Raw genomic sequence first — 57671 nt, 5'->3', positions numbered from 1 at the left:
TGTTTTTGAGGCCTGTTAGCGCATCAACAAACACCAGTTCGCTTAGTTTGTTTTGTAATTTTAGTGTTTCAAGCGCCATAAGTCGCCGACTGCAGCTATCAGCCAGTGATTCGGCATATACAATATCTTCGTTACTCCAGCAGTGAGGGCTTTTTGTTTTACAGCTGATCACCCCTTGCGCTTTACCATTGTGAAAAATAACCGTGTCTAATATTGTGTTAGCCACGTTATCAGACTGATCATTATGGGTACTTTGCAGCTGGTGGTTTGCCATAATGGTTTCACCTTTGAACATGCGTTCAAAGTAGTCTGGGTGTTGTGCGATATCTAAATTGGGTATTGTTTGCACATCAATTTCGCAACTGCTTGCAACGCAATGTAAATATTCTGCCGAATCAATGTCATTGATTAGCCAAACAGTTATTTGATCGACACATAAAAAGTGACAGCCTTCAGATAGTAAATCGGTTAATAAACTATTTAAATTTGATGCTTCATTAATCGTTAATGAGCTAACGCGACGCAGTCGCTGTCTTGCTTGTTGGGGGGTAAGCATATACATCCGCCTCTTTAAACCTGTACCTCCCTGCACCTTAGTGTTTTCCTTTACTACTATAGTAGTGGTTTTACCTGTGATGCTTTTGATATAGCGCAATAATTTTTAGGGTCTGTTGATCTTTGATGTTCTATTTTTGTTCTCTTTGAACGTGCTTTTATCGCGGCGCTCGATGTGTGGCCTAGCAATCTAAGCGAATATCGAGCAAAGCTTCCGCGTCCTGCTCACGCCCCTTACCTACATCCATGTAGGCAACAATGAGAAAAGTGCGCTCAAAAGAACCGTTCGGCAGCGCTTGATTGGCTTTTCTACTGTGTTATCGGCTGACTCACATAGAATAACTATGTCACGCAGCCTCTGCCTTGTATAAAACCCAATCAAACTGCTGCAAAAACGAACTTGAAAGGTCAACAGACCCTAGATTTTCGGTACGCAAAATTCAACAGATTTCATGTTATTGGGTAATAACTCACGATAGTATTCTGCTGCGACTTACCCTAATATACGCTTAGTTTTTATTTATGGAGAAAATTAAGGTTATGTCACAGCACAAAGATACGCTGAGAGACTATGCAATGACCTTTTTAAAAGGTGCTGGAATGGGCGCGGCTGATGTGGTTCCCGGTGTTTCAGGGGGAACTATCGCATTTATTACCGGCATATACGAACGCTTGTTAAGCGCAATACGTAGCGTTAACTTAACTGCGTTTAAGGTGTTAAAGGAAAATGGAATAAAAGCATTATGGCAACATATTGATGGTAATTTTTTGGTTGCTGTTTTTGGTGGTTTAGCATTAAGTGCACTTTCTTTGGCGAAAGTAATCACCTATTTATTAGCTAATCATCAAACGTTTGTTTGGTCTTTCTTTTTCGGATTAATTATCGCGTCTTTCCTACATATCGCAAAACAGCTTGAGAATTGGGATATAAAAACCGTTATTGCATGCATTATCGGAACCTTAATTGCCTTTACGATTACTTCGCTGGCGCCAGCAGAGGCCAATGCAAGCTGGTGGTATTATTTTGTCGCAGGGGCAATTGCCATTTGCGCGATGATCTTACCTGGTATTTCTGGCAGTTTTATTTTGTTGTTGTTAGGTATGTACGGCCATGTATTAAGCGCGGTTACTTCCTTTGATTTACCGCTAATCGGTTTATTTTTAGCGGGTTGTGTTGTTGGCTTAATGACATTTTCGCACTTTTTAGGCTGGTTGTTAGCACGTTTTAGAGATGTAACCTTTGCGTTATTGGCTGGTTTTTTATTTGGCTCACTAAATTTATTGTGGCCTTGGAAACAAGTGGTAACGACTTATACCAATTCAAAAGGTATTGAAAAGCCACTTAGCCAAACGAACATCGGGCCGGAAACATACCACACACTGACGGGGCAAGATCCGCAAACTTTAATTTGTTTTGCGTTGGCAATGGCTGGTTTGGGCTTAATTTTAGCGATTGAGAAGTTAACAGCAGATAAGCCAAAAGGCTAGATTAATTAACTGATTTTAATATTAAAACCCGAGATGCATTCTCGGGTTTTTTATTGCGTAAAATTTGCTTTGAATAAAATGTGTGCGAATTTGATTTTTTATGGTACAAAGTGATTGTACATAAAATAACCGTAAGTGAAGTGTTATGTGTCGTAGAAATAAATTAATTATGCGCGTGGTATTAAGTGAGTTGATGACATCTCACCCAAAGCCAATTAAGCGCCATGAATTAGTTCTGTCTGGAGTGGCAGATAGCGATGTTGATACGGTAATCGAATATTTAACGCAAGAAAATTACATTCATTATGATGACCAAGGTCAGCTAATATTAAACGATGATTTTGAGTCTATTACGTAACTTGAACTTAGGTTACTTAATTTAATTATGTAAAACAAAAAGCCCGAAATAATTTTCGGGCTTTTTAGTTTTTTAAGTACGTAAATTAGAATGTATAACGTGCTTCAAAACGCAGGTAACGAGCACCTAAACGTGATGATGTCATACCCCAGTTAGGATTCACTTCTTGCCCGTTTTCACCGTCACGCGCATGCTCTTGTACAACAGCTGTTTGCGTATCAAAGTTAAACACGTTAAATGCTGTTGCTTTTAACTCAAGTGGGTTACCGGCAACTGAAATATTGTAAGCTAGGCTTAAATCAAACTCTTTTAGCCAATCTGTTTCGCCAAATGTGCCACGTGGAGCAGGGTTACCATCAGCATCATAGAATGATACATGGTCATAGCCACGGCTATTACATTCACTCCACACTGAGCTAGCTGCGCAGCTATCAATGCCTTCTGGGTGACGTGAGAATCGGCTAATTGGTACACCTGACGTAACACGTGCGTTAAAGCCAAGCACAAGATTTTCAGTAATGTTGTAATAACCATTTACTTTAAATGAATGACGACGGTCATTTGGCAAGTTACCGCTTGAATGGTCCATTAAATCAGCGTAGTCATAAGAGGTAGTCCAACCTGGATCCGCTTGACCGTTATCGGTACGTACAAGGCCTTCGGTGTTACCCCAGCTGTGTGACCAAGTGTATGATGCGTTGTAATGGAAATCGTTGCCAATATTGCCTTTTAAGGTATTTTCAATTGCGCCATATTTACGTTTAGGGTCCGGTAGTGCTATGTACTCTGCTGGAATAACAATGCGCTCGGCCACACCGTCGCCATTTGTATCGTAGAAAATATCAAGGTCAGTACCCGGGTTATTCAAGATATAAGCGTAACCAGGATCGCTGTCGATACCGTTTTCTGCAAACCATTTGCGCATTACAGGGCCGTAGTTGGTGTCTTCAATTGATTTCTTTAAGTCGCGATAAATACCGCGTACACCATAAACTAAATCACCGTCTAAAAACTCACCCTGATAACCAATTGTAATTTCATCAGAATACATGGCTTCTAGGTCTTGGCTCACAATCATACCTGTGTTGATCTCACCAGTTTGTACAACATCTTCACCTAAAAATGCACCTGTACTTGGTGAGCCATCAGCGAGTAGTATTGGTTCGCCGTTTGCATCTAAATCACCGAGTTCATAGTAGTAATGAATATCACGGCGTTGGCCACCTTGCGTGATGTTCATGTTTGCCGATACTGGCTGGTAGTAGCGTCCAAATGTGGCATAAACTTTTGACGTGCCTTCACCTAAATCATAAATCGCTTGCAGGCGAGGGGCGATTTGGTCGTCAACATCTACGTACTTTTCACCCGTAGAAACCGTGTTATAAACGCTTGAGTAACGTAGGCCTAAGTTTAAGGTTAGTTGATCGGTAACCATCCACGTATCTTGGATGTAGAATGCGGTTGAGTTGACCTCTGAATTAGTGAAGTCGGTTCTTACACGTTGATCAATAAATGCTTCGCCCGCAGGGTGCCCAACTGGGTTACCTTCCCACGCGTAAAGTACTTCCCACCAACCAGCGCGATCACCAACACCATTTGGGCTGTTTTCGTAATCAACATCAATATTTACGTAATCAAAACCAATCTTGATATCATGGTCGTCGAGTGTCCAGCTAAAGTCAGCGCGGAACTGATCGCGAATAAACTCACTTTCAGTAATTGATGATGCTGACTCTTGTGAGATTTTGTTCCAGCTACCTGAGAGTTGGGACCACACGAGTGGATCTGAGCTGGTTGCTGAGTTATACGTTTTATCTACAGTGCGACCAGCAACCAATTCAATCGACATATCGTCATTGAGAATACCTGAATATGTTAAGCCATAAATATCGCCACCTGTACGGGACTTATAATCACTTAGGAACTCGCCAATGGTTTCTGTTTGCCAATCGTTTGCGTAAGTTTTACCTTTGCCTTTGTTAGTAAAGCCAATGGCTGTCGCAGTAATTGAGTGATCGTCGGTAATAAACCAGTCAACAGTAGCAAGGTAACGATCTGATGTATTTTCACCGATATCTATCGTGTTGTTTTTGCCGTTTTCGTAATCATTCTTTTGCGGCGCATAAACACCATAAAAGAATAAGGTATCTTCAATTAAAGCGCCGCCTGCCGAGATTGAGTAGCGGGTAAACGTGCTTTCGTCTTGCGCTGTATTTGAGAAGTAATTGCCTTCTCTATCGATTAAATTGTCGTGATGTGAACGCGTAAAGTCTGGGTCGATACGAGCGTATGCTTCGAATTCCCACTCATTACTACCTGATTTTGATACGGCATTTACAATACCACCTAAAGCGCCACCAAATTTAGGGTCAATGCCACCTGTCATAACTTCGGTTTGCGCAACACCTTCCCACGGTAAACCAATAGAGCCAATACCGGTTTTGATATTGGTAATATTAATACCATTTAAATAATAGGCATTTTCAGCAGACGAACTTCCGCCAATGCTTGATGCACCAAATTCACCGTTACTTACAACACCTGGTGTCAGTAAAGCGATTGCCTCAAACCCTGTTTCCACAGGTAAACGTTCTAGTTCAGCTTTTGTTACAACGATACCACCGGTAGAAGATTCCATATTAACGCGAGCAATGCTGCTACCGGTAATTTCTATGGTTTCCATATCAGTGCCGACAGAATACATTGTATTGTTAAATACAACTGATCCACCTACAGTCACCAGAAGATCTTGCTCGATGATCTGTTCATAACCATTTTTTTCAATGGTCATAGTGTATTCACCAACAGGTAGTTTGCGTAGGGTATAACTGCCGTCTTCGTTGGTTGTGATAGTACGTGTTACACCTTTTGTTTTATGTTTTAGTGTAACCGTAGCGTTTTCTAGTACTTGCTGCTGCGCATTTGACACAACACCTTTCACAGTGCCGTTGAAGGTATCATTTGCAAACGTTGGTGCGCTTATTGCGATTGCGCCGGAAACGGCAAGGGCGCATGCCGAACGTTTAAGTAAGTTGCTTGTTTTTATCATTGTTGCATATCCTGAATTGTTGTGAAGGTATAATGTATACATTATGTAAATAGATGTAACACGGATATGCTTAGCCTGTAAAGATTGTATACATTATATTTTGTTTTGATTTACATTTACGCACGAAATGAAACTCTGTTGAATAATTTAAAATTCAAAAAATACAAAAGGTTATGTATTTTTAATGATGTGCTTGCGGGTGAAATTTAAACAATAATAATTTATCTAATTAGCGGCACTACAAGATTGTCGATGTAAAAAATGTGTTTAAGAATGCCAACATTAGTCAATTGGATATGTTAAGTATTGAGAATAAATTTAGGCAATGTACATAAAAACAGAGCTTTTCTTTTTAGCAAAAAACAGACTATTTTGATTTTGTTTTATGGCATACATGGCTGGTGTTTTATCAAGACATCGCGCCTTACACGTATGTCTATCTGCAAGGCATTGCTAATTTTACTTTGTTAACGCGTAAAACGTTTATGTTCTGATAAATGCATACAGTAACAGTGTTGTATTATATCGAAATACAAACAACATATAAAAATGCGAAGCATAAAATTAACACCAAACACCAAGTTAAATTCGTCTTATATTTTTGGTGTTTGAATGGTGAGGCTTATTTTGAGGTTGAACGTTAATTTGTATGGAAAGGGAATATTAAAGGCTTGATTACAGTACTACTTAAGGCATTTAGCGCAATGTGATTTCAGGAAAATTGGTATCTTGGTAATTTAAAAGTTCGAAAGAGCTTGTAGTAAATAGCCTGATTAGTCTTTATGTAACTCAAACAGTTGGTCGAGAGAATAAATCGCTAATGGTGACGTTTGATTAAGTGACACGTCGAGCATTTTTGTTGCTACTTGTGATGCTGTTATCGGTTTAAAACGCTTTAGAAAAGCAAACTTACATAGTGTAGGTAATATTAAACTTGCCATATATTCGCCAAGGCGAAATGTATCTCGATTCCCCAAAAGCAATGACGGTTGTAAAATACTAATATGGTTAAAAGGTAGCGCCTTTATTTTTGTTTCTAGTTCGCCCTTCATTTTGAGATATGCGCTCACACTTTTACTATTAGCACCACTAGAAGACACTAAAATATAGCGACCAACGCCATTTTCCGCTGCAATTTTTGCTACTGTATATTGATAATCAACATCGACAATACGTTGTGCGTTAATTGAACCTGCTTGTCGCTTTGTTGTTCCCAAACAAGAAAATAACATATCACCGTTTATCAATGTGTGATGTTGCACTAGCTCGTCAAAATTTATTCTATGACAGGTTATTTTGGCATGATGGAACTCAACATTTCGCCTTACCAGTATATTTATGTGCTTAATTTGATCACATTCAATTAATTGCTTTACTAGTTTGCTACCAACAAGGCCTGTTGCACCAATCACTGTTACGTTATACGCCATATATCTTTCTCAATTTTTATCTTATTAATTTAATTGCGGTCGGTCTTTGTTTTAACTTAGTCGATCAACAATCTAACCCGGCCATTAACCTCTTTTTAATTTAAAAACGTTTTGGCTTGAAACTTAATACACGCCAGCTGCTAAATATTGGTTACTACAACGCGTATTGCTAACAGAATAAACGCAATAGCAAGCATATTGTTAATGGTTTTGCCGTATCGTAATAATTCAAATTTTTGATTTGCATGACTAGTGATAAGGCTGACCAAGCAATACCACAGTGTGTCGATCACTAAAACAGTGATGCACATAATAGCGGCTGAACTAATCGTTATGCTATCTGGGTCAATAAATTGTGAAAATAGCGCCAAAAAGAAAATGGCGAGTTTTGGGTTTAAAAATGCAATGGCAAAGCCATCTTGCGCTGCAGCTAAATTCCCTGTATTTGCATTATTAGCGATCTCAAAATGATTTGTTTTTTGTCGCAGAATATTAACTGCGAGATAAACTAAATAAGCGGCGCCAGAAAATAAAATTACCTTATACGCAATAGGAAATTCATGGATAAAACCCGCTAATCCAACAACCGCAAGTGTTGCGTAAATGCCAACTCCAACGCCATGGGCGACGCTTGCAATCAGACCTTGTTTTAAGCCGCGTGTCATGGAATGGGATAACACCACCGCTAAACTAGGTCCTGGGGACATAGCACCGATTGCACAAACACCAACAAGACTTATCCAAAGTGCAAAATCCATAATTGTTCCTTTTCTTCGCCGTTATGTTTACTGGTGTTGCAAATTCAACATACGTGTTTGTTTAGACCGTGCAAAAGTTAAATTCGACGATTTAATCACAATCGGCTTCATACAATAACGTAACCCATTCAGGGTGGTCGATAAAGGGATTGCGATTTGCCTGAAAAGTATAAATTATCGTATTTCTGTTTATTTCAAAACTATCAACTGGGTCAGCAAAATGCCATTGCAATAACGTGCATAAATCGCCTATCTGGCCAACGCCGTCTTCGATTTTGCTGCGTGCAGTATCGTGATGGGTTACAACTTGTAAATCTGGCATATCATGGTGCGAACCATTTTCATACATCACATCCATGTAAAAAATCATGCGCGCAATATCGCCTTTAACCCCGTTATGTGGCTCAAAAGACTGTGATTTATACTTTTTATTCCAGGGGGCTTCTTTAATAGGCATGCCCCCATTAAAAAAATCATTATCACTGCGCTGAGTATTGAGTGACACATCGGCGGGTTTTATGTGATGAACATCTGTATAGCCTTGTTGCGAGCGCTTGGGGAAGCCATGACTTTTTGGCCAAATATGTTCTCGGTTCCAATAATCTTGATTACGACTAAATTTACCGGTGCCATTATGTTGTTTTGAAATCGAGGTGTTTTTATAAATTAACCGAATATTTTCGCGATTATTTGGCTCTCCATCGCTGTAGGTAAGTACCGACCATACTTCTTTATATTTAAGGGGGTGAAATTCGCGATTGATGTCTTTGTGAATAGCGTGCTTGAGCCGGTGTGGCTCTGCGCTAAGCGCTCGGTAACTGTCGCGGTAATATATATTTGCGTCAAATAAACTCGCGTCTTTAACGGTCTCGACAATAGGGCAATGAGTACACGGAGCATTCGATTTGGCGACTACGGAGTTAACACTCAAATATAAAACAAGCAAAAACAAACAAGGTTTTAACATTACGCGCATTTATTATTATTTTTTTAGGCCGCTAAATTGTACCTAGTTTATTGATCATTATGCAATCAAAAGCCGAGTGTTTAGTAAAGTCAGCAGATTTACGCTAGTTTATCTGTTTAAAAACCGCACTAAATATAAGTGTATGACTTAATTGATATTGTTGCTCAATTTTTGGTACCTTAGAGTGTGAGAAACACGCAAAGTAAGATATACTTAAGATATATACACGCTATTGTTTCATGCCCGTACACACTAGTGTGGCGATTAATTATGTCGCGCAGGTAAATAATTCCAAGCAAACTGACATTAGGTGACCAATGACGGCTGAATTAAAGAAGCGAATCGCTATTTTAGAAAGGATGTTAGATAACGTGGGTGCTTGTATTTTTAGTAAAGATTTAGATGGACGATATACCTATGTTAATCAAGCCGTATTAAATGTGTTTGATTTAAATGAAGAAGATGTGCTCGGAAAAGACGATAGTCACTTTTTCAACTTAGCGAAGTCTCAAGAGGTCATTGAAAATGACCGCGCCGTAATGCAAACAGGCAAAGTGCTGGAAAAAGAAGAAACGAATTTTGTAAAGCCTTTTAATAAAGAAGTAACGTACCACATTGTAAAAAAGCCAATTTATGATGAAGATTCAAATATTATCGGCTTATTTGGCATTGCCAATGATGTGAGTGAACAGCGTGAATTAGAAAGCAAAGTACATGAACAAAACGAACTGCTTGATATTGTATTAGATAATGTAGCAGCACATATTTATATGAAAGACGATGCCCGTGAGTTTATGTATGTTAACGCTAAAGTAGCGTCGTTGTTCGGCTTGCCGGTGTCGCAAATTATCGGTGCGAAAGAACAAGATATTTTGCCCGAAGAGATGGCAGCACATTTCCATCAAAGTGATTCAGAGTTATTTGCTAGCGGCAAAAAACAAACAATTGAAGAAACCGTTACGGATGAAAGTGGTAATACACGCCACTATTTAAGTGTAAAAGTACCCTTTGAACAACAAGGACGCCGTTCACTAATCGGTTTTTCAACCGAAGTGACAGAACTTTATGAGCTCAAAGAGCAATTTCGTAAACAAGCAAATACCGATTATTTGACTGGGCTGTATAACCGCCGTTATTTTGTTGAAGTTGCCGAGCGGGAATTTAAGCAAGCAGTGCGCAGTGGCGAACCACTTGCGTTAATGTCACTTGATATCGACCATTTTAAGCGCATAAATGATAAGTTTGGTCATCCAGCAGGTGATGAAGTGCTAAAAACACTGGCAAAAAACCTGATTGGAAATTTACGTGAAGAAGATGTTTTGGCGCGTATCGGCGGTGAGGAGTTCGCGATTATTTTGCCACATACGAGTTTTGAACAAGCCAGTAAGGTAGCCGAGCGCATTCGTGATTATCAGTCATGTCATGCCATTGCTACGGAGCAAGACGACGTGTTGGCAAAAGTGAGTATCGGCTTAGTGATGCGAGAACACGACGATGATACTTTCGATAGTATGTTTAAACGTGTTGATAAGGCACTTTATCAAGCTAAAGAGCAAGGACGAAACCGAGTAGTCGCGCACGTAAGTTAAGCTACTGCACGTTACTCATTTTAAAACAGAGTATTTTACAGCCCGTTGTTAGTTAAAAGCCGCGAAATCGCGGCTTTTTTGTTTCAGTTCGCGTTAGTTCGAACACTACATCGCGAATAGATGAAATCAGTTACAAGCTATTGGGTACGCGTTTGTTCTAGACGCGTCAGCACATCAATAGCATTAAGATAAACCTCATTCGACCCACTGTTTTGCCCGCCAAATGATGTGCTTAGTTTGTAGGTGTGCTTCATATCATTAAGCAAATCATGTTTTTGATTTGGTAGTTCATTCATTGAAGTAGGGGCACCAATCGCCATCATTTCACTGCGGCCAATAAATCCACCTTCAAATAACTCTTTAGATAGGCTGCGAATTTCATCGCCATAGATACTGTGTAAATCGTACTGAGAGGCAATGGTTTGCCAGTTTTCATTCATTTTATGGGCTTGTTCACTGATTGACACCGAATCACTGACACTTTTGTTCACTGTATCTTGAGGCGTCTGATCTGCGTGCGTCACCCGCAACGATTGAGGTTTGTTAACCGCACTGAGGTTACTTGCGCTGTATACATTCATGATTGAGTTCCTTTCATACGTATTGTGTGGAACAAAATATGAGCAAGTTAAGTGCCAACCCTTAATATTTTAGTGAATGAACAGCACACAGTAAGCGCAATTTTGTTGCGTTTTCACCCTTAAATCAGAGCACTATTTAACCTGATACATCGCTTGGGTACTTAGCCATCGCCTTTGGAAATTGATGCTTGATAAGGGCTAAATCGGCTTCTATATCACCGCTTAGTGTAACTGGTGGCATTACGATAAATTCTTTAGTGCGAAAATCGAGTGCCATGGGCACAACAGGAACATTAGCAGCATAGGCTATGTGTAAAAAGCCCGTCTTCCATTCATCGATGTGTTTTCGAGTGCCTTCTGGTGCAATGCCAAGAATAAGTTTGTCTTGTTGATGAAATACATCGGCAACCTGTGCAACTAAGCCGTGTTTAGAAGAGCGCTCAACGGCAATGCCACCCCACTTTTTAAGTAAAACACCCAGCGGCCAGAAAAATATGGTGTGTTTACCAAGAAACTTAATCTCGATACCTAACGAAAGCTTAACGGCAATCGCGATTATAAAGTCCCAATTTGATGTGTGTGGTGCCACAGCTGCAACAAACTTTGACTGATCCGGGAATGCCCCAGAGACACGCCAACCAAATAACTTAAGAAAGTTGCGTCCGATAAAACGACCAAGTTGGCTGTTTGTGCGAGGAATTGAATTAGGAACTTCAGTGTGCATAAGCATTTATTATTTTTACTACCATCTATCACCATCACAGATTTAGAGCATAAAGTCTAGTTGTTTAGTAATGGTTGCTATTTTGCTAATACTACCGTGAATGGGTTTGTTGTGATGGATGAGCGCATCAAGTAGCAAAGTGTTTTTGACACTATACTTTAATTCCATACAGGGCTATAACCTCAGGTTATGCACTCCCTTTATTCTGTCACTGTTGCTGGTGTGTTTTCCGTGTTAGCGTGTTGCTTCATAACCAAAAAACAAACTTTAAAAAATGATTTTACGAATAGCGCTTACAGTGTGTTTACTCTTGCCGCTGGTGACCAAAGCAGAGAACTTAATGATGTTGTCGGGCAAGGTTGTTACAGATACCAATAAACCAATTGCCAATGCACATATAAAAATTGGCGACACATCCGTTGTTACTTCAAGTGAAGGTGATTTTTCATTAGAGCTGTCAAAACATGCCATATATGCGCTCGATATTAGTGCTTCTAATTTTTATAGTATGCGCTTTAGCTATTCGCACTTCGAACTTGAAAACAGCCATACAGGCAATGTTGATTTAGGCAAAATCACCTTAGTTGCTAAGAAAAAAGAGCGGGTTCTGTTAGCGTTTGGCGGCGACGTAATGATGGGCAGACGTTATGCCAAACCGTATTTTGATAATCCTACTCTTATTCACGATGAAACGATCGCCACTGATACCAAAGCAATTGTTCAGTATATGGCGCCTTACATTAAAAAAGCCGACTTTGCAGCGGTTAATTTAGAAAGCCAAATAGCGGATAAAATACCAACGCAACGTGCGCCTAAATCGGTGACGTTTTTCTCACCACCAGAGACGATTAGCGCACTTAAAGATGCGGGTGTTGATTACGTCACTCTTGGAAATAACCATACTTACGATTACTTAGACTCAGGTCTAAAATCCACCCTAGAAGCGCTGAATTATTACCAAATGCCGTATTCAGGCGCAGGCGTTAATGAAGCCGAAGCACTTAAAGCGTATCGTACATCTATTCAAGGTAATCAGTACGCAATGCTTGGTTATGTTGGATGGGAAGGCAGTGCACAGCCTAGTCAAACAGCAGCAAAGGTAAAGGGCGGAGCAGCCCATGGCTCTTATGACAATATTGTTGCTACAGTGAAACGCGAAGTGGCAGATAATCGTGTAACGGTTGCGCAATATCATGGCAGTCTGGAATACCAAGATGAACCGTCAATGATGACCGAGGCACGCTTAAAGGCGGCAATTGACGCCGGCGCAGATCTGGCAATTGCACACCATCCGCACGTTGCGCAGGGTTTTGAAGTGTATAACGGAAAGCTGATTGCGTATTCAATGGGCAACTTTATTTTTGATCAGTTTTTTTACGCTACAAATCATTCATTTATGTTGTACGTTTGGATGGATGGCGATCGCTTCTATCGTGCTGAAGTTGTGCCGGTTTATCTACAGGGCTATGTGCCAACACCGGCTACAGGCAGTCATCGTACGCGTATTTTGACACGTCTTGATGAACTAACCAGTAAACGCAATACCCATTTTGCACGAAATGCCGGCCATGGCGTTATATTACCAAACACAAAAGTGGCGAAAGAATTTGAAATTACACTTCCTGCACAAAATAAACGTGTTTTACCCTTGCCTTATCGTGCAAGCGAAGGACATGTTACGGCCGTTAAAACGAGTGAAATAAACCGCTATCGATTGGGGATAAATTTGATAAATAACGCGAATTTAGAAACCCACATGGCATATTATTCTCATGATCGTGGATTTAATTTGGATCAAAGTTCGTTTCAGATCAGTGATAAACAGGCTTTCAGTGGCGATTATGCGCTACAAAGCCAAGGTGATAATGGGCATTCGCAACTGGCAATGACTAACTTTACTCGTGTTTACCGAGCGGGAAACCCAGCAACCGTCAGTGCAATGGTGAAAGGTAAAGGTAGGGTTAATGTTTATTGGCAGGGGCGTAAAACGCGAGGTAAATTACTCGACTCACTAAAGAATGGTAAAAAACATCGAATAGATAGCATTGAGCTTAATGGAAATTGGCAGGAAATAGCCAGTGATTTAATACGCCAAGAGTAGGGTATCGCAGTATTCGCGTGTTGTTTGAGTTTGAGCACAGTGGAGAGGTGTTTATAGACGATATAGCCTTTATCGAGTGGCGAACCCCTTTTCTGCCAATGCAACAGCAAGCACATTTTCATAATGGGGCGGGCCATGCAACCTATATTGGCTTTGAACAGCCATTGAAAAAAGCTGCAGGGCTTGTGATAAAACAACGCTAAAAAAGAGGCAAATGCCTCTTTTTACGATTAGAATGTGTAGCTGTATTGCACTGCAGCTAAACTGGCGTCGCCGTGCGATTCAAAACCCCAAGTTTGGCCTAAATCATCACGTTCTTCAAAACTAACCGACTCACCGTCAATGAAGGTGACTGCAAAATCAATTTTATGCTGTTTGTTAGGCGAATAGCTTAAGCCGGTGCTGTACCAAATTCGGTCGCTATCTGGAATTGAAATTGACTTGTGCGCCGAGTTAGTCGGTGTCGCGTCATTGGCGATACCTGCACGGATCATTACTGTCGGTGTAAGCTGATAACTCGCACCGAGCGATACACGATATGCATCGCTGAAATCTTCAGTTTTGGTAAATACTGCGTCTTCTTTGCCTTCAACATAAGCGGCTAACTCTTGGAAATCACTCCAGTCGGTCCATTGCACGCTGTAATGAATAGCCAATGCCGAAGTTAACGCATGATAACCCGAAAACTCAGCAATATCAGGTAAGGTAATGGCAAGTTCGCCTGGTAATACCTTACCTTGTAAACCACCAATCATAGTCGGTAGTTGATTAGAGTAATCACCTTCTAGATCGAGCTCTACTTGAGAGCGGTAGCTTAGGCCAAAACGGTGGTCATGGTTTATTTCGTACAATGCACCGATATTCCAACCAAATGCAATATCATCACCTTCTAAGTTTGCTGCTTCTAACTCATTTGGTAGGTTAAATGCTGTTTCACCAAAGTGTCTAACTAAGTTTGCGTCGGCATAGACTAAATTTAAACCTGCGCCTACGCTCAGTTGCTCTGTTACCTTGTATGCAGCACTTAGGTTAAAATTGACCGTGGTAAGTGATGTTTCGCCGGCGAGTTGGCCAGCGTTATAATCGTCATTTAGCTCGGTGCTTAAACCATAGTTTGAAAACGCACCACCACCAAGCGTGAAACGCTCGTCGATTGGCAACACAAAATATCCTGCTGGAATGACAGCTGAAGGCGCGATGCTGTTGTCATTTAAGCTTGTGATATCACTGCCATTTGAGGCACTTAACCCAGATACCGACACATCGGGCGCAATGTATGACACAACACCACTGATTTGTGCGTCTTTAATTTTGCTCATACCTGCAGGGTTACGCGCAACAATACTGGCATCATCGGCAATCGCAGCGTCACCTGCAAAGGCTCGGCCTAAACCTGATGCACTGTGTTCATTGAGTTGAAAAGCGCCAGCGGTGGCATTTGCACACACCATCATTAGCGATGATGCGATAAGTGTTTTTCTAATAAGCACGGACGTTACTCTTTATAGTAAGATTTCGCGCTAGTGTAGAGTAATGAAAAGTGTAAGCCTGTAGTTATTGGTGATTATTGTAATTACGTGGTTACAAATGTAAAAAAAGGGAAGCGAGCTTCCCTTTTTAATTACTATTATTCAATTATTTCTGGCGATGCAGGGGCATATTCATCCTGTTTGAACGCTAACATATCGCGAATATTCTTTTGTACCGTGATGGCTGAAAACAATGATAAGGTATACGCCATGGCAAAAAAGCCCTTTTCACTGAGTAACATGTCGGCATTAAACAGGCCAATCGCAAGTAATGCGATAGCAATTGCCAGTGATACCCAGCAAATCATTGTGTATGGCTTTGATATAGGTAAACCTTGTTGTTTATCACGTACCACTTTTTGTAACGACACTGCTGCAAATAAACTGTAAAGCAAAATAATTAGGTAATAACCTTTTTCGTTCAACAGTAATGTTGCATTGTATAAGCCAATTAAATACGCGCCCATGCCAATCACTAAACTTGCGATAGCGCTTAATTTAAATGCGCTGGTTGGTTTTAAATTATCCATATTATTTTTCCATGCTTGTGAATTAAGTTACATACAAGTATCGGGATAATTACATATAAGTAAACTTTATATTTGAAAGTTGCTTATTTTACGCTTTTTGGTATTGATTTATGCTACTAAATTAACTTTTTGTGCGTCTAAACTGTTCGAATAACGATGGCTCCCATGGCCGCATCGCAAACAATATGCCCATGTGTTTGCGTTTATCAAGGGCAAGATCAGCATCTTCAATATTGAGTTGTGCGGCTTCTTTAGTCAGCTGTTCTAGTTTCTTCTTAATGTAATCGATGGAAGTTTGTGAATAACGGCCGCGTAAATAAAAGCGAGATGCATCAATGTTATCGAATTTGTTAGCCATAAACTTAGTCATGACTTCGTTTTCCATAAAGCGCTCTAATGGTCCATTTTTTTGCCAACGAAAATCTTGTGCGATAAGCGATTTATAATGATTATTGGGCAATAGCTGAATAATTTTGAGTTTGTCTAACTTCGCCATCAAACGGATCGCTTCGAATTGATCTATATCGTATTGGTCAATAATTTCATCAAATTGCCAGCCATCGCGAATACATACCGCAACAAGTAACAGTTTAGGATCATCAACCAGCTGTTGTTCTTGTTCTAAGTTTAATTGTGATAATTGGCTTTGTTGTTTCTCAGTTAATGAAAACAAATCAGTAAGGCTAATATTGAGCAGTTGGCAAATTTGTTCAAGCCGCGTTAGCGAAAAGTTATTACTAGCAAAAACACGCTTTACATTTGCTTCACTTAAATCTAGATGCGCTGCAACAACGCGGTAGGTAAGTTTATGTTGTTTAAGCAATTGTTTAAGCGTTAAAGTGACGCTTTTAATTTGGCTCATAATCATCCTTGGTATTATTTTTTGATACTTTAAGTCTTTAAATTTCATACTTCAACCATTTTGGTTTACATAGATAATTCTTTCTCCTAATTTAAAAAGCGTAAACGGAACCACCCAAGAGGAATTAACATGAAGTTTATTAAATCAATTGTAATCAGTTCAGTACTTTTCGCAGCAATGCCGTATCACGCAAATGCAGCATCAGATAATTTTAGTGAGGCGAGCAAGCATTCATCGCTAGCAACGGTCCATTCAGCAAAAGGCTCAGCACAAGTTGCTAGCGGTGTAGTCGCGGTACCTTTAATTGCCGCTGGCAGTGTTGGCATGGTGAGTATGGCTGCGGGCGATAAAGCAATACGCACTGCAAAATCACTTAGCAAAAAACCAGATGCACCGCTTGAAATTACCGAGGTGACTATCACAGTAGACCGTTCACCTGCACATGCAATGAAGAAAAAGTGCAAGCAGTAATTAAGTAATAATCTTAATTCGGGATAACAAATGAGTTTCTAGCAGCTCCTGTTACTTATTTCCGGGTTAAATAGCATTAAGGGAGAAACATTATGAAATGGACATATGCATTAATTAGTTGCTTGTTGTTATCGAAGGCTGCCATTGCAGGCAGCCAGCAACAACAAAAGCAAACGTTTCCGGTTGAGGATGTAACCGCGTTTGCTAAACAAGTTGAGCACTATGCAGCTAAAAAAGGTGCGCGTGCATTTATTATTGCGCGCATAGGGCAAGCGAAAAAAGATTTACCAAAAGGAGTTAATTTTACCCATTCGGCATTAGCGATTTATTCTGAAATTGCCCTTGATAACAGCGACACAGCAAAAGGGTATGCTATTTATAACTTGTATCAAGAGCCAAAAGATAAAGACAAAAGCAGTTTAGTGACAGATTATCCTGTGGATTTTTTTTGGGGTGTGCCAGAGCTTACTGCGGGTATTATTATTCCTGACAGCGACCTACAATCTCGACTAATTGAAGCCGTTGTTAACGGTAATAATATTACTCTGCACAATAGCAATTACTCACTTATATCAAACCCTTACTCAACAAAATATCAAAATTGCAACGAGCATTTATTAGATCTAATTAACTCAGCGATTTATCAAACTACAGATAAACAGCAATTAAAAGCGAACACCAAAGCGTATTTTAAGCCGCAGCGTATTAGAGTAAACCGTGCAAAATTGGCAATGGGAAACTTATTTATGGATGGCGTGTCGACCGATGATCATGGTACGAAAATTTATACCACCACGTTTACGAGTATAGCGAAATACCTGTCATCGTATGATTTGGCATCAAATGTCATAACGCTTAGTTACAATCAACCCGCTCGTCAGTTACTTGCGTCTAACTAGCGCATATAATGAGTCAGCGTAGGAAAACACTGATTGGTGCGGTAACTCGCACCTAAAAAATCTCGCCAACCTTGCCACTCATCATAGACCTCGTTAGGTAAAATCGGCAGGTTGTCTGCAATGAAATGGCGCTTGGTAACATAGTCATTAATACTGCGAAATTGCTGTTCGCGCACCATAGTTTTAAGTGTTGAAAACGAAGGTAGTGTGTGTTGGCTACAATCGCATAATCCTAAGAAATCACCCCAACTAATCCAGTCTTCTTTGTACTTTTCACGCGGTTTACAGGGTAGGCGAATGTCACAACGTTTCGCGCGTTTTTGATAATCACTGGCTGAGGTAAACTTAAATTGTTTCGCAACCGATTTGGCGGTGTTGTATTCGTTGTAAAGCTTATTGTCTTCACGTTTAGTGCCTAAAAAGTCATACCAAGATACCCAGTCATTCAAATAATGTTTAATTGGGTTAGGAGGCAGCTTTTCGTCATGTTCTTTACGCGTTGCAAAATAAGCAAGCGAACTCGAAATACCGAGCGCTTTTGCAGCTTGCTGGGCTTCTTTGTAGTCTTGGTAATAGGTCTTTCTTTTAATGCCGAGAAAGTGCGACCAACCTTGCCATTGCTCTGCGTAAAACTGTTCGGGCACTTTGGGCAGGCGTTCGTCAACTGTTTTACAAAATAGCTTATATGCACGGGCATTTTTAAAATTTGCGTTTGCAGCAACGCGTTTTGCACTGGAGTAATCTTTGTAAAGTCTTTCTGTGGCAGGGGCTGTGTTTAAAAAATCATGCCAGCCTTGCCACTCATTTTTGTAATAGGACTGCGGATTAGAATGTAAACGACTATCACATTGGCAACGCCGATAGCGATAGTCGATAGCACTGGTAAAGTTAAAAGTGTGTGCTGCGTGCTTGGCTTGGGCAAATGTCGTATAAAAGTCACGCTTGCTCATACTAAAGTCCCGTTATTTTGCTTGAGTGTGCTTTTGCTTCCCCCCAAATAAAGGGGGTGGGTTGAGACATTTGTGTACCATGAAACTCAAAGCCACATGCAATATCGCTGCTAAGGAGCAAAGGCCCGTCTAAATCAACAAAATCAGCGTGCTGCGCAATTAGAAAGGCGGGTGCCATCGCTAACGAACTCGCTACCATGCAGCCGGTCATAATAATAAAACCGTGTTGTTTTGCTTCGTTTAATAAAGCTAGTGCCTCGGTTAGACCGCCAGTTTTATCAAGCTTAATATTGATTGCCTGATAGCGGTTTTTAAGCTCTGCTAATTGGTGTCGTGTATGGCATGATTCGTCGGCACAGATTGGAACGCACGGCGTTAACTGAGTGAGCGCCTGATCATTACCGGCTGGCAGGGGTTGTTCTATCAATGCAACATTGTACTGTTTCAGCGTAGGCAGTACAGCTTTTAATAAATCGAAATTCCATGCTTCATTCGCATCAACAATAAATTTGCTGTGTGGCGCTGCTACGTGAATTGCTTTCATTTTATCTAGCACCGAATCGGCATCAAGTTTGACCTTAATGAGCGGTGCATTGGCTAATGCTTTTGCCGCAATAGCCATATTTTGTGTACTGTCTAAACTAATTGTTTGAGCTGTCGTTAAGGGGTGTAATGGTATTTTCAGCATTTTGCTAACACTTTGCGATTGTGACTTCGCGTTAAAGTCCCAAAGTGCGCAATCAAGCGCGTTACGAGCGGCGCCTGCTTTTAACTCACTGATTGCGTGCTGAAGCGCAGCGTCTGATGAAAATTCACAGCCCAGCGCTTCGATTTGTGCAGCTACTGATGCACAGGTTTCACCATAGCGGGCATAGGGCACTGCTTCGCCAAAGCCTTGAAATTCGCCGTCTGAAATAGTCACAACAATCGTTTGTGCATGGCTTTTAACCCCGCGTGAAATACGAAACGGCTGTGCTAAGGGCCAAGATTGTTGATGTAATGATATCGAAATTGCCATTATAGATTGTCCACAATTGATTGTACGCCATGACGTAATGGATCAACCACGGGAAGTCCCAGCTCTTGACTTAAATTACGGCAGATTTCATTGGCTTGTTGTTCACTTACCGAGGATGTATTAATTGTAATACCAGCAACTTTAACCGCTGGATTAGTGATACTGGCCGCCGCAAGATTAAGTTCGATTGTGTGCTTTAAGGTAGGTAAAGGGCGATCTGTTAGCCCGCGCATTGAACTGCGTCCAAGCGCATGACAAATAACCAGGGCATCCGGTTGTGAACCGTGCAATAATCCAAGGCTGACACCTGCAAAGGCGGGATGCGATAACGAACCTTGGCCTTCGATTATATCCCAGTGATCAGCAGTATTATTGGGTGATAATGTTTCCGCTGCACCGCTAATAAAATCTGCCACTACACAGTCAATTGCAAGGCCTTTGCCCTCAATTAGTACGCCGCATTGACCTGTTGCGCGAAAATCCACATTTATGCCGTTTTCACGCATTGCACTCTCAAGGGCTAACGAAGTATACATTTTGCCAACCGAACAGTCAGTACCAACGGTCAATAGGCGTTTACCGCCGCGTTTATAGCCAGTACCGGTGGCGAACTTTTCAGTTGGGTGGCGAATGTCGATTAATTTGCAGTGATGTTGGGAACTTAGCGCTACAAGCTCCTGAAAATCAGTGAGCTTATCGTGAAGGCCGCTGACGATATCCATGCCATTTTTAATTGCTTCTTTTATATAGGGCAGCCAGCTTTCATCAATTTTACCGCCAGAATTGGCAAACCCTAGTACAAAGGTTTTCGCTCCTTTTTCAGCAGCTTCGGCAATGCTCATATCGGGTAAGTTAGCACTTTCAGAACAGCCATCTAAACGATATTGACCAACGCATAACTCTGGCTTCCATGTGGCTACGCCTTTGGCCATTTTGATGGAAAGTGGATCGGTGGCATCGCCAAGGAAAACTAAATAAGGGGCTTGTAGCATAGTGGGTCTCGTTGTTCTTAATGTTGATACCTCTACACTAAGTGAATGTACAAATCTTGCCTATTTCCAAGCCTTTTTAGGCCTATAACTAAAGGTTATAGGTGTTATTTTTGAATGTGTTAACTAAACCTGTTTCATTAAAATATCGATAAATGCCTGGCAGTTAACCGATAAAGGTTTATCACTTAAATGAAGCGCTTGTACATCAAATTCCAGCTTAGGTTTGAATCCTGCGTAGTCGGTATCATTTGTTAAATTACCTCGCGCAGTAAATTCATCTACCACACATACGCCAATATTTTGCGCCACTAAACGCGACGCAATGAAATAGGTTTGTACTTGAATCGAACTTGACACACTGACTTCATTTTCGGATAAGCGATTCCATAATAAGTCACCGAGCGGGCCGCTATCCCAAATGCCGATTAGTTCATGCTTTGCCAGCTCACTGGTTTCGATATCAGTTTGCTGCGACGGTAAAATTGGCTTGGGTGCAACCATTACCATCTCGCTTTTACAAAGTGGAATTGCGCTGATGTTAGCTATCGGTGGAGGAGAAAACATAATTGCTAAATCGAGTTTATGTTCCATCAAAGCTTGTTGTACATCTTCGTTATGCAATGTTTGCAAGTTTATATGTACTCCTGGGTAGCGCTTTTTAAATTCGCTAATTACAAGAGGAATAAGATCAAAACCAAGCGCTGGAGTAAAGCCAATATTAATGTGCCCAGAGCTGCTTTTCTTGATATTTTCTGCGGTATTTCTAACCCCGCGGATCTGCTTGTATACCTTGTCAACTTCGCTAAACAAGGCTTCTGCTTGCGAAGTGGGGATCAGGCGTCCTTTTACCCGTTCAAATAGTGCAAAACCCAATTGTTGTTCGGCATGAGCCAACACCTTACTCACTGATGGTTGAGAAACATGAAGAAACTGCGCCGCATTGGTGATTGAACCAGTTGTGTATATGGCGTGAAATACTTCAATGTGTCTTAATCGCATAGTGCTCTCGTTCTTGTAATGCTGAATTTAATGCTTAGCAAGTCGCTAAATTGGACTCGTTGTAAACCAAAAGTCTGCTCAACTTATCGATTTATTATATTTGTATATTATTTTATGCAATAAAACGAGTTTCTGTGAGAAAGATGTAACGTCATATTAACAAAGGTGAAATCCTCCCTGGTAGTGACGAAATAATCGCTATGCATAACTTTAGGTTATGGGGTGGTAAAAAACTATAAGTTGTTATTTTGAAGCCCATCTGTAACTTTTGTTATTCAGAAATGAACAGCTAACCCTGTTTGGTAGCGTCACTATAACAATAAATGGTAATTCATTATGAACAACACGGGCAAAACCAGATTTCAGCTAAGTGCAATGGCACTGGCTGTGATAACCAGCATAACAGCAAACGCAAATGAGCAAACGACAAAAGACACTGAAATAGAACGTGTCGAAGTACTTGGGTCAAATATCAAACGTGCTCAAGTGGCAGATACCCTACCGATTACAGTAATGAGCAGTGACGATATCGCAGCAACAGGGGCGGCAACCGGTGAAGAGTTGTTACGTTCAATTCCACAAATCGGTGAAATGGCGTTTAATAACGAACGTGCTATTGGTGGTGTAAACGATGCACGTGGCGATGTATCGTCAATTAACTTACGTGGCTTAGGTACTGGTAATACACTTACCTTATTAAATGGTCGTCGTTTAGTGTTACACCCAGGCACGCAAACTGAAAACTTTGTTCCAGTGTCAACGGTTAATGCAAACACTTTACCGGTAAGTGGTTTAAAGCGTGTTGAAGTTTTACGTGATGGTGCTGCGGCAATTTATGGCTCAGATGCCGTAGCGGGTGTTGTGAACTATGTATTAAAAGATGATTATGAAGGCTCACGTATCAGTGTAAACCACGGTACGTCACAAGGTACAGAGCTTAGTCAAACAAGTATCTCTGGTGCAACAGGGTTATCGTTTAATGATGACAAAACCCACCTAACAATGAGCTTAAGCCTATATGACAGAAAAGGCATGCCCGCGTCAGACAGAGATTATGCGGCTTCGCAAGACCGCAGAGAATACGCAGGGTTACCTGAAGAATATATTGGCGATACGCAACTTGATAATCGTTCAACCTCATCACCTTGGGGTGAATTTTCAACAGATACGCTAAAAACATTTCATATTCAACCAAATACAATGTCAGGCTGTGTTGTTGAGTTAGGCGACGGTTTATGTGCTGATAAGGGCAGTTTGTCGCGCGACATGCGTTATGATCGTGCACTCGAGCAAAGCATGACCTCTGACGTGCAACGTGCAAACTTTTACGGCTATTTAAATCACGACTTGGATAACGACATCACATTATTTGGCGAAGCCATTTATTACCATGCAGAAACTCAGCGCTGGCGTGAACAAGCTGGCAATTTAACCGCGCAACGCTTTACTATCAGTCCTGATGCGTATTACAACCCGTTCGGTGAAACAGTGACAATGCGCCGTTACCGTCCAGTTGATACAGGATTGCGAGACATTCAGGTTAAAGATACAAGCTTTCGGGTGTTAACAGGTTTGTCTGGTTATTATCAGGATTGGGATTGGGAAAGTGCGGTACTGTACAGCGAAGCGAAAACCCATGATAAAACTTACAACCGTATTGATGCGAATGCCTTTTTTGATGCGGTAAATAGTACAGATGCAGCGACAGCATATAACATTTTTAATGGTGCAGACCCAGCAAACTTAAACTCAGGTGATGCAACACCTAATTCACAAGCTGTGATTGATCAGTTTTTAGTAAATATCGACCGAGAAAGTAAAACATCTCTGGCACTTATGGACTTTAAAGTTTCAAACGCTGCGCTATTTGAATTAGGCGATGGCGAAGTGGGAATGGCCAGTGGTGTAGAATTCCGCCGTGAAACCTATTCAGATGATCGTGACCCCTTGTTAGATGGTAGTAAAGCGTTTTTTGATAAAAATAGCGGCGAAATGTTGTCTGAAAGTGGTGTGTTAGGCTCTAGCAATACCCCAGACTCAAATGGCTCACGCAATGTGTTTTCAGCCTATGTTGAATTTGTCGCACCATTATTAATGGATAGAGCGTTTGCCAAAAATTTAGAGCTTCAACTTGCTGCGCGTTATGAAAACTTTTCTGATGTGGGATCAGTGACCAAACCTAAAGTGGCATTGAGTTGGATGCCAAGCGATTGGTTACAGGTACGTGCCGCCTATGCCGAAGGGTTTAGAGCGCCAAACTTACCACAGGTTGTTGAGCAAGGAATTTCACGTTCAAATACGCGCTACGACCCGATTACCGACAGTTCTTATGGCATAACAGAAATTCGCGGTGGTAACAAAAACTTAAAACCTGAAGACGATACTAATACATCGTTTGGTTTAGTACTTATGCCATTTGATAACATCACTGTGACTGCCGACTGGTGGAATATCGAACAAGATGGTGTGGTGGGTATTTTAAACAGTCAAACGCATTTACTGTATGATTCATTATTGCGCTCGCAAGGTGGCAGTAACCCAAATGTTATTCGCGGCGATGACAATGAAGTGATCCATGTTAATAATCAATATGACAACTTAAGCCCAAGAGAAATTGAAGGCGTTGATTTTAGTGTTTTTTATTATTTAAAAACCGACTTCGGTAATTTTGATTTTAAGGTGAACGCAGCGCGCTTAATTCGTTTTGAGCAACAACCTGATGACATAACAGCGCAAGTGCTAGCGGCGCAGCAAGCTGGCGATCCAGCCGTACCAGAATCTATTGTGATTACGGGCGCTGGCGATTTAATCCAGCAAAATGGCCGACCTGAGTGGCGCGCGTATGCGTCAATGCGTTTTAAGCGCGACCAGTGGTCAGTCGGTACCACTGCAAACTACGTAAGTGATTTTTACGATACTAGCATTACCACATCAGATGGTGAGCCTCTGCCAATAGATAGTTTTACGACCATAAACTTATACGGCGACTATCGTTTTAAAGACGCAGGGTGGTTATCGAAAACGCGTATACGTGTTGGCGTTCGCAATATTGCTGACGAGAAGCCACCGATTGCGGATGAAAGCTTTGGTTACTTTTCAAGTGTGCATTCTAACCGAGGCCGTTATTTCTATTTTGATATCAGCAAATCGTTTTAATTCTGAAACGTGATGTAAGCAACCAGCGGCATGAACAAATGCCGCTATTTCTCGTATTCTTAAGGCACATTATGTTATTTCATAAACATCTCTTATCTGCATCGCTTTTATTCATTTGCTGCACGTTACACGCAAGCGTTAATTTTGATGGTAAAGCAAGCTGTCAAAGTGAGTCACTGTTGTTAACGACTGATTTTGAAAGTGCACGAGTGAATGATTGCAAAATCAATGGCAACCATGTCTCAATTAGCATTAAACCGGAAAATAAACCGATTAATGACAGCCCTTGGTACGCGTTTAAGTTACAGGCAAAAACCGCAAGTGAAGTGACCGTTAGGGTTAAGTACTATGGTGGTAAACATCGTTATCATCCCAAGGCTAGTGTTGATGGTGTAAGTTGGACCGCGCTACCGTACCGTATTAAAAACGGTGATTTAGTGTTCCAAGTGACACTTGGCGACACGCCATTATTGGTTGCAGGACAAGAAATTGTGTCTAATCACACGTATGAAAATTGGATGCAAAACATTAAAACGCGGTTTGAATTAACCTCAGTTTCTCTTGGCCAATCGGTTCAAGGACGCGCGATTACAGCGCTATTGAGTAAAGGGCAAAGCGACAAATATTTATTGGTGATAGGACGCCAGCACCCACCAGAAATTACCGGTGCTTTAGCGTATTTCCCATTTAGTGAAACCCTGCTAGAAAATTCAACTTTTAGGCAACACTACAATATTGTGTTTGTACCAAATATTAACCCTGATGGTGTAGCACTTGGTCATTGGCGACACAATGTTAACGGGGTTGACCTCAACCGCGATTGGAAACACTTTAAGCAACCTGAAACCGCGGCAATTAAGCAATATTTAGATACGATAGTTAAACGTGGCGGCAAGATAACCTACGGTGTTGATTTTCACTCAACACACCACGATGTGTTTTACACTATGCCGCAAGGCAAAGGCTTAACACCTGATGATACCACCGTTAATTGGCTTGAACGCTTAGCGAATGCAGAGCCAAATTTCACTGTGCTTGATAAGCCGGGACATAACCCAGGGCGCGGCGTATTTAAACAGTGGTTATCAGATACCTATGGTGTGCACGCCATTACATACGAAATGGGTGATAACACCAATCGTAAGGTGATTAAGCAAGTGGCAATTTCGGCAGCGAACACCTTGAGTGAAACCTTACTTAATCAGTCCAAAACAGCAAAATAGGAAACACCATGAAGTATCTACTATTAACATTGAGTGTGTTGAGTCTTAGTGTGTTTGCCAAGCCACAAATTGATTATGTGATCAGTAGCGAACGCGTATTCAATAGCGATAAAAAATCCTTTGAAGCTCTTGATATCGCAATTTGTGGAAAAACGATATGTGATATCGGCCAGCGCTTTAAATACCGTTCTTTAGATGTAAATTATATTGATTACGGTAGTAAAGTGATTAGTCCAGGCTTTATTGACCCTCATACGCACAGCTTGTCTGAACTGAAAAACGAAAAAACGAGCGCTAATTTGAACTACCTCACGCAAGGAGTCACCACTGTAATTAATGGTAACGATGGCAAAAGCCCGCTCTCAATTGCTAAAACTACAAAGCAGCTGTTATCGCACGGTATTGGTACAAATGTGGCATTTTTTATCGGCCATAATACAGTGCGCAATGCGGTAATGGGAAAAGAAGACCGTCAACCCACTACGCGAGAAATGAATAAAATGAAAGCCCTTGTTGAGCGCAATATGCAAGCTGGTGCCTTAGGTTTATCAACAGGGCTTTATTATTTACCGGGTACGTTTGCAACGACAGAAGAAGTGGTTTCACTTGCTAAAGTCGCTGCCAATTACCAAGGTATTTATGAAACGCATTTACGAGACGAAAGTACTTTTAATATTGGCTTTTTAAACGCGGTAAAAGAGGCAATTCATGTAGCGGAGCAAGCCAAGATGCCATTGCATCTTGGTCATATTAAAGCGCTCGGCGTTGATGTATGGGGACAAGCAAATGATGCCATTGCACTTGTTGAAGCCGCGCAGCAACGCGGCATAAAGATAACAGCTGACCAATATCCTTGGCTTGCATCAGGTACCTCAATCAGTGGCGCTGTTGTACCAAGCTGGGTGCGCGAAGGGGGTAAAAAAGCCACTATTAAGCGCTTAAAAGATAAACGTTTATATCAACAAATTTTTACTGAAATAAGTGAAAATATCCGTCGTCGTGGTGGGGCTGAACGCTTGCTTATTACCGTGACAGAGCAAGAGGGGATTACTGGTAAAACCCTCGCTGAGGTTGCAAAAGACCGTTCACTTACGCCTGCAGATACCGTGATTGAGTTGGCACAAGGTCCTGTCGTGAAAGTTGCATCGTTTAATATGTCGGAACAGGATGTTAATCACTTTATGGTTAAACCGTGGGTTGTCACATCATCAGATGGAAGCAATGGTCACCCGCGTAAATATGCGAGTTTTGCTAAAAAACTAACCACGTATGTGCTTGAGCAGCAGGTACTTAGTTTAGAAACGTTTATTTATCAAAGTACAACGGCCACAGCAAATGCACTCAATATTTCAGACCGAGGCGCAATAAAACACGGACTATCCGCTGATTTGATTGTGTTTGATCCTAAAGATGTAACGGTCAATGCCAGCTTTAAACAATGGAATGTATTGACCAGTGGATTTAACGATGTGTTTATAAATGGCCAGCATGTGATTAAAGCGGGCACGTTTACCGGCGCGCTAGCGGGCGAATTTATTAAGCCTCATTAATTGTAATCGGGGTTTACAGTAGGTGACACCTGCACAAGGCATCTACTGTAAACGCGCTGATCATTACTCGGCGAATAAATATGAACTGCGTTTAAACCCTTGCATTGCTATTGCTATCGAATATATCTCTTTCGAAAATAGCATTTTACTCAGACAAGACCATTTCTTATGATTACACACTCGTTTTGCAAAGACAGGAATGGTTGTGCTCGCTAAAAAATTTCTTACCCTTAAAGATTATCAATTACTGACACTCGCATGGTTATTTATGCTGAGTTTGGTTTGTTTAAATTGTACCGTTCATAGTTTATTTATTGCAAAAACACGTGTTGATATTGCCTCGTCTATTGCGTGGTCATTGCAGAAATACGGTATTTGGTTACTGATAACACCACTTATTTGTATGGGGTTACAGGCGCAGTTTTCGTTTAAACGTATCTTATCAATAGGTGTAAGTTCGCTGCTTATTGTACTGTGCGTTAATACTAGTTTAGATATCTTGTTTGAGGGAATTAGATGGCAAGAAAGTGTGTTTTATAATTGGCATAAACACGTTTTTGCTTATGGCGGTATTGTTCTGGTGATCTGGGCGAGAAAGCAGCTCTTTTCTGAATCGAGTACCGCAGAAAACTGCGCAAATTCAAGCGTTGTTGTAAGTGACGAAAAAGCACCATTGTCAGGCCAGTTAGTCACATCTGAATTGAGGTTAGCTTTTAGTGATATCTATTACGCTAAATCGTCCGGTAACTATATCGACATAGTGACAAAACATAAAACCTATTTACTGCGCATGACAATGAAAGAGCTTATCGCTTTATTACCAAGTGATTACTTTATTCGCACACATCGTTCTTACATTGTTAATTTAGCGCATACAGAACACATGCAAAACATTCGAGCAGGTAATGCCAATTTAGTACTTGCTAATGCGCAAAACGTACCTGTGAGCAAATCACAACGGCAACTTGTGAAACAGCTTTTAGCCCAGTAAATATCGGCTTTTGGGATGAATGGAGGTGTGCTGTTCATCCCAAAATAAGTGAATTTATCACAGCCAACTTTACCCCAGTTATTGTGCACTTTAACGTATGGCGCATTACATAATTGGAGTAATTAAAATGAATATACCGTCACTTTATCGTACCACTCGCTACTTTCATTGGTTGAGCGCGTTTATTATGTTGGGCCTGATCAGCGTAGGTTATTACATGGTGTATTGGGAGGTGTGGGCACTTTACCCAACGCATAAGTCTATTGGTGTGTTAGCTTTGCTAGTCGTACTTCCGCGTGCTTTGTATCGTCTTCAAAAAGGGTTGCTAACGCCTACATCAGCGGTGTCACACCATCAACAAAAGCTCATCGAAGCAGCCCACTGGGCGCTATTAGCCGGTACTATCTTGATGCCTATAAGTGGTATGTTGTACTCAGGTTTCGGCGGTTACGGTATTGATATTTTTGGTTTTACATTGGTTGCCAGTAATTACATCGATTCTGCAGCTGTTCCCTATAACGAAACCATTTTCATTTTAGCTAAAGCAGCGCATTCGTATATTGCCTATGGTTTAACTGGATTGATTGCGTTGCATATTCTGGGTGCGTTTAAACATCACCTGTTGAGTAAAGATGTCACCTTATTGCGTATGCTTGGGCGCGCTTAAACTTATTTTGCGAAAAATGCTGTAAGGCTTGGGGCTAACACCCAAACGGCGCGTCGTTGTTTGGGTGTTTTTTATGGTTGGAATACATCGTAAGCGATTTAAATTGGTGTTTTTTGCAATCTTTAAAACGTTGCTGGGTGTTTTGATGTTAGGATGACGTCAATTTAATGCTGTAAATCAAGGACGAAGCTCGGTGTCATCAGTTCAAATTGCTCGTTATATCGTGAGTTTCAGTTGGTTGTATCACGGAATTTTTCCAAAACTAGTGCATATTGCGCCACTTGAACAATTAATGACGGCGAGTATCGGGTTTTCTGAAGAAGCCTCATACTTCATTACGAAAGCCGCAGGAGTTGGGGAAGTGTTGTTCGGTCTGCTGATTTTTGTTTTTTATCGTTCAAAGCTGCTTTTATTTTTCAATATCTTAGCATTATGTGTTTTATTACTGTTTGTTGCGATTTTACAGCCGACGTTACTGATTGAAGCATTTAATCCAGTTACAACGAATATTGCGATAATTGGTTTAAGCCTCATTTTACTTGCAGACTTAAACCAATCCAAAAGCGGTGATAACGCCAAAGTGTAACGGAACACTATTACGTAACTGTATGATCACTCATTATTAATTTCGTGTTTTTTCATTAATTTGTAAAAGTCGGAACGGTTTCGTTGTGCCAGTTTTGCAGCTTCAGACACATTGCCACCAGACAGTGCTAACACCTTTTGAATATAGTCATATTCAAACTGACGTTTGGCTTCATTTAAACCAACAAAGGCGTTATGCGTTTCGTCTGAATCAGGCAATGCGTTTGCAACAACATCTTCGGTAATAATATTTCCAGCACTAATGGCAATACAGTGTTCAACGATATTGTGTAGTTGACGTACATTACCCGGCCAATCGTAACTTAGCATGCGCGTGATACTTTGTGGGTTAAATTGTTTGGCATCGTCAGTGAGTTTGGCTAAAAATCGCGTGGCGAGCAGGGGGATATCATCTAAGCGTTCTTTTAAGCTCGGTAAGGTAATTGAAACCACATTTAGGCGATAATACAAATCTTCACGAAATTGATTATCTTTGACCGCTTGCACAATATTTTTATGGCTTGCCGAGACCACACGAATATCGACTTCTTGTTCAACTTGGCTGCCAACCGGACGAACTTTTTTCTCTTGTAACACCCGTAATAATTTAACTTGCAAATCAAGCGGCATATCGCCAATTTCATCTAAAAATAAGGTACCGCCATTGGCCGCTTGTACTAGACCTTCTTTATCGCTTACAGCACCTGTGAAGGCACCTTTTTTATGACCAAATAACTCTGATTCAAGTAAGTGACCTGGCATTGCACCACAGTTAATAGCAATAAAAGGACCGTTGGCTTGATTACTGGCTAAGTGAATGGCTTTTGCTGCGACTTCTTTACCGCTACCGCTTTGACCTTGAATAAGGATATTAACCTTACTGTTTGCCAGCGCTTTTATTTGCTGCACTAATTGGTGCATTTTTTCACTTTGGTAAATGAGGCCATGAAAGTTATCTGGCTCAACACTGCTGTTTTGGCTTACTTTGCCGGCAAGCGTTTTTTCAATCACATCAAGCATTTGTTGGCTATCGATAGGTTTTGTTAAAAAGCTAACAAACCCTTGGTGCATGGCATCTACCGCATCGGGAATAGAGCCATGTGCCGTCATCATAATTACTGGCATGCCAGTGTAAAATTTTTTGATTTCTTGATTAAGAGCAAAGCCATCCATATTCGCCATTTTAAAATCGGTGATCACTAAATCAATGGCGGTTTGCTTTAACAGGGCAAGTGCTTGATTACCATTTTCAGCCACAGTGACATTATATCCGTTGCCTTCAAGGCGAATCGCAAGCAGTTCTGCAAGCGCAGTGTCATCGTCAACCAGTAATAAATTGGCAGCGCTAGCCAAATGTTTCATAGGTGTCCTTTATTGTGTTCTGTTTTCTGAAAGAGAGGTTTCAAGGCGTTGTTTTTCAATGTCGACTAGCTTTTGTTTAAGTTCAATTAATTGCCTTTGCAGCTCGAGCAATTGTTGCTCGTGTTTTTGAGCTTTTGAATCTGAATAAAAGTTAGTGATCTTTTGTTTTCGTAAGTTTTCCGTATGCCAAGTTAGCGAATCAAACCAAACCACGTAATCATTTGGCCATAACGCGTTGGTTTTAATTTCTTCAATCAGTTTTAACTGTTTGTTGGTAGAGGTTGTTGTACAGTATTCACCAATAAATGTTTGTAACGCCTCGTTTTCAAGAGTTGGACGTGTTGGCGCTTGAGTACAATTTGCAAGCAAGGCGCTTATAACCGCGGTAATCGGTTGATGCGTTTGTTCTACCGCTTTATTTGTATTTGTTGTCGGCTGAGTGTGTTCACTGTTATTTTGCACAGGTGGTGTACTTGTACATGCGACAATAAACAGTGACGCACTTAACTGTGTAATGAGTTTAAATATCTTCATTGGCTTGGGAATGTAATTAGTATGTTTGCACCTGAGTCTGTTTCTTGCCATGTGATATCGCCTTTTAATTGATTGACGCATTCTGACACAATGGCAAGCCCTAACCCAGAACCTTGCTTGTTTTTATTGTGTTCGCTTTGGTAAAAAGGCTGAAAAAGTAAGTGTGCTTCTTCTTGATTAATGCCTGGTCCGTCGTCCGCCACGTTAAGTTCAATGGTATTATGATTTTGTCTAATGTAAATATCTACTGTGCTCGTCGCATGATTTAGCGCATTGCTGACTAGTTGCGTAAGGATCAATTTACACGGTAAGTGAGGTACCTTATTTGTAGCGCTAATGTGCCAACATATAGCGATGTCCTTATTCGCAATAGTATCACTTAAGTGACGGTTAATTTCTTCTTCAAGTGTGTTGAAAGAGGTGACCTGTTGTAATCCGTCAGGGTGGCTGGCTGCACTGTAATTAAGTAAATCATCAATCATGCGTGCAAGCTTTTCTACCGATTGTTGCATTATGGTTAGAATTCTACCTTGTTTATCACTTACCTCGCCAAGTAAACCGCTGTTTAATAAGCTGCTGCCTTCATTAATCGAGGCTAGCGGTGTTTTCAGTTCGTGTGTGACATGACGTAAAAAAGTTTCCTTTTGTTGTTGCACGCGTTTTAGTGCCAAGCGAAGCCAGTCAAGTCGCCTGCCAAGTTGTTGCAGCTCATGGCTACCTGATAATTTTATCGGCTGATCTAACTGCCCCTTACCTACATCAGATAACACGGTTTCAACCTGATTGAGTTGACGACAAATGCGAAAGATTAAAAACGAACTAATAATCACTAATATCGGCAGTAACACAATAAGGCCAACAACAAACTCGGTTTGTAACGACTTAAACTGTTCATTTTTATTTGCTAGGCGGGTATCTAGTGTGTCATCAAAGTTGGCATCAAGTTGTTTAAGTTGCGCCACCAGTTGCGCAAATTCGTCAGCGCTTTTTGGGTCTAATAATGTCGCGTGTTGCAATTTAGCAACAAAATCACTTTTCGCGAGTTTTAATTTTAGTAATTCGATGCGATTTTGCGTGGTTTGCCATTTTTGTTCGATACTAATTTGTAATTGTTCACTCTTTAACAGTTGGTTGTTTTTGAGCGCCTTTTCAATGCCATTTACGTCTGCTTTTATATAATTGTACTCGAGTATAAGCTCCTGATTTTCATCGTAAATAATAAGCGTTTCTTGCTGGTGTTTCGAGATGCTGGTGGCATACCACAGTGTAAGCAATACGATCGGAAGTACACCCACTAACATGGCAACTAGCGCTTGTTTTTGTAACGACTGAGAAAAAAATTGTTTCACTAAAAAAAACCTTTGCAAATACAGGCTGAACCGAACAGCTTTTGCTCGATTAAAAGTAGAAATTAAATTAGTTGTTGCAAAATTGCGACAATATAACCAATTGTTTTATAAAGATAAAAATATGATGGCTGTTTTGTTGTTGCAATTTAGCAACAAATAAACAGCTTATTTTCGAGCGAAATACTTCAAAAATATCCTATCTATTTGTTTTATATGCTTTTTTAAAAGTTGGCATCATGTTTGTAATAGTCTTAGCGACAATGCGAAAGCATAAAACGAGACTAGCTTAACAAATGTATTTTGCGTTAAGCAAAAATTTAACAGACATCCAAATATAGGGAGAAATACCCATGAAGATTAGAGCAATTGCATATTTAACAGCAGTACTTGGTGTAGCAGCATTTAATACACAAGCAAACACATTATTTGATGAGCTTGACCTTAACAAAGATGGCTTCATTTCTGAAGTAGAAGCAGCTGCAAACAGTAAAGTAGCTGAAGTGTTTCAAGAGTTAGACACAAACGAAGATGCGCAAATCAGCAAAGACGAATTTGCAGCATTTGAAGGCTAATAAACGCCTTACCACTTAATAATAGGGAAGTGCGCTACTTTCCAATCAGTTTAGATATTCAAAGTTAAAATGAAAGGAAGTTCCAAATGAAAAAATTAGTAATGTCAGTATTTGTTATTGCAAGTTCATTCTCAGCAGTTGCAGCAGACGATTTCGCAACACTTGATAGTGATAGCAATGGTGCAATCAGCCAGCAGGAAGCGGCACAAAATGAAGCACTTTCAGAGCAATTTAAAACACTGGATGTTGATGGTAACGGCGAGCTAAGCAAAGACGAGTTTGCAGCATTTAAAGGCTAATCCGTACCAGGGGAAGTGCGCTACTTTCCAACGTTAAGTAACAAACCCAAAGTAAAGATGAAGGAATTTAAAATGAAAAAATTAGTAATGTCAGTATTTGTTATCGCAAGTTCATTCTCAGTAGTTGCAGCGGACGATTTCGCAACACTTGATACAGACGGTAACGGTTCTATCAGCAAAGACGAAGCAATGCAAAACGTATCGCTAGTTCACCAATTTGCTGACTTAGATGTAGACAACAGTGGCGAGTTAAGCAAAGAGGAATTTTCGAAGTTTAAAGCGTCATAAGTTTAAAGCTTCTTAAATATCCCGTTTTACAGTTGGGCTCACTTAACTCCTTGTCAATCAGTATGCCGAGTGAGTCCAACTTTTTTTATTAAATCAAGTAGTGAAGTGAAATGAAAAAAGCCTTAGTTATCGCAATCTCAATGTATGTAATGTTATTTGCCACCGTAAAAGCCGTTGCAGATGAAGAGTTTGCTTTGTTCGATTCTGACAACAGCGGTACCATCAGCGTAGACGAGGCGAAACGCAATCACGCACTACTTGAACAATTTACACATTTAGACCGTGATAATAATGGCGAATTAAGTCCACAAGAATTCGCCAGATTCACAGGATAACCCCGTATCAACCCTCCCTAGTGCGACCTGAACTATTTTTTGTTGGACATGAATACTTTTACGGTCGCACTATTTTCACATTAAAAGTGCTTTTGCTTTTGAATTGGCTTATGTAAGCTGCTTATAACATCTTAGTTTTATGAGCAAAATCATGACGCCAGCAATTAAAACAGCAGAAAAAGCGAAGATAGATTTCTCCGTACACCAGTATGAACACGACAGCAGTGTTGCATCTTTCGGGTTAGAAGCCAGTGAAAAGCTTGGCGTATCTGCGGCCACTGTGTTTAAAACGCTGGTAGCAAGCTTAGATAATGGTGAGCTGGTTGTCGCGATTATTCCTGTCGATCGAAAATTAAATCTAAAAGCTGTGGCCAATGCGAGTAAAGCAAAAAAAGCCAAAATGGCCGAACCGCTCGATGTTGAGCGTTCAACCGGTTATGTACTTGGCGGCGTAAGCCCACTAGGACAAAAGAAACGTCTTAAAACCCTGCTTGATGACTCAGCTAAAGCACAATCCACTATTTATGTGAGCGCCGGTCGTCGCGGTTTGGAGATTGAACTTCAACCAAGTGATCTTTTATCACTGACTAATGGACAGTTTGTACCATTAAAAGCCGAATAACTCCTATCTAAGGTTTATCCCGAACCGTTATTTGTCATTGAAGTTTCATAATTCAAGGCCATTATTTATGCTTAAATAATCTGGACTATACCAGATTGGAAAAGATGAAATGAATGAATACTTGTTATTGACGCCGGGCCCACTCTCAACCAGTAATACAGTAAAGCAAGCAATGCTTAAAGATTGGTGTACCTGGGATGACGACTATAACATTGAGATTGTGCAGGCGATCCGCGCTAAACTCACAGCACTTGCAAGTAATACTGATGATTTTACGAGTGTTTTAATGCAAGGAAGTGGTACCGCTAGTGTTGAATCAGCACTTGGTAGTTTAATTAAAAACACCGATAAACTGCTCATTATTAACAATGGTGCTTATGGTAAGCGTATCGCCGAAATTGCAAATTACTTAAATATTAATGCGCAGGTAGTAAATTTAGATGAAACCCAGTTACCAAATATGGCTGAGGTTGAAGAGCAGTTACAAGCGCACAGTGATATTACTCATATTGCAATGGTGCACTGCGAAACCACCACGGGCATGCTTAACCCCGTTGCAGAAATGGGCGCGCTTGCTAAAAAGTACCATAAAACCTTTATATTAGATGCAATGAGCAGCTTTGGTGGTATTGAGCTTGATATGGCTGAACTTAACATAGATGTGCTTATAAGCTCTGCTAATAAATGTATTCAAGGTGTACCGGGGTTTGGCTTTGTGATTGTTAAAAAAGCAATTATTGAAAAGTGCCAAGGCATTGCACGCTCGCTTAGCTTAGATTTGTACGCGCAGTGGAAAACCATGGAAGATCATAACGGTAAGTGGCGTTTCACGTCGCCGACTCATGTGGTAAGAGCTTTCTATCAGGCGCTTTTGGAATTAGAAGAGGAAGGCGGTGTTAAAGCGCGCTATAACCGTTATAAAGAAAATCAACAGCGTTTAGTTGATGGTATGCACGCACTTGGATTTGAGACCTTGCTAGCGAAAGAGCTGCATTCGCCGATTATCACCTCGTTCTATTCACCAACCAGTAATAAATACAATTTTGCTTTGTTTTACAGTGCGTTAAAAGAGCAAGGGTTTGTAATTTATCCGGGTAAAGTATCAGATGCTGATTGTTTTCGCATTGGTAATATTGGCGAAATTTACCCTGACGATATAACGCGATTACTTAGTGCAATAAAGCGCAGCCGATTTTGGTTAGAAGCTTAAGATAGAATTGTTGATAAGCTAAAGGTGATAGCTAAGGTTATTGCCTTTTGTTTTGTTAGTTAATGGTTGTTTGGTTACGTCCAGCTTGTTTAGACTGATACAAGGCTTTATCAGCTTGTGCAATATTATCATCCAAAGACACGGCTTCATTAAACTGTGTTAATCCAACACTAATGGTTAACGGCCCGTAGGCTTTATCTTTTGAGTGTTCCGTCACCGATCCACGAATGCGTTCGGCAATTTGAAAGCCAAGATTACTGTCAGTATTGGTTAAAAAAATAAAAAACTCTTCACCGCCATAACGGCAACTAATGTCGTATTCACGCGTGCAGTATTGTATTTGCTGTGCCACAAGCTTAATTGCATCATCTCCTTGTTGATGACCATGTTGATCATTTACTTGTTTAAAGTGATCAATATCTAACATTAACACCGAGCATGTTTGCTTATTGCGTTTGGCTAATGCCAGTTGATTATTAACAAGATTGTAAACCGCTGTGCGATTATATAATCCCGTTAATGCGTCTTGTGTTGCTAAGGCTTTGTATTTTAATTTGAGGTTGATCAGTTGGCTGGTGAATATAAACACCGTCAGAACCAAAATAAGCGATGAGAAATAAACAAGTGGATAATAAAAGTCTGTTTCAAAATATTCGCGGCGACTAATACCACTGGGAAGATTATAGAGCTCATAAAATATCACTATCAGCGATATCCCTAGAAAGATTGCTAATCCTTTATCTGCCTGGTTGGGATTTTCCGCTCTTACTAGGCTTATCAGTGAAATACAAAGGCAAAAAGCCGAAAACGACATGGTATAAAAGACATGACTTTCATTAAACATCAGTACACATGTAAACAGGATAAAAGAAGCAATCAGAAGGCGGCTAAGAAAGTGATTACCGCTTTTTTTACAGATGGTTAGGCCAAAAAGTACAGACGTTATCGTGCCAAATAAGTCCTCTAAGTACCAACCTGTATTTATTATTTCAAAAGGGGGCTCATTTAAAAAATAAAAAAACAACAAAGAGCTAATAAAGTAGCCAAAAAGATAGGGGGTTTCTTTGTTGTCTTTCATCACCGAGCGTAAAATAAATAACGCGAAAATACAGGCGATGATCTCTATGGTGGTACTCACACCCACTGCTTCTTGGTAACTAATACTCATTCATTCTGCCGCTGTACAATTAATGCTCTGAGTTTAGTAAAAATCCAGCATAGTTAAAATGTTAGCGCTCAGAAATTAATGAAAAATATAAGAAACTTCAGCCCTACGCGTTAGTTTTTATTGGCCAATCACTATCATTTCAATGGCATCATGCAGCCAGTATTCAATGTTGTAATCGATTAAAATACCACTTGATTCATAACGCTGACGAATCACTTTTAAACACGGCGCGCCGCTATTTTTTTCAAGGCTTTTGGCAACATCATCGGGCAGAACGGTAACACTTATTACGCATTCTTCGTTGTTAATATCCACATGATAATGAGAGGTCATAATCGTGGTGATTGAGCCATTGAGCGGTTGTGATTCTAAATCATCAAAACGGCTGGCATCGCAGTTAATCTGCTCAAACATAATGGGTCGGCCATCAAGGCTGCGAACACGCTCGATTTTATATAACGTATTCCCACTAAAGTGCTGGTTAAGCGACACATTTTCTTGTTTCTCGATACTCAATACATGGGTGTTTGGCGTAAAGCCTTGCTCTTGCGCTAATTGATAAAAATTAACCTTAGTAGCAGGTCGCCACTTAAGTTTATTGGGTGTAACAAACCAGCCGCGACGTTTTTGGCTGTAAATTAAGCCTTGTGCTTCAAGGCGGTTTAATGCTTCACGCACAGTAATACGAGTAGAATTAAAGTGTTCTTGCAGTGTGCGCTCTGATGGCAGTTTATCACCAATAACAAGTTCGCCACTGGCGATATGTGTTTGAATATACTTTTGTATTTTTTGATATAGCAACATAGAAAGCGGCTTTTAAAATCTGCAGAAAACGAGGCCTATGCTATTAGGCCTAAGAAATATGTCAAGCGTATGAATCGCGCGTTAATTTGTATCTGCCTTTGCAGCAGCACCAGAAAGCTTAGCTAAGAAATTATCGAGTTTAGATGGTGCTAAATTATTATCTTCCGCGCGCTCTTTTCGCCTGATGCCGTTGCGAATGACATAAGCGCCAAGTGTGCGAAAGGGCTCGATGGGAAAACGTTCAAGCTTTTGGTTTACAAGGCCACACCTTTGCCATTCATCGTGCGTATTTAATAGCATAGACGCGAGAATTTGCCCGCCTAAATACGATTGCACCACACCATTACCCGAGTAACCTGCTGCAACCACCACATTTTTATCGGTCTCTTGGAAAAATGGAAAACCGCTTACGCTGCGATCCGATGGACCTGTCCAGGTGCGCTCAATTTCAAAGCCATGATCGCCAAAGAAATAATTAAGTGAGTGTTGTAGCTCAGCTTGATATTGGCTGGGTGCGTTGAATTTATCACTCACCTGATTGGCAAAACTAAAATAGTTACCGCCTTTACCGAGCATTAAACGGCCGTCAATTGTTGTGCGGTAATAATTCACAAATATACGCGAATCGATCACTGTTGCCCCATGGGTAAGGTTAAGTGCTTTTAGCCTTTCAGGCATCGGCTTAGTAATCACCATATCGGATGATACCAACACAACATTTCGCGAAAATTGCGGCATTAACTTTGGTAACCAGGCATTGACGGCAAATAACAATTTTTCAGTTTTAAGGGTTTTTATTGACTGAGTTTTATTACTATAACAAACGCTAATAGTCTCGTTTTTTGGTGCGTTTATCTTTGCGTGGGAAACATAACGGCTAGATTCACTTATCACTATGCCCATTTCAATGGCAATACGGCGTAGCCCGCGAACCAGTTTAGCTGGTTGCACACTGCCAGCGTGAGGTGAAAAGACCGCGTGTTGATTCTGACCTGAGCCCGTGTGTTTCAGCTGTTCTTTATTTACTACTTGCCATTGATTAAGTGAAACAGCGTCAAGGGCATTAAGACAGGGTGTAAGCACACCTTGTTGCGCAGCATTAGACGCGCTGATATAACAGCCATCGACACGTAAATCACAGTCAATATTATGTTCTTTTGCAAATTGGGATATTGCATGAACGGCGTTTTCAGATTGTTGCACTAGCCACTTGGCGTGTGACTCACCAAAGCGTTTTTTCAAACTTAAATACTTGGTTGACCACGTCAGCATGGCACCGCCATTGCGACCCGAAGCCCCTTGGCCACATAAATCTTTTTCAAGGATCACAATACGGGTGTTTGGCGCGCGTTGTTTAATAGTGATTGCCGTCCAAAGTCCAGTAAATCCGCCACCAATAATCGCAATGTCATAAGGGTTTTCATCAATACTGGCTGAAGAAACAAAGGTTGTTTCTTCAGCCATTGCTTGATCAAACCAAAAGGGTTGATACGTCATTAAGGGCGTTCGCCTCTTGCTAATCGTGCATTAATCTCAAAAAGTACCGGTTCAATATCGGCTAAGCTATTAATTACGAAATGAGCACCTGCGCTTGATAATTGGGTATATGCTTCGCGTGATAAATCGCTTTGTTCACTTGTTGATAATGCTTGCCACTCTTCTTCACTTTTGCCTACAGCGTTGCCCGTAAGTGCCACTCCGATTGTCCACATGCCTGCATTTAACCCTTCCAAAATACCGGGAACTGAGTCATCAACTTTTACACAGTGATTGACAGAACTAATTGCCAGCTTGTTAACATTTTCTAATGCCATCCAAGGACCAGGGCGAGAGCCCGCTGTTAACTCGTCACTTGCCACACAGTAATCAGGGCGATAGCCGTGCTCAGCTGCGGCAATTTCAAGTTCGGTCATTACTTCGCGCGGGTAGCCTGAACAGCTACCGATTTTAACTCCTTTTGCTTGTAAGCGTTGTATCACTGGTAGCACGCCTTCGATAGGGGCTGAACGTTCTGCAACTTTGGCTTTTTGCAGCGGCATAAAGGTTTGGTAAATATGGTCAATTTGCTCGGTGGTCATTGCCGAACCAAACTGTTCGCACCAACGGCGATTAACAGTGTCGAGCTTGCCAAGTGATTCGATATGATCCCATTTGCCCATGCCCATTGGAATTCGTGCTTCTTCGAGCGTGATGTCAAAATCATAAGCCGATTTAAACGCTTCAACAAAGATGGTAGTGGGTGCGATTGAGCCATAGTCAACAACGGTGCCTGCCCAGTCGAGAATAAGCGCTTCTACTTGTTTCATAAATAGTCCTTAATGAGTTGGTGCGAGCGACTTAGCATTAAGTGCTCGTTTAGAGGTGTATTTGTTAGATAAAATAATGCTGAAGTAGCAAAGGGAGCTGATGACCAATACACTTGCAACTGCACAGATCCAGTAACTGGTAGCAATAAAGTAGCTCAGCCATGACAACTCTGGTTCGGCAAAAGTGCGGTACAGCAAAATACTGACCGAGCCGATATACCCAGCTGAATCAGCTAAATAGAGTAGAAAACCCACATTGGCAACACCGCCCACGGCGGCAATCATGCGGTCGAATAAAAAGCAGTTGTAGGGGATATACGCGATATAAAGCCCTGCGCCAAGTAACACCATCCAGGCTTTAGCATCTAAGATGCCTAATTCAAAGCCATAGGTACTCGCACCGAGTAACAATGTGCCAAATAAGATAAAACCATGATTGACTAAAAACGCGGTTTTGTTGTTTTTAATCAGTACCATCATGGCAAGGGCAATCAGCACGATAAATGAAATGCGAATGCCTGCGTAAGCAAAAATGGTTGGTTCTTCACCATAACCTAACGCCATCCACAGTTCTGCTTGAAAATTATCTAAAAAGTCACGAAAGCCTGTGAAAAGTAAAAAGCTTAAAACGAGCGCTGTAATACCAAACCAATATTGTTTAAAGAAATTAAACCGCGCTTTGCCATCCATTGGTGTGCGTTTTTGCCTTGCAGCAATATCGCTTTGATCAGGTTTTGGAATGGCGTTTAAACACACAACACTGAGCAGCAATAAGGGTAAAAAGAGTAGGCCAGTTAGGGCAGGCATCCATAACTCAGAAATGCCTAGGTTGTTGGTAATATAGCGGCCAACAGTTTTCACAACACCGGATGATAAAATAAAGGTGATACTTAAAATGGCACCGAGGATTTCAGTAGTGCGTCTACCTTCTAAATAACTAAAGACGACCCCCCAAATCATGCCAAGAGATAAACCATTAAAAAATAGGCAAATAATGTTAAGGCCAATTGGCAATAGTGCAAATAACACCAGCGAGAGCTCTGCGCCTAAGATCATCAAAATGATGGCGTTAGCTCGCTGCTTAGATTGCATTTCGGAAATCACTTTTACGCCGATAAATTTTGCTAGCATGTAACCAAATACTTGGCTTAATACCAGCGCCACTTTAAAGCTTACAAGCCAGTTTTCTTGCTCAAATGCAAGATAGCTTGATGCGGCAAATGGCTTTCGAAATGCATACATACAAAAATAAGTCATAAAGGCTGCGGAGGCTGCGAATAATACGAACGCGGGGCCTTGTGTCTTTTGTAACCAGTTAGCATTTTTAAACAACATAATACGTCTCGACTGCGTTTGAAAAAGGGTGCAAAGCAGGTGCTTTGCAACCTCGGTACTATCAACAAATCAGTGTTAATTTAGGGCAATTGTTTCGGGAACCCATTGTGATAGTGTTATGTGAACTTAATGTGTAACCAAAGGGGTCAAGTTTGCCATGTGATGCACCCTTACCCCTGTTAGCTTGTTCGCGTTAAAAACGTTCGTTAGAACATTCGTTAAAACTTCGTTAGAAACGATAATTAAGGCCGAGCATGCCGCGAATACCGTAATATTCGACTTGCAATGGGCGACCTTGCTGACCTTGGTAATACATTAAGGGTTCGTTCGTTAAGTTATTAAGCTCAAGGTAAACCATGGCATCGTCATTAATTTGATACGAAGTAGTGAAATCAACGCTGGTATAGTCACCGTAGTAACTGTCACTTTGTTTATCACTGCCGTGCTCTTCAACGTACTCACCTTTGTGGTTCACAGCTAAACGCGCAGCAAAGAAGGTGTTATCGTAGTAAAGGGTAATGTTAAATAATTCATCGGCTTGGCGAGGGATGCTAACAACGTCATCGCGCTCTGGGATGGTCATTTCAGAATCCATAAAGGTCGCATTTGCCATTACCCCAAAGTTCTCAAGGCTTGGCGCGATAAAACCAAAATCACGATTAAAGGCAAGTTCTAATCCCACTAATGATGCGTTGTCGCCATTTTCTGGGCGAATTAAATTAACGCCTTCACGGCCGTTGTAACTGCCAATGGAACTGCTTTGGAAAATAGGATCTTCAATATCTTTATAGAACACACCGGCTGACACTAAGCCAAGGCGGTCAAAGTAATGCTCAAACATAACATCAATGTTGTTTGAATAGGTTGGATCCAGTTCTGGGTTACCTGAAAACAGTTGGTTATCTGCTTCTAGGTAAGTTGCACCTGGCGATAATGAGCCAAAATCCGGACGGGCAAAGGTGCGTGTGAGTGCTAAACGCCAATTGGTCATATCACTCATTTTATATGTGATATGGAGCGATGGCAGCACAGAGAGATAATCATTCTCGGCCTTACTTTCAACCACTTTGTCTTGATCGGCAAGATAGGTAAAGCCCGATACTTCGGTATCGGTTTGGGTTAAACGCAGGCCACCAAGTACTTCGATTTGTTCATTAGCTTGCCATGTTGCCATACCATAAATACTGGCGTGTTGCTCGTTTACATCAAAGTTACGACCAAGGGCGCCACCATTTGAAATAAGCGCTGATTCACCAGCATCGAGCTTAAATTTATTGCGGTTTTGTGTCCAAAACTGTGCTAGCGCATCCGTGGAAGCCACTTGTGAGAACTGGCTAGCGTAATCAATGCTGAGTTCGTTTAAGTAATCATTTCGACCTGGTTGGTCGCTTAACGCAAAGTCAGCAAGCGTAGGCGCATCGCCATAGTTCTCACTATCCCATGCGTAAAATTCATCAGCAAATTCGGCAACGCGTTCTTTATCACGGTACTTCACACCGAATTTAAGTAATAAGCTGTTATCAAGTTGCCAGTCAAAATCACTGCTGAAAACGATTTTGTCTTTTTCATTAACGAATACTTTGTAGAGCTCTACCCATGCAAGCTTGGTATCGCTCGGTGACATTTGAAAGCCATTTGGCAAGTGGTTACTGATGGCATTCCATGGGTCGCTGCCGCCGTCCACTTCGTTGTAGGCATAGTTTTTACCTGTGCCACGGTCTTCAAGTCCAACATAGCCAACGTTCTTTTGGTCAAAACGCACGACAAAGTAACTATTGTCTTCACCATTTGGCATATCGCCATAGCGGAACTCATTTTCGTAACTTGAGAGTGACCAAGAAAGTGTTTTATCAAAGCCAAAATAATGTTCACCAGCAAGCTCACCGCCACGCATTTCGGTGATAAGTTCATTGCGAATGTGTTGCACTTCAACGCGGTCTTTGTCAAAACGCATACGGTGTTTGTAATGGGTTTCATCGTCGATTAAGGTGCCGTACATTGCGCTGGCGCTAACTTTACCCTGATCTAAGGTGTACTCTAAAGAGCCATTTAAACCGTAGGTTTCGCGTGTGCCTGTGTAGTCTCGAAGCTCTAAACGACGAATACCAATACCATCATTCCCGCGACGAGGTTCAAAGTTATCCGTTGCCCAATCACGTTTCCATGCAGTGGCATTAATTAGATAACCGAGTTTGTCATCGGCTACACGGTCGCCATATAGCACACTCGCAGAGTAGTTAGTGCCTTCGGCAAGTTCATTTGCACCCAGCGCGATATTAGTATTTAAGGTAAATTCGTCAGGGGCTTTTTTGGTGATGAAATTAACGTTACCACCAATTGCATCACCTTCCATATCCGGTGTGATGGCTTTTGATACTTCAACAAATTCAATAAGCTCACTTGGGAAAAAATCAAATGCAGTAGCACGGCTGGTGGTTTCTTCTTCAGCGGTTGGTAAGCGATTACCATTTATTGATGCTGAGCTCCATTGTGATGGTAAACCGCGTACAGCAACAAAACGGCCTTCCCCTTGGTCGCGCTCAATGGAAATACCCGGAATACGCTGTACTGCTTCTGCTGCATTTCGGTCTGGTAATTTGCCAATGCCGTCACTCGATATCACATTGATAATATTGCTGGCATTTTTTTGGCTGTTAGCTGCGGCCATTTCGCCACGTTGAATTTGACCAATCGCAACCACTTCTTCAATTTCATTGTTGGTGTTGTTTGCATTGAGGAAAATGGTTTCAAGTACTTTCATTTCATCATCTTTAACAGAAACGCTCAGTAACTTTGTTTGGTAACCCATGTAATTAACTTCCAGTTGATACGTACCTGGTGTTAATTTAGGAAGTTCAAAGCGGCCATTAAAGTCGGTAACGGCACTGTTATTAGTACCAACTACTTTCACCATGGCACCTGGCAGTGTTGCATGTTGATCTTTTACAACGCCTGTCAGTTTTGCTTCGGCGGCAAGAATGTGGGGGCTTGTTATCAGCAGTATACTGGCGGCAATACGCGATATATTTTTCATGTTAAGGCTTCTCAGTTAGTAAAATTATTATGGTCTAGACCAGAAACTGAAAAACAGTCTAACGAGGGTTTTTTACAAATCGGTTACGCTTGTGTGAAAAATAGAAAATCGACTGGGTTTTTTATTTAACCTGAACTTGGGATAAGAAGTTAACTAACAATTTTTAATACATATATTTTTTATTTTAAGCCTTCTAGCTTGATAATTTTTCACAGTAACAAGGCAAATTTGTGCGTCAATAGCGAGTCTATTGCAAACAAATTTAACGTAGTAATAAGTAAAAGTAGCTACTAGAAAGTAATTTGTTATTCCTAGCTCAGGTTATTCAATACATTGATTTTAAATAGATAAAATAAAGCAGCTACAAAAAATAATAATTGTAACTGCTTGTTAGGAATTTTTTTAGAGGCTTACAGCAAAGTTAAACAGCAAAAAAAGCCTTATTAGATTTGTTATACCAATAAACTCGCGGGCCTTGGGTTTGCTAATAAATCGGCAAACACCTGCCAAACAGAGTTTTTATCTTGCATATTGGCATGTTTTTCAATGTAGGCTTTAACGATATCTTGGCCGAGGTTGTAATTAAGCACATAGGCGCGGTTTGCTTTAATAAACCCTAATCGCTGTGTTGCACGCGCTTTACTCACTAAGGTGTATTTAACCAATAACTCGACTGCGAGTTGCTCTGAAATTTCGCCATCAAGTAAGCGTTTAGCAACCATGTTGTCAGCATAAGAGAGTTTTTGTATGAGCGCTTGTACTTGATAGTAGCGCTCAGCTTGTGAGACATCGAGACCGGCAAGCACGAAGAGCACTTCTTTTTCAAAGACCATGCGTTCAGGCTTTGGGAAAACCACTTCTATGCCATAGTTAGCCGAGCCTTCGGCAAGCAGTGACATCGGGGAAAATAATGGATAAACACAATATTCCATCCAGCCTTTTTCATTCACTAGGTGCTTTTCCATTAGAGAGTTAAACACATGGTGGCCGGGATAGCCTTCATGGGCGGCTAAATCGACCGCGCGTGAAATATAAATAGGGAAGTCGGTATTCATTTGAATCAAGCTAAAGTTATCGCCTTTATACCAGTTATAGCCACTCCAAATTTGGTTAGTTACATATTCCAGCTGAAAATTTTCGTTATCTGCAAGGGGAATAAATTGTTTGGTAATCTCCCGTGAACGCGCTACTGCGGCTTTAAATACGTCATCGAGTTTGTTTTTGGGGATTTCAAATTGTGCATTAAATGCCACCATGCGTTCGCTTAAACTACCGTCACCTGGCACCAAGTTTTCAAGTTCTAACAAGACTTCATCAAACTCAGTCTCCGTCTTATTGGGCGAAATGGCATCGTATAACGCAAGCGACTCATCATCGAATTTCGGTGCGTTGCCCGAAATTACATTTATAAAGGTTAGTATTGATTCATTTTGCTTTAATAAAAATGTATGTCTGAGTGTTTCGCTTTCATTTGGTGTTGTATTTTTTAAGCTATCTACAAGCTCTGTAACTTGCTGTTGAATAGCTTCAAGCGGCTCTTTGATGGTTGGTTGCCAGTGACTTGGGCCATAGTAAGCGTCAACATAATGTGGGTGATGAAGGCCAATTGCCAGTACAAGCTTTACGTATTGCTCGGCAAGGGAGTTTAATGACATAGCGAACTCATTTTAAACGATCGAAATAACAGACATAATAACCGAGATTTAAATTGTATACAATTTGGGGCTCGGTTATTAATTTAAGTATCAATATTCACTGATATCAAGTGTGCCTATGCTTATCGCTATAGGCATACGCTGCGTAGCTAATCGCGTTACACTTTTAATGCGTTACACTTTGAACTGCGATACTTGGTTCTTTAATTCGCTGGCAAGTGCGGCGAGTTCAGTACTTGCACTGCTGGTGTTTGCGGCCTCTTGCGAGGTGTTGTCTGAGATAGTAGAAATATTCACTACATTGCGATTTATCTCTTCATTAACACTGGTTTGCTCTTCTGCAGCGGTTGCAATTTGCGCCGCCATATCGTTTATTTTTGCCACCGCAGTGGTGATCAAATCAAGTGCTTCACCTGCCTGTGTTGCATTGTTTACACTGTCTTCTGCTTGTTGCTTACTTTGCAGCATTAATGCGACGGCGTCTTTACTGCCATTTTGCAAGCTTTCAATCATTTGATGAATTTCTTGAATTGAACTTTCGGTACGTGATGCCAGCGAGCGCACTTCATCTGCTACCACAGCAAAACCGCGGCCTTGCTCACCAGCTCGGGCCGCTTCTATTGCTGCGTTTAGCGCAAGTAGATTGGTTTGTTCCGCAATGCCGCGAATAACATCGAGTACGCGGCCAATTTCTTGGCTATCGTTTGATAGTTTATCAACCGAGAGTGAAGCCGTATCGATTTGTTGTGCAAGCTTATCGATGCTGGTGACTGTTGACCCAACAACGTGTTGTCCGCTGGACGCTTGAGTGTTTGCATCCATCGCCCCTGTCGCTGTGTCGGCGGCGTTGCGAGAGACTTCGTTAGCGGTGATCGCCATTTCGTTCATTGCAGTCGCAACCATATCGGTTTCTTGGCGTTGTTCGCTTATTAACGAGCTAGTATTTTCACTTGACTGGGCCAGCATGTTAGACGCCTGATGTACCTGTTCACTGGCGTTAACCACCTGTTGTAATGTGCCGTGGAAATTATCAATTAACGTATCAAATGCATGGCTCACTACGCCGAGTTCATCGTTCGATTTAACTTGGGTGCGTTTCGTCAAATCGTTGCTCTTTGCAATATCATTAATGGAATTTCGCAACGTATTAAGCGGGGCAATAATATTGTTTGTGACAAGCCAACTTAATATTGCCGCAACTAAAGCAGCAACCACAGCAAAATAAATACTAACGGAAATCGATGAGTCAATATCGTTGGTCGTTGCCTGAAAAATGACTTCTCTTTCTTGATTCATTTTGCGGTTAAGCGCGGCAAAGTCTTCGCGAGATTTTGCAGCAACAGGGCTGTAATCACGTTTATACGTTTGCCATGCTTGTTCAAGTTCTGCTTTTGTCGATGTCGATGAGAGCGTTTGAACCAGCTGAAGACTTTTTGATAAAAATGTTTCGGTGGATGATTGTGATTTAACAATCAGTTGCTTGAGCTCTTTTTGTTCGGTGTTGTCGTTAAGGGCTAATGAATTTAGCTGTGAAAAATGCGATTGAATATCCTTGATACGTTCACGCATTTTAGCAAGGTTTGATTGATAATCGTCACCAAGCATAATGCTGCGATTAATGCGCGATACGTAGTTTACATCGCGATTAATTTTGAGTGTAGTCACTTCTAACTTAACCGCGACACGGCTGTACTGCTCAAAGCTCGATTTGATTGAATTGAGCTTATAGATCTCAAAACTCGCAAACAATATTAAGGCAAATAGCAGTGCGCCAGAGATGATATTTATTTTGTTACGAACTGAGACGTTAGACAGCAGTGTATTCATGCGCTTATTCCAAAATGAGTTGATGTGACGGTATCGATTTTTAACCCAGCTAATAAGTTTAACTGATCTTATTGTTTCGGTATGTAATCTTATGTATTAATAGTAAAAATTCATTAAAATTAGATAAATACGATGAAAAAACGCATTTCACTTATTTTAGGCAGTGGCGGTGCACGTGGGCTTGCGCATATCGGAGTAATTAAAGCGCTAGAACAGCACAACTTTGAAATTTGTTCCATATCAGGGTGTTCAATTGGTGCTTTAATCGGTGGTATTTATGCGGCAGGTAAGTTGCCTGAATTTGAGAAATGGATTTTAGAAATAGACAAATACGATATTGTGTCATTGCTTGATTTAGCGTGGGGCAATAATGGGTTGGTAAAGGGCGACAAAATAATCAACACCTTAAAGAAAATGGTAGGGGATATTACGATTGCCGAGTTACCAATTAGCTACACGGCTGTTGCGTCTGATATTTTAAACGGTAAAGAAGTATGGCTAAATTCGGGGTCATTATTCGACGCGATCCGCGCATCGATTTCACTTCCTTTGTTTTTTACACCGATTGAAACCAATAATAGAATTTTAATTGATGGTGGGGTGCTAAATCCTGTGCCGATTGCGCCTACATTTAATGATGACAGTGATTATAAAATAGCGGTTAATTTAGGCAGTGAAAAAGCAACACCACCAGAGCCCATCGAAAAGGTCGAAACCCATGATGATACATCCCCAATTTCACGTTTTATTGATTCATTGCGATTTGATAAAGAAGAAAAAGAGGTGAATAAACTGGGGGCGTACGAAGTAGCTGATAAAGCATTTGATGCCATGCAGTCTCACTTAGCTGCTGCTAAATTAGCGGCATATCCGCCTGATGTACTGGTTGAGATTAGCCGTAATGCCTGTGGCACATTAGAGTTTGATAAAGCCGCTGAGATGATTGCGCTTGGTTACAGTACCTGTATAAAAGCGCTTAAAAATAACTATTTACTGATTGAGTAAGGTGTAACCCAGAGGGCCTTAACACAGCCTGTATTAGCACAAAGTTAGCGATTTAAAAGCACTTAAACAGGTGAAGAACTTCATAATTTAAACGGGGTTTACTTGGTTGTCGGTTAAATATGTATGTTTTGTTGTGTTTTATGGCCAAAATACGCGCACTTAGGCCAATACGGGCTATTATAAATGAAAGGCGTATATATAGTTATATTGTCAGGACAAGATCGGACTTGGTAAGTATAGGTTAGCTTTAAAGTACTTGATACGATAAAAGGACTATTTCGTAATATGTTTTTTATCGTTAATAATTAGCTATTTCAGCTTGTTACGGGTTTGGCTTTGCTTTAAAGTTCGTTTTGTAATGTTAAGAAGTTGTTTTAAATCAGAACAATTTTTTCTTCTTTGAATATGCATTGTGTTTTACACTGTATTAATGAAACGACAGCAGTGATGGCTCGTTGGTTTACTTCTCATATTCTGAACGGATTCATGTGACTAGGGTTTAATTTTTTGTTTCATAAAGTCTTTTCTTTTGTTCTTGTCTTACTCTTTGCATCCAGCAATGCGTTTACTGCGGAATATAGCCGGTACCTGAAAAATTACTCCGTTGAAGATGGATTATCACAAAGCTATGTCAACCAAACGCTGCAAGATAACTATGGTTACTTATGGGTGGCCACAGATTATGGTTTGAATCGCTTTGATGGGTACGAATTTGAGAGAGTCATAGGCCCTGATAATGTATTCGCAAACAATGGCATTATTGCACTTCATTCGCTAAAAAATGGCAGTTTGATTGTTAGCACGTATTATAGCGGTGCTTATTTCGTTGATCCTCTTACACTTGAAGCAACACGTTTTTATGATGGTAAATTAGTTGAAACTAAGGACGAATATTTAAGTATTGAGAGCATTATTGAAGTTAAGGACGATTTGATATTAGCAATTGGTCGCCACCTGGTTTCGTATAGTGTTGCCGATAAACAATTGAAAATTTTATTTTCATTGAATGAAAATCAAGACCTTATTCGTACCCTGTTTTACAAAGGAGAATACATATACTTTGGTACTTCGAAAGGCCTTTATGTCTATCATATCGAGACAGGTGGTGCAGGGTTAACGCACCATAAACCCTCTAACATACAAGATACCTATGATAACAACAATGTAAAATATTTAGCATGGGATCATCGTTTAGGTTTATTAATTGGCACGGTTGAAGGGTTGTTTGCACTTAAACTCGATGAAAAAGATGCTAAACCCATGCAGCTTATTCCCGATTTAAATATTTGGGGTGTGGTTAGAAATGCAGATGCATTTTATATTGGCTCTGAAAAAGGACTGTATCGCTTCGACCCAATGTCGTTTGAGTTAAATTTGCTGGCGCAATATTCAAAACGCCACCCGTTAGTCAGTAACGATGCTATTAAAGACATTTACCAAGACGACAGCGGGCTACTTTGGCTTGCGTCTGAGTCAAAGGGTGTTTATTACTGGCACCCTGATTTACAACGATTTTCAAGTTACAGTAAAGCGTCTGGTATCGATTTGTCTAATTCATCGGTAACCGACTTTATTGAATTGCAAGCAGGTACGCTTTGGGTTGCAACCGAGAATGGCCTGACAAAACTAAATACTGAAACAAAAGAAACTAAACATTTCTTCGTTAATGAGAACCCCAAAAATAAGTGGGGAAAGCACTTTATTCAGTATATTTTTGACGCAGGTGATGGAAAGATTTGGCTGGTACACAGTGAGGGATTGACACTTTTTGACACTGAAAAAGAAGTTATTGTGCCGACCAACTTATCTGCAGAAGTTAATAAAGAATTCACTGAGCTATATCCTTACGGTGTTCACCCACTAGACAAACATCGTTTGATATTTGTTAGTTACAAAGGGCATTTTATTTTAGATACACAGAAAAATGCTCTCACTTCTCTTAACAGTCTTGATAAACACTTTGATCCAGATTTATCAATTGGCTTTATGAAAAGCTTTGTAGACGATTCTGGCGTGCTTTATAGCGTTGGTGGTGCGATTTATCAATATAACTATCAAGAAGATACATTTGATTTAATTCATCAACTCGAGAATTATCAAGTACACGATTTTAAGTTTGTATCTGATTGGACACGAGATGCAGATAATACAATTTGGATTGCTTATAACGCTCACGGCATAGTGGCCCTTGATGATAAATACCAACAACAAAAAGAAATTACCTTTGCCGATGGTTTGCCGGATAATCGGTTATTCAGTGTCACGCAAAGTGATAACGGTGCACTGTGGTTTAGTTCGCAAAGTGGCTTAATCAAATATGATAAAGACTTAGATGCACTTAATCAGTATACCCACGAGCAAGGGTTGATAAGTGATGAGGTCTACAGTGCGCCACATAAATTAAAAGATGGCCGCATTGCGTTTACAACACCCGCGGGCATTATTTTGTTTAACGCCGAAGAAATTGAAAAAAGCCGAAACGACAAACCGGTAAGGTTACTTGATGTTGAGCTAAAATCTCGTGATGAGAAACTTACTTTGTCAGGTTTAATGGAGCAACAATTATCGCTTGAACATGATGATTTTGGCCTGAAATTTCACTTTTCTAACTTTGACTTTGCCAATCAAAAGCAAATTAAGTACCGTGTCGATTTACAAGGGCCAAGCAGTGTCGTTTATGAACAGTACGGTAAAAATAACATTGAGTTTACCCGCTTGTTGCCTGGTGATTATACCTTCAACGTCGCAGCCTACTCGTTAAAAGATGGGCAACTTGGCAAGCCTGAAACGTTTTCATTTTATGTCAAGCATAATCCCTGGACATCACCATATGCCATGGTTGGCTATATTATTCTGTTTCTTGGTAGTTTTACGTTTATCTATATAAAGCGAGTTAAACAGCAACATAGGCTACAACAGCTCCATGATGAATCTATGGCGGCAAAGCAGCGCGCACGTTTAGCACTTGAAGCAAGTAACAGCGGTGTGTGGGTGTATAACAGTCATAACCAGATGTTGGATCAAGAACGAATTGTTTCCGATTTAGGTTATGAGCGTGAAATGCTTACCACTCTTCATGACCATATGTCACTAATCCATCCTGAAGATCGTATTCGTTTAGAAGCAAAATGGCGAGCATTTTCAAGTGGTGAAACCAATTTGTGGGATGTGACGTACCGCATGCGTGCAAAAAGCGGTGAGTGGGTATGGTATCGTGATTTAGGCAAGCGTTCTAAAGAAAGTAAAAATGAAGAAAGCCCCGTTTATGCAGGGACTTACACCAATATTAGCGAAACCAAAAATAAGGAAATCCAAGCTCGGCTCTACGGTGAAGCACTGCGTAAAATGAACGAGTGGCTAATTGTTCTGGATAGCAAATTTAAATTAGTTGTATCAAACGAAGCGTTTAATAAACGTTTTTCAAAACATTCGGAAGACGCGACCCAAGATACATTATTGGCGTTGTTTGACGAGCAACGTCAAGCATTTTACGTTGAGCAATTAGCTAGGCTTAGGGTCGGCGAGCACTTACGTCGCGAAGAAACTTGGGTGTTTGACAACGAAACCATTGACGTATTGTTATCAATTTCCGCGATTGGTGACGAGAGTGTTAGTAACTATGTGGTTGTTGTGTCGGATTTGACGCAGCAAAAGGCGGCTGAGAAGAAGCTTACGCAAATGGCGAATTTCGATCACCTAACACAATTGGCTAATCGCAGTTTAATTAACGATCGCATCGAACAAGCCTTGCTGCATGCACAAAACAAAGTGATCGCGGTGCTATTTATTGATCTTGACCGCTTTAAACAAGTGAATGATTCACTTGGTCACAGCATTGGCGATCGGTTGTTGGTTGAAGCTGCAAAACGCATGACCGCAGTTGTTGGTGAACAACACAGTGTGGGGCGTCAAAGTGGCGATGAATTTATAGTACTATTTGACGATGTGGTTTCGCCACAAGAAATTAGCCAATACGCTAACGAGCTCAACAGCCAACTTGCCAAACCCTATAAAATTGGAGGTAATACGGTCAATATTAGTTCATCAATCGGTATTTCGTTTTACCCATTTGACGCCGAAACTACTGAAGAATTAATACAAAAAGCAGACATTGCGATGATCCACGCGAAAAACAGTGGTCGTAATTGCTACCGTTTTTATACTGAGCAGCTCAACAAAGAAGCGCGCAACCGTATGTTGCTTGAAAACGAATTAGTTAACGCAGTACAAAATCGTCAGCTTACTAACTTCTATCAACCTATTGTTAATACGCAATCACAAAAAGTAGTGGGTGTTGAGTTGCTATTGCGCTGGTTTAAAGACGGTGACATGATTTCACCGGGAGTATTTATTCCGTTGGCTGAGCAAATTGGGCAAATTGTTGCGATCACTGAAATAGCGCTTGAAACAGCGACAACAGAGTTAGCGTCATGGTTAGCAAGTAATGAGAACCGCTATCTATCAATTAATTTATCTGCACTACATATTACCCAGCCTAACTTGGTTGAGCGATTTGTTACAATTTTAGCGGACAATAACGTATCGCCACGTCAAATTCGCTTAGAAATTACCGAAGGTATTTTGATTGAAGACACGGTGAACGCCCTTGAGCAACTAGAGCGCTTGCAAAAAGCGGGTTTTAAACTGTATTTGGATGATTTTGGCACAGGATATTCGTCGTTAACTTATATTAACCAATTTCCAATTGATGTGATTAAGATAGATCAGAGTTTTATTCGCCAAATGTTATCCAGCCGTACAAACCAAGCAATTGTACAAACTATCGCTGATTTAGCTAAAAATTTAGGCAGTTACTGTATTGCCGAAGGTGTTGAAGAACTTTCGCAAGTTACTGTGTTAAAGCGTTTAGGCTGTTATAACCTTCAAGGTTTTTATTTTGCTAAGCCGGTACCGGCAACTACGTTTTTAAGTGACGAATTCCAAAGCGACGTATCACGTAAAATTAACGCCTGTAAGAACGCATAAAAAAGGGGCTTTTCAGCCCCTTAAACACGAAGGGAGTGTTAATTTAGGGTTTCAGTGATTACGGTATCAATCACATGAATCACACCGTTGGTAGTGTAAATATCGATTGTCACGACGTTTGCACCTTGTACTTGCAGCGCAACTTGCGGCAGTGACACTTTCCACCATAGATTATTTACGCCGTCACCTTTACTTTCACCCGGTGCCATATCTTGCGCATAAAAATATAACGGGCGTCCCATAAAGGCTGCTTGTTTAGTACCGTCACTACGTGTAATAACGCTTAAACCTTGAATGTTATCCACCATACCATCATCGACTAATACTGGCGGCCAAGCGTCTTTGCAACCATCAACGCAAGTACTTGTCGATTGCCCTAAGTCGTTATCGAAAACATACAGAGTATTTCCGGCGTTTGTTGAACCTGCGCCGCCTACAAGCATTTGCATTTCGGCGTTATAAGCAACTTCGTCACTTGCTGTATTGGACGTGCTAGCATAATTAACTAAATCTACGCTAACATCTTCCATCGCTAGCGTGTTTACGGTTTTACCATTAGCTGCATAAGCACTAACTGAGTCAATTTCGCCGTCAATAACGTGTTGTAGTAACACGTTTGTAAGAGCAGTATTGTCAGCTAGTAGCGCAGATAATGCGTCGTCTGGGATTTTATCAAACGCAGTATTAGTTGGCGCGAATACCGTGTAAGACTTAGTTTCATCAGCGAGTGCATCGACTAAATTTGCAGCTTGTAACGCAGTCACTAGGGTTGTAAAGTCAGGATTGGATACGGCAACCTCAACGATGTTCTGAGTCGGTTCGCCTTTCATTGATGGAGGTAAAATGACTTGGTCAACCACGTGAATTACGCCATTACTTGCTTCAACATTGGCAGCAGAGACTTTAGACGCATTTATGTACAAGTCAGAGCCTGAAAGTGATAAGGCGGCCATTTGAGTGTTTGCCATAGTCACCTTATTATTTTCACTATTCGCAACAGCTACGGCGCCATCCGACATTACTTTCGCATCAGCAATAACGTGGTAGAGTAATACATTTTTTAGCGCTTCTGTATCGGCAAGTAGGGCATTTAATGTACTTTCAGGAAGTTGTGCAAATGCAGCATCTGTTGGTGCAAAAACGGTGTAAGTTGCAGATTCGTCTGCAAGTACTTCAGCAAGATCCGCGGCAGCCGCGGCGATTAATAATGTGTTGAATGAACCTGCTTGTGAGGCGACATCAACAATATTGCCAACAGGCTCAGGCACACTTACATCACCCACAATAACAGCATCAATTACGTGAATAATTCCGTTGGTAGTGTAAATGTCTTTGGTAACAACTTTAGCACCGCCGAACATCAGTGAATCTGTTTCTGAGTTGATTGATACAGGCAATTTAGCACCAGAAGCTGTTTCAGCTTCCATACCGTTTAGGGTAAATGCAGTAACAGAGTCAACTTCACCCATCACAACATGCTGCAACAAAATACTGCTTAACACATCGGTATTTGCAAGTAATGTATTAATGGTTTCTTCACCAAGCATTGCAAAAGCATCATCAGTTGGTGCAAATACCGTATACATTTTCGACTCATCAGCGAGCACTGCATCTAAATTTGTTGCTTGTAAAGCCGCAACGAGCGTATTGAAAGTACCTGCTGCAACAGCGGTCTCAACAATATTTGCCGTTGGCATACCTTTATCTGTTGGGGGCATTAACACAGCATCAATAACGTGAATTATACCGTTGTCTGCCATTATGTCGGTTGCTGTAACAGTTACTGTGTTGACCAGCAAATTATCACCGTCGAGCGATAAACCCACCGAATCACCGTTAACCATGGTTACTTTTGATCCTGCACTTGATACTGCCGTTGCCGCATCAACTTTGTCTGCAATAACGTGGTATGTGAGAATATCAGAAAGCGTGTCTGTATCGGCTAACAGTGCTTCAACAGTGCCCTCAGGTAACAGCGCAAATGCAGCGTCGGTAGGCGCAAATACGGTAAAATTGGCATCAGTATTTGCAAGCGTTTCGTCAAGACCCGTTGCTTCAAGCGCAGCGATAAGAGTTGTAAAGTTGCCATCGCTCACTGCAACGTCGACCACTGTTGTTGGTGTGGCAACAGGCACTGTTGGCGTTTCCACTTTATGATCGTCGTCATCGTCGTTACACCCAGTTACTACAAGCGTTGATGACACTAAAAGTGCTATTTTTAATAAATTTCTCACCTTGTTTATCCTTTTTTTTGATAATTAACTGGCGAGATTTTATACGGGTTAAAAATTTAACTAGATCAAATTAATGTGATGTTTCGGTTTTGTTAATCATTTTTATGAATAAACTAAACGAAAAATGTCATACTATTTGATGTCAATTTGACGATTAAATTTTTGTAATCTTTCAGTTTGTTACTAGACTTAAAAAGGAAAGGGTTGGCGTCAAAGATGTTCTTACTTGCAAGGAATGCGACATGCATAAAAATTTGATTAAAATTGCGATTGTTGACGATTCGAAAACCATGTTGTTAACGTTAAAAGCAATGCTCAATGGCCTTGGCTATCAAAATACCGAGACCTTTTCTTCTGCGCGTCTTGCATTTGACGAAATCAAAAAAGATAGTTCAGCTTATCACTGCGTATTAACTGATTTAAATATGCCTGAATTAGACGGTATGGCATTTATTAGGCAGTTAGGTGAAATTGGCTTTAATGGCGGTGTGGCAATTGTTTCAGAAATGGATGAGCGTGTTATCTCGCTGGCCGCTGACCTTGCTAAAATTCATAAAGTGCGGCTTATTGGCAATTTGTCAAAGCCAGTTAGCGTTAAACAAATTGAAATGGTGTTAGACCGGCTAAAAACACTCAATGTTGTTAAAATGCAAACCTTGCAATACCTTTCTGAACAAGAACTGATAGAAGCCATTGAAAACCAGCAAATTGAACCTTACTACCA

General features: G+C 40.9%; 48 protein-coding genes (2 of these 48 cut by a window edge). 22 read left to right on the top strand and 26 right to left on the bottom strand.

Features of this window, described 5'->3' with window-relative positions; all coding sequences use genetic code 11:
* Positions 1–556, bottom strand: the 5' portion of a protein-coding gene (locus ACHSBP_RS14725; RefSeq protein WP_021033083.1) for a sensor domain-containing diguanylate cyclase. 452 nt of this gene lie to the left of the window's left edge; the window shows 556 of its 1008 coding nt (coding positions 1–556); it begins with the start codon at positions 554–556; the stop codon falls past the left edge of the window.
* Between the two features lie 539 nt (positions 557–1095).
* Between ACHSBP_RS14725 and ACHSBP_RS14720 the strand changes: the two genes are divergently transcribed.
* Entirely contained in the window at positions 1096–2043 is a 948-nt protein-coding gene (locus ACHSBP_RS14720; protein WP_010558901.1) for a DUF368 domain-containing protein, read from the top strand.
* Positions 2044–2188: 145 nt separating this feature from the next.
* Positions 2189–2401: a hypothetical protein gene (locus ACHSBP_RS14715; protein WP_010558902.1), complete on the top strand. Its 213-nt coding sequence runs from the start codon at positions 2189–2191 to the stop codon at positions 2399–2401.
* Positions 2402–2486: 85 nt separating this feature from the next.
* Here ACHSBP_RS14715 and ACHSBP_RS14710 read toward each other — a convergent pair whose 3' ends face one another.
* The 4 genes from ACHSBP_RS14710 to ACHSBP_RS14695 all read right to left on the bottom strand — a co-directional run bounded on the left by ACHSBP_RS14710 (position 2487) and on the right by ACHSBP_RS14695 (position 8605).
* Positions 2487–5450, bottom strand: coding sequence for a TonB-dependent receptor domain-containing protein (locus ACHSBP_RS14710; RefSeq protein WP_010558903.1), 2964 nt, complete (start codon positions 5448–5450; stop codon positions 2487–2489).
* Positions 5451–6223: 773 nt separating this feature from the next.
* Positions 6224–6880, bottom strand: a complete 657-nt coding sequence (locus ACHSBP_RS14705; RefSeq protein ID WP_010558904.1) for an NAD(P)H-binding protein — start codon at positions 6878–6880, stop codon at positions 6224–6226.
* A 140-nt stretch (positions 6881–7020) separates the two neighbouring features.
* On the bottom strand, positions 7021–7638 hold the full coding sequence (locus ACHSBP_RS14700; RefSeq protein WP_395389330.1) for a LysE family translocator: 618 nt from the start codon (positions 7636–7638) through the stop codon (positions 7021–7023).
* 91 nt (positions 7639–7729) lie between these two features.
* On the bottom strand, positions 7730–8605 hold the full coding sequence (locus ACHSBP_RS14695; protein ID WP_395389329.1) for an endonuclease I family protein: 876 nt from the start codon (positions 8603–8605) through the stop codon (positions 7730–7732).
* Between the two features lie 317 nt (positions 8606–8922).
* Between ACHSBP_RS14695 and ACHSBP_RS14690 the strand changes: the two genes are divergently transcribed.
* Positions 8923–10194 (top strand): diguanylate cyclase, encoded by a 1272-nt coding sequence (locus tag ACHSBP_RS14690; protein WP_395389327.1) that lies wholly within the window; start codon positions 8923–8925, stop codon positions 10192–10194.
* A 137-nt stretch (positions 10195–10331) separates the two neighbouring features.
* On the opposite strand, the gene ACHSBP_RS14685 is transcribed toward ACHSBP_RS14690, so the two are convergent.
* Both ACHSBP_RS14685 and ACHSBP_RS14680 read right to left on the bottom strand, forming a co-directional pair.
* Complete coding sequence (locus ACHSBP_RS14685; protein WP_395389325.1) at positions 10332–10775, bottom strand: hypothetical protein; 444 nt, start codon at positions 10773–10775, stop codon at positions 10332–10334.
* 136 nt (positions 10776–10911) lie between these two features.
* Entirely contained in the window at positions 10912–11505 is a 594-nt protein-coding gene (locus tag ACHSBP_RS14680) for a lysophospholipid acyltransferase family protein (RefSeq protein WP_395389323.1), read from the bottom strand.
* A 268-nt stretch (positions 11506–11773) separates the two neighbouring features.
* On the opposite strand from ACHSBP_RS14680, the gene ACHSBP_RS14675 reads away from it, so the two are divergent.
* Positions 11774–13600 (top strand): CapA family protein, encoded by a 1827-nt coding sequence (locus tag ACHSBP_RS14675; RefSeq protein ID WP_395389321.1) that lies wholly within the window; start codon positions 11774–11776, stop codon positions 13598–13600.
* Positions 13601–13617: 17 nt separating this feature from the next.
* Positions 13618–13803 carry a hypothetical protein gene (locus tag ACHSBP_RS14670; RefSeq protein WP_395389319.1) on the top strand — a complete coding sequence of 62 codons (186 nt, stop codon included), beginning with the start codon at positions 13618–13620 and terminating at the stop codon, positions 13801–13803.
* Positions 13804–13830: 27 nt separating this feature from the next.
* On the opposite strand, the gene ACHSBP_RS14665 is transcribed toward ACHSBP_RS14670, so the two are convergent.
* The 3 genes from ACHSBP_RS14665 to ACHSBP_RS14655 all read right to left on the bottom strand — a co-directional run bounded on the left by ACHSBP_RS14665 (position 13831) and on the right by ACHSBP_RS14655 (position 16521).
* The gene (locus ACHSBP_RS14665; protein ID WP_395389317.1) at positions 13831–15090 is read right to left on the bottom strand and encodes an outer membrane protein transport protein; all 1260 of its coding nucleotides are present in this window, start codon (positions 15088–15090) and stop codon (positions 13831–13833) included.
* Between the two features lie 137 nt (positions 15091–15227).
* Entirely contained in the window at positions 15228–15659 is a 432-nt protein-coding gene (gene yiaA, locus ACHSBP_RS14660; RefSeq protein ID WP_395389315.1) for an inner membrane protein YiaA, read from the bottom strand.
* Positions 15660–15780: 121 nt separating this feature from the next.
* Positions 15781–16521 carry a helix-turn-helix domain-containing protein gene (locus ACHSBP_RS14655; protein WP_395389314.1) on the bottom strand — a complete coding sequence of 247 codons (741 nt, stop codon included), beginning with the start codon at positions 16519–16521 and terminating at the stop codon, positions 15781–15783.
* Positions 16522–16650: 129 nt separating this feature from the next.
* Between ACHSBP_RS14655 and ACHSBP_RS14650 the strand changes: the two genes are divergently transcribed.
* Both ACHSBP_RS14650 and ACHSBP_RS14645 read left to right on the top strand, forming a co-directional pair.
* Positions 16651–16992, top strand: a complete 342-nt coding sequence (locus tag ACHSBP_RS14650; protein ID WP_010558914.1) for a hypothetical protein — start codon at positions 16651–16653, stop codon at positions 16990–16992.
* A 92-nt stretch (positions 16993–17084) separates the two neighbouring features.
* Entirely contained in the window at positions 17085–17891 is an 807-nt protein-coding gene (locus tag ACHSBP_RS14645; protein WP_395389311.1) for a DUF2145 domain-containing protein, read from the top strand.
* On the opposite strand, the gene ACHSBP_RS14640 is transcribed toward ACHSBP_RS14645, so the two are convergent.
* The 4 genes from ACHSBP_RS14640 to ACHSBP_RS14625 all read right to left on the bottom strand — a co-directional run bounded on the left by ACHSBP_RS14640 (position 17888) and on the right by ACHSBP_RS14625 (position 21850).
* Positions 17888–18841, bottom strand: a complete 954-nt coding sequence (locus ACHSBP_RS14640) for an integrase repeat-containing protein (protein WP_010558916.1) — start codon at positions 18839–18841, stop codon at positions 17888–17890. The genes ACHSBP_RS14645 and ACHSBP_RS14640 overlap by 4 nt on opposite strands.
* Position 18842: 1 nt before the next feature.
* A complete protein-coding gene (gene dgcA, locus ACHSBP_RS14635; protein WP_010558917.1) occupies positions 18843–19859 on the bottom strand; it encodes an N-acetyl-D-Glu racemase DgcA in 1017 nt (338 codons plus the stop codon).
* Positions 19859–20851: an N-acetyltransferase DgcN gene (gene dgcN, locus ACHSBP_RS14630; protein WP_010558918.1), complete on the bottom strand. Its 993-nt coding sequence runs from the start codon at positions 20849–20851 to the stop codon at positions 19859–19861. Before dgcN ends, dgcA begins: the two co-directional genes overlap by 1 nt.
* Positions 20852–20974: 123 nt before the next feature.
* Positions 20975–21850, bottom strand: a complete 876-nt coding sequence (locus ACHSBP_RS14625) for a LysR family transcriptional regulator (RefSeq protein ID WP_010558919.1) — start codon at positions 21848–21850, stop codon at positions 20975–20977.
* Positions 21851–22186: 336 nt separating this feature from the next.
* Between ACHSBP_RS14625 and ACHSBP_RS14620 the strand changes: the two genes are divergently transcribed.
* The 6 genes from ACHSBP_RS14620 to ACHSBP_RS14595 all read left to right on the top strand — a co-directional run bounded on the left by ACHSBP_RS14620 (position 22187) and on the right by ACHSBP_RS14595 (position 30023).
* Positions 22187–25006, top strand: a complete 2820-nt coding sequence (locus tag ACHSBP_RS14620; RefSeq protein ID WP_010558920.1) for a TonB-dependent receptor domain-containing protein — start codon at positions 22187–22189, stop codon at positions 25004–25006.
* 71 nt (positions 25007–25077) lie between these two features.
* Entirely contained in the window at positions 25078–26229 is a 1152-nt protein-coding gene (locus tag ACHSBP_RS14615; RefSeq protein ID WP_010558921.1) for a M14-type cytosolic carboxypeptidase, read from the top strand.
* Positions 26230–26237: 8 nt separating this feature from the next.
* Complete coding sequence (locus ACHSBP_RS14610) at positions 26238–27779, top strand: amidohydrolase family protein (RefSeq protein WP_010558922.1); 1542 nt, start codon at positions 26238–26240, stop codon at positions 27777–27779.
* Positions 27780–27984: 205 nt separating this feature from the next.
* Entirely contained in the window at positions 27985–28770 is a 786-nt protein-coding gene (locus tag ACHSBP_RS14605) for a LytR/AlgR family response regulator transcription factor (protein ID WP_395389307.1), read from the top strand.
* Positions 28771–28897: 127 nt separating this feature from the next.
* The gene (locus tag ACHSBP_RS14600) at positions 28898–29437 is read left to right on the top strand and encodes a cytochrome b (RefSeq protein ID WP_395389306.1); all 540 of its coding nucleotides are present in this window, start codon (positions 28898–28900) and stop codon (positions 29435–29437) included.
* A 193-nt stretch (positions 29438–29630) separates the two neighbouring features.
* A complete protein-coding gene (locus ACHSBP_RS14595; protein WP_395389304.1) occupies positions 29631–30023 on the top strand; it encodes a DoxX-like family protein in 393 nt (130 codons plus the stop codon).
* Positions 30024–30049: 26 nt separating this feature from the next.
* Here ACHSBP_RS14595 and ACHSBP_RS14590 read toward each other — a convergent pair whose 3' ends face one another.
* The 3 genes from ACHSBP_RS14590 to ACHSBP_RS14580 are packed head-to-tail and all read right to left on the bottom strand — an operon-like array spanning position 30050 to position 33267.
* A complete protein-coding gene (locus ACHSBP_RS14590; protein WP_010558926.1) occupies positions 30050–31384 on the bottom strand; it encodes a sigma-54 dependent transcriptional regulator in 1335 nt (444 codons plus the stop codon).
* Between the two features lie 9 nt (positions 31385–31393).
* A complete protein-coding gene (locus tag ACHSBP_RS14585) occupies positions 31394–31918 on the bottom strand; it encodes a hypothetical protein (protein ID WP_395389301.1) in 525 nt (174 codons plus the stop codon).
* Positions 31915–33267 carry a sensor histidine kinase KdpD gene (locus tag ACHSBP_RS14580; protein WP_010558928.1) on the bottom strand — a complete coding sequence of 451 codons (1353 nt, stop codon included), beginning with the start codon at positions 33265–33267 and terminating at the stop codon, positions 31915–31917. The genes ACHSBP_RS14585 and ACHSBP_RS14580 overlap by 4 nt, the downstream gene beginning before the upstream one ends.
* 350 nt (positions 33268–33617) lie before the next feature.
* On the opposite strand from ACHSBP_RS14580, the gene ACHSBP_RS14575 reads away from it, so the two are divergent.
* The 6 genes from ACHSBP_RS14575 (at position 33618) to phnW (ending at position 36593) form a co-directional block, all read left to right on the top strand.
* The gene (locus ACHSBP_RS14575) at positions 33618–33839 is read left to right on the top strand and encodes an EF-hand domain-containing protein (protein WP_010558929.1); all 222 of its coding nucleotides are present in this window, start codon (positions 33618–33620) and stop codon (positions 33837–33839) included.
* Positions 33840–33925: 86 nt separating this feature from the next.
* On the top strand, positions 33926–34138 hold the full coding sequence (locus ACHSBP_RS14570) for a calmodulin (RefSeq protein WP_010558930.1): 213 nt from the start codon (positions 33926–33928) through the stop codon (positions 34136–34138).
* 72 nt (positions 34139–34210) lie between these two features.
* Positions 34211–34426, top strand: coding sequence for a calmodulin (locus ACHSBP_RS14565; protein WP_010558931.1), 216 nt, complete (start codon positions 34211–34213; stop codon positions 34424–34426).
* 110 nt (positions 34427–34536) lie between these two features.
* Positions 34537–34761 (top strand): EF-hand domain-containing protein, encoded by a 225-nt coding sequence (locus ACHSBP_RS14560; RefSeq protein ID WP_010558932.1) that lies wholly within the window; start codon positions 34537–34539, stop codon positions 34759–34761.
* A gap of 151 nt (positions 34762–34912) precedes the next feature.
* Positions 34913–35383, top strand: coding sequence for a Cys-tRNA(Pro) deacylase (gene ybaK / locus ACHSBP_RS14555; RefSeq protein ID WP_395389298.1), 471 nt, complete (start codon positions 34913–34915; stop codon positions 35381–35383).
* Positions 35384–35492: 109 nt separating this feature from the next.
* Positions 35493–36593, top strand: coding sequence for a 2-aminoethylphosphonate--pyruvate transaminase (phnW, locus tag ACHSBP_RS14550; protein WP_010558934.1), 1101 nt, complete (start codon positions 35493–35495; stop codon positions 36591–36593).
* Between the two features lie 55 nt (positions 36594–36648).
* Here the strand turns inward: phnW and ACHSBP_RS14545 are convergent, their stop codons facing one another.
* From ACHSBP_RS14545 to ACHSBP_RS14510, 8 genes are all read right to left on the bottom strand, one after another.
* Positions 36649–37761: a GGDEF domain-containing protein gene (locus tag ACHSBP_RS14545; RefSeq protein WP_010558935.1), complete on the bottom strand. Its 1113-nt coding sequence runs from the start codon at positions 37759–37761 to the stop codon at positions 36649–36651.
* Between the two features lie 117 nt (positions 37762–37878).
* Positions 37879–38565 carry a UTRA domain-containing protein gene (locus ACHSBP_RS14540; RefSeq protein WP_010558936.1) on the bottom strand — a complete coding sequence of 229 codons (687 nt, stop codon included), beginning with the start codon at positions 38563–38565 and terminating at the stop codon, positions 37879–37881.
* Between the two features lie 81 nt (positions 38566–38646).
* On the bottom strand, positions 38647–40062 hold the full coding sequence (locus tag ACHSBP_RS14535) for an FAD-dependent oxidoreductase (protein WP_395389296.1): 1416 nt from the start codon (positions 40060–40062) through the stop codon (positions 38647–38649).
* Positions 40062–40871, bottom strand: a complete 810-nt coding sequence (gene phnX, locus ACHSBP_RS14530; RefSeq protein ID WP_010558938.1) for a phosphonoacetaldehyde hydrolase — start codon at positions 40869–40871, stop codon at positions 40062–40064. Before phnX ends, ACHSBP_RS14535 begins: the two co-directional genes overlap by 1 nt.
* A gap of 9 nt (positions 40872–40880) precedes the next feature.
* Positions 40881–42128: a DUF5690 family protein gene (locus ACHSBP_RS14525; RefSeq protein WP_395389293.1), complete on the bottom strand. Its 1248-nt coding sequence runs from the start codon at positions 42126–42128 to the stop codon at positions 40881–40883.
* 307 nt (positions 42129–42435) lie between these two features.
* Positions 42436–45240: a TonB-dependent receptor gene (locus ACHSBP_RS14520; RefSeq protein WP_395389290.1), complete on the bottom strand. Its 2805-nt coding sequence runs from the start codon at positions 45238–45240 to the stop codon at positions 42436–42438.
* A gap of 452 nt (positions 45241–45692) precedes the next feature.
* Complete coding sequence (locus ACHSBP_RS14515) at positions 45693–46895, bottom strand: hypothetical protein (protein WP_395389287.1); 1203 nt, start codon at positions 46893–46895, stop codon at positions 45693–45695.
* 174 nt (positions 46896–47069) lie between these two features.
* A complete protein-coding gene (locus ACHSBP_RS14510) occupies positions 47070–48722 on the bottom strand; it encodes a methyl-accepting chemotaxis protein (protein ID WP_395389285.1) in 1653 nt (550 codons plus the stop codon).
* A gap of 132 nt (positions 48723–48854) precedes the next feature.
* Between ACHSBP_RS14510 and ACHSBP_RS14505 the strand changes: the two genes are divergently transcribed.
* Together ACHSBP_RS14505 and ACHSBP_RS14500 are read left to right on the top strand one after the other, a co-directional pair.
* Positions 48855–49727, top strand: a complete 873-nt coding sequence (locus tag ACHSBP_RS14505) for a patatin-like phospholipase family protein (protein ID WP_010558943.1) — start codon at positions 48855–48857, stop codon at positions 49725–49727.
* A gap of 507 nt (positions 49728–50234) precedes the next feature.
* Positions 50235–54713, top strand: coding sequence for an EAL domain-containing protein (locus tag ACHSBP_RS14500; protein ID WP_395389283.1), 4479 nt, complete (start codon positions 50235–50237; stop codon positions 54711–54713).
* Positions 54714–54751: 38 nt separating this feature from the next.
* Here ACHSBP_RS14500 and ACHSBP_RS14495 read toward each other — a convergent pair whose 3' ends face one another.
* Positions 54752–56947, bottom strand: coding sequence for a fasciclin domain-containing protein (locus ACHSBP_RS14495; protein ID WP_395389281.1), 2196 nt, complete (start codon positions 56945–56947; stop codon positions 54752–54754).
* 242 nt (positions 56948–57189) lie between these two features.
* Between ACHSBP_RS14495 and ACHSBP_RS14490 the strand changes: the two genes are divergently transcribed.
* Positions 57190–57671, top strand: the start of a protein-coding gene (locus ACHSBP_RS14490) for an EAL domain-containing protein (protein ID WP_105172758.1). It continues 730 nt past the right edge of the window; only the first 482 of its 1212 coding nucleotides appear in the window; it begins with the start codon at positions 57190–57192; its stop codon lies off the right edge, out of view.

Source organism: Pseudoalteromonas sp. XMcav1-K (assembly GCF_044005875.1).
In the GTDB taxonomy this organism is placed as follows: Bacteria; Pseudomonadota; Gammaproteobacteria; order Enterobacterales; family Alteromonadaceae; genus Pseudoalteromonas; species Pseudoalteromonas spongiae.
This window is presented reverse-complemented; position numbering and strand designations above follow the sequence as displayed.

Bases quoted from the DNA above. Each gene is read 5' to 3' on its own strand.
- ACHSBP_RS14510 (WP_395389285.1), bottom strand. From the start codon at position 48,722: ATGAATACACTGCTGTCTAACGTCTCAGTTCGTAACAAAATAAATATC.
- ACHSBP_RS14575 (WP_010558929.1), top strand. From the start codon at position 33,618: ATGAAGATTAGAGCAATTGCATATTTAACAGCAGTACTTGGTGTAGCA.
- ACHSBP_RS14535 (WP_395389296.1), bottom strand. From the start codon at position 40,062: ATGACGTATCAACCCTTTTGGTTTGATCAAGCAATGGCTGAAGAAACA.
- ACHSBP_RS14540 (WP_010558936.1), bottom strand. From the start codon at position 38,565: ATGTTGCTATATCAAAAAATACAAAAGTATATTCAAACACATATCGCC.
- ACHSBP_RS14640 (WP_010558916.1), bottom strand. From the start codon at position 18,841: ATGAGCAAGCGTGACTTTTATACGACATTTGCCCAAGCCAAGCACGCA.
- ACHSBP_RS14650 (WP_010558914.1), top strand. From the start codon at position 16,651: ATGAAGTTTATTAAATCAATTGTAATCAGTTCAGTACTTTTCGCAGCA.
- ACHSBP_RS14645 (WP_395389311.1), top strand. From the start codon at position 17,085: ATGAAATGGACATATGCATTAATTAGTTGCTTGTTGTTATCGAAGGCT.
- ACHSBP_RS14715 (WP_010558902.1), top strand. From the start codon at position 2,189: ATGTGTCGTAGAAATAAATTAATTATGCGCGTGGTATTAAGTGAGTTG.
- ACHSBP_RS14700 (WP_395389330.1), bottom strand. From the start codon at position 7,638: ATGGATTTTGCACTTTGGATAAGTCTTGTTGGTGTTTGTGCAATCGGT.
- ACHSBP_RS14600 (WP_395389306.1), top strand. From the start codon at position 28,898: ATGAATATACCGTCACTTTATCGTACCACTCGCTACTTTCATTGGTTG.
- ybaK (WP_395389298.1), top strand. From the start codon at position 34,913: ATGACGCCAGCAATTAAAACAGCAGAAAAAGCGAAGATAGATTTCTCC.
- ACHSBP_RS14705 (WP_010558904.1), bottom strand. From the start codon at position 6,880: ATGGCGTATAACGTAACAGTGATTGGTGCAACAGGCCTTGTTGGTAGC.
- ACHSBP_RS14515 (WP_395389287.1), bottom strand. From the start codon at position 46,895: ATGTCATTAAACTCCCTTGCCGAGCAATACGTAAAGCTTGTACTGGCA.
- ACHSBP_RS14545 (WP_010558935.1), bottom strand. From the start codon at position 37,761: ATGAGTATTAGTTACCAAGAAGCAGTGGGTGTGAGTACCACCATAGAG.
- ACHSBP_RS14520 (WP_395389290.1), bottom strand. From the start codon at position 45,240: ATGAAAAATATATCGCGTATTGCCGCCAGTATACTGCTGATAACAAGC.
- ACHSBP_RS14695 (WP_395389329.1), bottom strand. From the start codon at position 8,605: ATGTTAAAACCTTGTTTGTTTTTGCTTGTTTTATATTTGAGTGTTAAC.
- ACHSBP_RS14525 (WP_395389293.1), bottom strand. From the start codon at position 42,128: ATGACTTATTTTTGTATGTATGCATTTCGAAAGCCATTTGCCGCATCA.
- yiaA (WP_395389315.1), bottom strand. From the start codon at position 15,659: ATGGATAATTTAAAACCAACCAGCGCATTTAAATTAAGCGCTATCGCA.
- ACHSBP_RS14720 (WP_010558901.1), top strand. From the start codon at position 1,096: ATGTCACAGCACAAAGATACGCTGAGAGACTATGCAATGACCTTTTTA.
- ACHSBP_RS14690 (WP_395389327.1), top strand. From the start codon at position 8,923: ATGACGGCTGAATTAAAGAAGCGAATCGCTATTTTAGAAAGGATGTTA.
- ACHSBP_RS14675 (WP_395389321.1), top strand. From the start codon at position 11,774: ATGATTTTACGAATAGCGCTTACAGTGTGTTTACTCTTGCCGCTGGTG.
- dgcA (WP_010558917.1), bottom strand. From the start codon at position 19,859: ATGGCAATTTCGATATCATTACATCAACAATCTTGGCCCTTAGCACAG.
- ACHSBP_RS14585 (WP_395389301.1), bottom strand. From the start codon at position 31,918: ATGAAGATATTTAAACTCATTACACAGTTAAGTGCGTCACTGTTTATT.
- ACHSBP_RS14570 (WP_010558930.1), top strand. From the start codon at position 33,926: ATGAAAAAATTAGTAATGTCAGTATTTGTTATTGCAAGTTCATTCTCA.
- ACHSBP_RS14565 (WP_010558931.1), top strand. From the start codon at position 34,211: ATGAAAAAATTAGTAATGTCAGTATTTGTTATCGCAAGTTCATTCTCA.
- ACHSBP_RS14615 (WP_010558921.1), top strand. From the start codon at position 25,078: ATGTTATTTCATAAACATCTCTTATCTGCATCGCTTTTATTCATTTGC.
- ACHSBP_RS14590 (WP_010558926.1), bottom strand. From the start codon at position 31,384: ATGAAACATTTGGCTAGCGCTGCCAATTTATTACTGGTTGACGATGAC.
- ACHSBP_RS14655 (WP_395389314.1), bottom strand. From the start codon at position 16,521: ATGAGCCAAATTAAAAGCGTCACTTTAACGCTTAAACAATTGCTTAAA.
- ACHSBP_RS14625 (WP_010558919.1), bottom strand. From the start codon at position 21,850: ATGCGATTAAGACACATTGAAGTATTTCACGCCATATACACAACTGGT.
- ACHSBP_RS14505 (WP_010558943.1), top strand. From the start codon at position 48,855: ATGAAAAAACGCATTTCACTTATTTTAGGCAGTGGCGGTGCACGTGGG.
- ACHSBP_RS14680 (WP_395389323.1), bottom strand. From the start codon at position 11,505: ATGCTTATGCACACTGAAGTTCCTAATTCAATTCCTCGCACAAACAGC.
- phnW (WP_010558934.1), top strand. From the start codon at position 35,493: ATGAATGAATACTTGTTATTGACGCCGGGCCCACTCTCAACCAGTAAT.
- ACHSBP_RS14620 (WP_010558920.1), top strand. From the start codon at position 22,187: ATGAACAACACGGGCAAAACCAGATTTCAGCTAAGTGCAATGGCACTG.
- dgcN (WP_010558918.1), bottom strand. From the start codon at position 20,851: ATGCTACAAGCCCCTTATTTAGTTTTCCTTGGCGATGCCACCGATCCA.
- ACHSBP_RS14560 (WP_010558932.1), top strand. From the start codon at position 34,537: ATGAAAAAAGCCTTAGTTATCGCAATCTCAATGTATGTAATGTTATTT.
- phnX (WP_010558938.1), bottom strand. From the start codon at position 40,871: ATGAAACAAGTAGAAGCGCTTATTCTCGACTGGGCAGGCACCGTTGTT.
- ACHSBP_RS14685 (WP_395389325.1), bottom strand. From the start codon at position 10,775: ATGAATGTATACAGCGCAAGTAACCTCAGTGCGGTTAACAAACCTCAA.
- ACHSBP_RS14710 (WP_010558903.1), bottom strand. From the start codon at position 5,450: ATGATAAAAACAAGCAACTTACTTAAACGTTCGGCATGCGCCCTTGCC.
- ACHSBP_RS14610 (WP_010558922.1), top strand. From the start codon at position 26,238: ATGAAGTATCTACTATTAACATTGAGTGTGTTGAGTCTTAGTGTGTTT.